Annotated in this window: 52 protein-coding genes (1 of these 52 running past the window's edge); 27 read left to right on the forward strand and 25 right to left on the reverse strand. The window is 43.0% G+C overall.

Annotated features, from left to right (window positions below):
• Window positions 1-301, forward strand: a 301-nt coding sequence (locus E1163_RS30755) for a hypothetical protein (RefSeq protein WP_185156249.1), incomplete at its 5' end; no start/stop codon positions are given.
• Window positions 302-322: 21 nt separating this feature from the next.
• Here E1163_RS30755 and E1163_RS28970 read toward each other — a convergent pair.
• The 5 genes from E1163_RS28970 to E1163_RS28985 form a co-directional block, all read right to left on the reverse strand.
• Window positions 323-1,558, reverse strand: a complete 1,236-nt coding sequence (locus E1163_RS28970) for a tetratricopeptide repeat protein (RefSeq protein WP_185156250.1) — start codon at window positions 1,556-1,558, stop codon at window positions 323-325.
• Between the two features lie 94 nt (window positions 1,559-1,652).
• The gene (locus E1163_RS30760) at window positions 1,653-1,823 is read right to left on the reverse strand and encodes a lipoprotein (protein ID WP_185156251.1); all 171 of its coding nucleotides are present in this window, start codon (window positions 1,821-1,823) and stop codon (window positions 1,653-1,655) included.
• A gap of 333 nt (window positions 1,824-2,156) precedes the next feature.
• Window positions 2,157-3,035, reverse strand: a complete 879-nt coding sequence (locus E1163_RS28975; protein ID WP_155177076.1) for a hypothetical protein — start codon at window positions 3,033-3,035, stop codon at window positions 2,157-2,159.
• Complete coding sequence (locus tag E1163_RS28980) at window positions 3,022-3,645, reverse strand: inorganic diphosphatase (RefSeq protein ID WP_155177078.1); 624 nt, start codon at window positions 3,643-3,645, stop codon at window positions 3,022-3,024. The genes E1163_RS28975 and E1163_RS28980 overlap by 14 nt, the downstream gene beginning before the upstream one ends.
• A 250-nt stretch (window positions 3,646-3,895) precedes the next feature.
• Window positions 3,896-4,288, reverse strand: coding sequence for a DUF1573 domain-containing protein (locus tag E1163_RS28985; RefSeq protein ID WP_185156252.1), 393 nt, complete (start codon window positions 4,286-4,288; stop codon window positions 3,896-3,898).
• Window positions 4,289-4,452: 164 nt separating this feature from the next.
• Here E1163_RS28985 and E1163_RS28990 point away from each other — a divergent pair, with 164 nt between their 5' ends.
• From E1163_RS28990 to msrA, 5 genes are all read left to right on the forward strand, one after another.
• Window positions 4,453-5,721 (forward strand): sensor histidine kinase, encoded by a 1,269-nt coding sequence (locus tag E1163_RS28990; RefSeq protein ID WP_155177082.1) that lies wholly within the window; start codon window positions 4,453-4,455, stop codon window positions 5,719-5,721.
• Window positions 5,714-6,412 carry a response regulator transcription factor gene (locus E1163_RS28995; protein WP_155177084.1) on the forward strand — a complete coding sequence of 233 codons (699 nt, stop codon included), beginning with the start codon at window positions 5,714-5,716 and terminating at the stop codon, window positions 6,410-6,412. Before E1163_RS28990 ends, E1163_RS28995 begins: the two co-directional genes overlap by 8 nt.
• Window positions 6,413-6,529: 117 nt before the next feature.
• Window positions 6,530-9,634, forward strand: coding sequence for a TonB-dependent receptor (locus tag E1163_RS29000; protein WP_155177086.1), 3,105 nt, complete (start codon window positions 6,530-6,532; stop codon window positions 9,632-9,634).
• 139 nt (window positions 9,635-9,773) lie between these two features.
• Window positions 9,774-10,829, forward strand: a complete 1,056-nt coding sequence (locus tag E1163_RS29005; protein ID WP_155177088.1) for a PA0069 family radical SAM protein — start codon at window positions 9,774-9,776, stop codon at window positions 10,827-10,829.
• Window positions 10,830-10,937: 108 nt separating this feature from the next.
• On the forward strand, window positions 10,938-11,600 hold the full coding sequence (gene msrA / locus E1163_RS29010; RefSeq protein WP_155177090.1) for a peptide-methionine (S)-S-oxide reductase MsrA: 663 nt from the start codon (window positions 10,938-10,940) through the stop codon (window positions 11,598-11,600).
• A 90-nt stretch (window positions 11,601-11,690) separates the two neighbouring features.
• Here the strand turns inward: msrA and lysA are convergent, their stop codons facing one another.
• On the reverse strand, window positions 11,691-12,923 hold the full coding sequence (gene lysA, locus E1163_RS29015) for a diaminopimelate decarboxylase (protein WP_155177092.1): 1,233 nt from the start codon (window positions 12,921-12,923) through the stop codon (window positions 11,691-11,693).
• A gap of 196 nt (window positions 12,924-13,119) precedes the next feature.
• On the opposite strand from lysA, the gene E1163_RS29020 reads away from it, so the two are divergent.
• The 5 genes from E1163_RS29020 to E1163_RS29040 all read left to right on the forward strand — a co-directional run bounded on the left by E1163_RS29020 (window position 13,120) and on the right by E1163_RS29040 (window position 21,996).
• The gene (locus E1163_RS29020) at window positions 13,120-13,890 is read left to right on the forward strand and encodes a hypothetical protein (protein WP_155177094.1); all 771 of its coding nucleotides are present in this window, start codon (window positions 13,120-13,122) and stop codon (window positions 13,888-13,890) included.
• Between the two features lie 117 nt (window positions 13,891-14,007).
• The gene (locus E1163_RS29025) at window positions 14,008-17,937 is read left to right on the forward strand and encodes a PKD domain-containing protein (RefSeq protein WP_246223976.1); all 3,930 of its coding nucleotides are present in this window, start codon (window positions 14,008-14,010) and stop codon (window positions 17,935-17,937) included.
• Window positions 17,934-18,968, forward strand: coding sequence for a PorP/SprF family type IX secretion system membrane protein (locus E1163_RS29030; protein WP_155177097.1), 1,035 nt, complete (start codon window positions 17,934-17,936; stop codon window positions 18,966-18,968). The genes E1163_RS29025 and E1163_RS29030 overlap by 4 nt, the downstream gene beginning before the upstream one ends.
• A 5-nt stretch (window positions 18,969-18,973) precedes the next feature.
• The gene (locus tag E1163_RS29035; RefSeq protein ID WP_155177099.1) at window positions 18,974-21,046 is read left to right on the forward strand and encodes an OmpA family protein; all 2,073 of its coding nucleotides are present in this window, start codon (window positions 18,974-18,976) and stop codon (window positions 21,044-21,046) included.
• Window positions 21,047-21,267: 221 nt separating this feature from the next.
• Window positions 21,268-21,996 (forward strand): 1-(5-phosphoribosyl)-5-[(5-phosphoribosylamino)methylideneamino]imidazole-4-carboxamide isomerase, encoded by a 729-nt coding sequence (locus tag E1163_RS29040; protein WP_155177101.1) that lies wholly within the window; start codon window positions 21,268-21,270, stop codon window positions 21,994-21,996.
• A gap of 265 nt (window positions 21,997-22,261) precedes the next feature.
• Here E1163_RS29040 and E1163_RS29045 read toward each other — a convergent pair whose 3' ends face one another.
• The 3 genes from E1163_RS29045 to E1163_RS29055 form a co-directional block, all read right to left on the reverse strand.
• Window positions 22,262-22,867: a hypothetical protein gene (locus E1163_RS29045; RefSeq protein ID WP_155177103.1), complete on the reverse strand. Its 606-nt coding sequence runs from the start codon at window positions 22,865-22,867 to the stop codon at window positions 22,262-22,264.
• A gap of 102 nt (window positions 22,868-22,969) precedes the next feature.
• Window positions 22,970-25,408 carry a TonB-dependent receptor gene (locus tag E1163_RS29050; protein ID WP_155177105.1) on the reverse strand — a complete coding sequence of 813 codons (2,439 nt, stop codon included), beginning with the start codon at window positions 25,406-25,408 and terminating at the stop codon, window positions 22,970-22,972.
• Between the two features lie 53 nt (window positions 25,409-25,461).
• Entirely contained in the window at window positions 25,462-25,887 is a 426-nt protein-coding gene (locus E1163_RS29055; protein ID WP_155177107.1) for a hypothetical protein, read from the reverse strand.
• A 91-nt stretch (window positions 25,888-25,978) separates the two neighbouring features.
• Between E1163_RS29055 and E1163_RS29060 the strand changes: the two genes are divergently transcribed.
• The 5 genes from E1163_RS29060 (at window position 25,979) to E1163_RS29080 (ending at window position 30,756) form a co-directional block, all read left to right on the forward strand.
• Window positions 25,979-26,317, forward strand: a complete 339-nt coding sequence (locus tag E1163_RS29060) for a tRNA-binding protein (RefSeq protein WP_155177109.1) — start codon at window positions 25,979-25,981, stop codon at window positions 26,315-26,317.
• A 1-nt stretch (window position 26,318) separates the two neighbouring features.
• Entirely contained in the window at window positions 26,319-27,188 is an 870-nt protein-coding gene (locus E1163_RS29065) for a GNAT family N-acetyltransferase (RefSeq protein ID WP_185156253.1), read from the forward strand.
• A 128-nt stretch (window positions 27,189-27,316) separates the two neighbouring features.
• Window positions 27,317-29,749 carry a bifunctional UDP-N-acetylmuramoyl-tripeptide:D-alanyl-D-alanine ligase/alanine racemase gene (locus tag E1163_RS29070; RefSeq protein WP_155177113.1) on the forward strand — a complete coding sequence of 811 codons (2,433 nt, stop codon included), beginning with the start codon at window positions 27,317-27,319 and terminating at the stop codon, window positions 29,747-29,749.
• A 153-nt stretch (window positions 29,750-29,902) separates the two neighbouring features.
• Complete coding sequence (locus tag E1163_RS29075; RefSeq protein WP_155177115.1) at window positions 29,903-30,115, forward strand: hypothetical protein; 213 nt, start codon at window positions 29,903-29,905, stop codon at window positions 30,113-30,115.
• An 11-nt stretch (window positions 30,116-30,126) separates the two neighbouring features.
• Window positions 30,127-30,756, forward strand: a complete 630-nt coding sequence (locus E1163_RS29080; protein WP_155177117.1) for a hypothetical protein — start codon at window positions 30,127-30,129, stop codon at window positions 30,754-30,756.
• Between the two features lie 51 nt (window positions 30,757-30,807).
• Here the strand turns inward: E1163_RS29080 and E1163_RS29085 are convergent, their stop codons facing one another.
• Window positions 30,808-31,383, reverse strand: coding sequence for a LemA family protein (locus tag E1163_RS29085; RefSeq protein WP_155177119.1), 576 nt, complete (start codon window positions 31,381-31,383; stop codon window positions 30,808-30,810).
• A gap of 41 nt (window positions 31,384-31,424) precedes the next feature.
• On the opposite strand from E1163_RS29085, the gene E1163_RS29090 reads away from it, so the two are divergent.
• Window positions 31,425-31,985 (forward strand): hypothetical protein, encoded by a 561-nt coding sequence (locus E1163_RS29090; protein WP_155177120.1) that lies wholly within the window; start codon window positions 31,425-31,427, stop codon window positions 31,983-31,985.
• Here E1163_RS29090 and E1163_RS29095 read toward each other — a convergent pair.
• From E1163_RS29095 to prfA, 4 genes are read right to left on the reverse strand one after another with little or no spacing between them, the layout of a single operon-like run.
• Window positions 31,979-33,277, reverse strand: a complete 1,299-nt coding sequence (locus E1163_RS29095) for a DASH family cryptochrome (RefSeq protein ID WP_155177122.1) — start codon at window positions 33,275-33,277, stop codon at window positions 31,979-31,981. The two genes, E1163_RS29090 and E1163_RS29095, sit on opposite strands and share 7 nt — an antisense overlap.
• 41 nt (window positions 33,278-33,318) lie before the next feature.
• A complete protein-coding gene (locus E1163_RS29100) occupies window positions 33,319-33,741 on the reverse strand; it encodes a secondary thiamine-phosphate synthase enzyme YjbQ (protein WP_155177124.1) in 423 nt (140 codons plus the stop codon).
• A gap of 4 nt (window positions 33,742-33,745) precedes the next feature.
• Window positions 33,746-35,164 (reverse strand): right-handed parallel beta-helix repeat-containing protein, encoded by a 1,419-nt coding sequence (locus E1163_RS29105; protein WP_155177125.1) that lies wholly within the window; start codon window positions 35,162-35,164, stop codon window positions 33,746-33,748.
• Window positions 35,165-35,199: 35 nt separating this feature from the next.
• Window positions 35,200-36,267, reverse strand: a complete 1,068-nt coding sequence (prfA, locus tag E1163_RS29110) for a peptide chain release factor 1 (RefSeq protein WP_155177127.1) — start codon at window positions 36,265-36,267, stop codon at window positions 35,200-35,202.
• 84 nt (window positions 36,268-36,351) lie between these two features.
• Here prfA and E1163_RS29115 point away from each other — a divergent pair, with 84 nt between their 5' ends.
• Window positions 36,352-36,789 (forward strand): hypothetical protein, encoded by a 438-nt coding sequence (locus E1163_RS29115; RefSeq protein WP_155177129.1) that lies wholly within the window; start codon window positions 36,352-36,354, stop codon window positions 36,787-36,789.
• A gap of 12 nt (window positions 36,790-36,801) precedes the next feature.
• Here E1163_RS29115 and E1163_RS29120 read toward each other — a convergent pair whose 3' ends face one another.
• Window positions 36,802-37,035: a Kazal-type serine protease inhibitor family protein gene (locus tag E1163_RS29120; RefSeq protein ID WP_155177130.1), complete on the reverse strand. Its 234-nt coding sequence runs from the start codon at window positions 37,033-37,035 to the stop codon at window positions 36,802-36,804.
• 39 nt (window positions 37,036-37,074) lie between these two features.
• Window positions 37,075-37,641, reverse strand: coding sequence for a DNA-3-methyladenine glycosylase I (locus tag E1163_RS29125; RefSeq protein WP_155177132.1), 567 nt, complete (start codon window positions 37,639-37,641; stop codon window positions 37,075-37,077).
• Window positions 37,642-37,929: 288 nt separating this feature from the next.
• Here E1163_RS29125 and E1163_RS29130 point away from each other — a divergent pair, with 288 nt between their 5' ends.
• Complete coding sequence (locus E1163_RS29130; protein WP_155177134.1) at window positions 37,930-38,457, forward strand: RidA family protein; 528 nt, start codon at window positions 37,930-37,932, stop codon at window positions 38,455-38,457.
• A gap of 10 nt (window positions 38,458-38,467) precedes the next feature.
• Here E1163_RS29130 and E1163_RS29135 read toward each other — a convergent pair whose 3' ends face one another.
• Window positions 38,468-39,193 carry an MBL fold metallo-hydrolase gene (locus E1163_RS29135; RefSeq protein ID WP_155177136.1) on the reverse strand — a complete coding sequence of 242 codons (726 nt, stop codon included), beginning with the start codon at window positions 39,191-39,193 and terminating at the stop codon, window positions 38,468-38,470.
• 19 nt (window positions 39,194-39,212) lie between these two features.
• Window positions 39,213-39,668 (reverse strand): GNAT family N-acetyltransferase, encoded by a 456-nt coding sequence (locus tag E1163_RS29140; RefSeq protein ID WP_155177138.1) that lies wholly within the window; start codon window positions 39,666-39,668, stop codon window positions 39,213-39,215.
• Between the two features lie 144 nt (window positions 39,669-39,812).
• Here E1163_RS29140 and E1163_RS29145 point away from each other — a divergent pair, with 144 nt between their 5' ends.
• Window positions 39,813-40,775, forward strand: a complete 963-nt coding sequence (locus E1163_RS29145; RefSeq protein ID WP_155177140.1) for a YpdA family putative bacillithiol disulfide reductase — start codon at window positions 39,813-39,815, stop codon at window positions 40,773-40,775.
• Window positions 40,776-40,989: 214 nt separating this feature from the next.
• Window positions 40,990-41,397 (forward strand): hypothetical protein, encoded by a 408-nt coding sequence (locus tag E1163_RS29150; RefSeq protein ID WP_155177142.1) that lies wholly within the window; start codon window positions 40,990-40,992, stop codon window positions 41,395-41,397.
• 159 nt (window positions 41,398-41,556) lie between these two features.
• On the opposite strand, the gene E1163_RS29155 is transcribed toward E1163_RS29150, so the two are convergent.
• Window positions 41,557-42,903 carry a cation:proton antiporter domain-containing protein gene (locus E1163_RS29155; protein ID WP_155177144.1) on the reverse strand — a complete coding sequence of 449 codons (1,347 nt, stop codon included), beginning with the start codon at window positions 42,901-42,903 and terminating at the stop codon, window positions 41,557-41,559.
• Between the two features lie 164 nt (window positions 42,904-43,067).
• Between E1163_RS29155 and E1163_RS29160 the strand changes: the two genes are divergently transcribed.
• The 4 genes from E1163_RS29160 to E1163_RS29175 all read left to right on the forward strand — a co-directional run bounded on the left by E1163_RS29160 (window position 43,068) and on the right by E1163_RS29175 (window position 46,544).
• Entirely contained in the window at window positions 43,068-43,691 is a 624-nt protein-coding gene (locus E1163_RS29160) for a hypothetical protein (protein WP_155177146.1), read from the forward strand.
• On the forward strand, window positions 43,688-43,996 hold the full coding sequence (locus tag E1163_RS29165) for a winged helix-turn-helix domain-containing protein (RefSeq protein ID WP_343034000.1): 309 nt from the start codon (window positions 43,688-43,690) through the stop codon (window positions 43,994-43,996). Before E1163_RS29160 ends, E1163_RS29165 begins: the two co-directional genes overlap by 4 nt.
• 55 nt (window positions 43,997-44,051) lie before the next feature.
• Complete coding sequence (gene creD, locus E1163_RS29170; protein ID WP_155177148.1) at window positions 44,052-45,398, forward strand: cell envelope integrity protein CreD; 1,347 nt, start codon at window positions 44,052-44,054, stop codon at window positions 45,396-45,398.
• A gap of 186 nt (window positions 45,399-45,584) precedes the next feature.
• Window positions 45,585-46,544, forward strand: coding sequence for a calcium/sodium antiporter (locus E1163_RS29175; protein ID WP_155177150.1), 960 nt, complete (start codon window positions 45,585-45,587; stop codon window positions 46,542-46,544).
• A 573-nt stretch (window positions 46,545-47,117) separates the two neighbouring features.
• On the opposite strand, the gene E1163_RS29180 is transcribed toward E1163_RS29175, so the two are convergent.
• The 5 genes from E1163_RS29180 to E1163_RS29200 form a co-directional block, all read right to left on the reverse strand.
• Window positions 47,118-48,287 (reverse strand): PorP/SprF family type IX secretion system membrane protein, encoded by a 1,170-nt coding sequence (locus E1163_RS29180; protein ID WP_185156254.1) that lies wholly within the window; start codon window positions 48,285-48,287, stop codon window positions 47,118-47,120.
• Between the two features lie 4 nt (window positions 48,288-48,291).
• Window positions 48,292-52,992, reverse strand: coding sequence for a T9SS type B sorting domain-containing protein (locus E1163_RS29185; RefSeq protein WP_155177154.1), 4,701 nt, complete (start codon window positions 52,990-52,992; stop codon window positions 48,292-48,294).
• A gap of 242 nt (window positions 52,993-53,234) precedes the next feature.
• Window positions 53,235-53,633, reverse strand: coding sequence for a DUF1761 domain-containing protein (locus tag E1163_RS29190; RefSeq protein WP_155177156.1), 399 nt, complete (start codon window positions 53,631-53,633; stop codon window positions 53,235-53,237).
• Window positions 53,634-53,655: 22 nt separating this feature from the next.
• On the reverse strand, window positions 53,656-54,096 hold the full coding sequence (locus E1163_RS29195) for a DUF1761 domain-containing protein (protein WP_185156255.1): 441 nt from the start codon (window positions 54,094-54,096) through the stop codon (window positions 53,656-53,658).
• Window positions 54,086-54,451, reverse strand: coding sequence for a VOC family protein (locus tag E1163_RS29200; RefSeq protein WP_155177160.1), 366 nt, complete (start codon window positions 54,449-54,451; stop codon window positions 54,086-54,088). Before E1163_RS29200 ends, E1163_RS29195 begins: the two co-directional genes overlap by 11 nt.
• Window positions 54,452-54,608: 157 nt before the next feature.
• On the opposite strand from E1163_RS29200, the gene E1163_RS31595 reads away from it, so the two are divergent.
• Both E1163_RS31595 and E1163_RS29210 read left to right on the forward strand, forming a co-directional pair.
• Window positions 54,609-55,643, forward strand: coding sequence for a histidine kinase (locus tag E1163_RS31595; RefSeq protein ID WP_155177162.1), 1,035 nt, complete (start codon window positions 54,609-54,611; stop codon window positions 55,641-55,643).
• Window positions 55,644-55,646: 3 nt separating this feature from the next.
• The gene (locus E1163_RS29210; RefSeq protein ID WP_155177164.1) at window positions 55,647-56,399 is read left to right on the forward strand and encodes a LytR/AlgR family response regulator transcription factor; all 753 of its coding nucleotides are present in this window, start codon (window positions 55,647-55,649) and stop codon (window positions 56,397-56,399) included.
• Between the two features lie 31 nt (window positions 56,400-56,430).
• On the opposite strand, the gene E1163_RS29215 is transcribed toward E1163_RS29210, so the two are convergent.
• Window positions 56,431-57,671, reverse strand: partial view of an MATE family efflux transporter gene (locus tag E1163_RS29215; protein ID WP_155177166.1) — the 3' portion only. It continues 166 nt past the right edge of the window; only the last 1,241 of its 1,407 coding nucleotides appear in the window; its start codon lies off the right edge, out of view; its stop codon occupies window positions 56,431-56,433.

The raw sequence follows: 57,671 nt of genomic DNA on the forward strand, positions 1-57,671 counted from the left end.
AATACTCCAAACCCCCGTTACCTACTTGTTTGCGGCAGGTGAGGAAAACAATGTGGCAGAAGCTCCAACCGTAGTCAAAAATGGCGACCCCGAAGTTTCAAGAGGCGTACGGGTAAAAACAGAGCTTTATCGCAAAATATTTGAAGATAACCCCACTGAAGCTTTTGAAGACCTTTTGCATGAGTATGAAGCATTGGTTCATGCCAATGAGCGATTGAAAGAAGAAAAACAAAAGCTTGAAGGCAAATTATCGGCTTCGAGTGATTTTCTCACACAGTTAATAAACATGAAGGGAAGTTGAACCATCCTTAATCTCCCACTTTTATGAATGTATAACCTTATATATCTTCCTTGCCGTATCCTGAGCAAATTGGATCTTACGGTTTTTACGATATAGAAGCACTAACAATGTAACCAGAATAGCTGCTAAAGCAGCAAGCGTCCATTTAATATATTGTGCAATCTCCAATTGCCTGGCCAGAGCCCTGGCCTTTTCCTCGCTTGCAAATTTGTAGGTCGCGGCCTCTACCTGGTACTGGTTGTACATGTCGTTAAGGTTAATGCGGAGCTCCAGCAAATCAGCGGTGAGGAGGTCTATATTGTCACTATATTTTAAAGCTTCATGAAGGTTGCCCTTATCACGATTGATTTCCTTAAGTTTTTTGCAAACCTCGAAAAACTCTTCACTCATCGCTATCTGATGGTGCTGAAAAAATGAAAAGCTTTTTTCAAAGAAAAGGAGAGAAGAATCTGCCTCCTTTCCGGCATAAATGTTCCCGAGGTTTGAATAAATCGTGCCTGTAAAATCACTCTCTTTAATATTGTCATCTTGGAGCAGCTTAAGTCCCTTTTTTAGGTTTGTGGTTGCGGCTGCGGTATCACCGCTGCATAGATATAAATAACCGATATTATTGTATATACCTACCTTGTCATCCAGGCTGTATGAAAACTCCAGTGCTTTTTGATAAGTCATGTGTGCGTCAGGATACCTTTTTATTATTCTGTACAAGCGTCCCAGGTTGTTGTAAATCCAGTATAAGCGTATGGTATCATTAGATTGTTTCGCATCTTCAATGGTGGCTTCATAAAGCTGGATTGCGTCTTCATGCTTGCCCAATTGTTGATACTGAAAGGCAATGTGTGCGTTGAGCTTATTTACAGCCCTGGTGTCGTTCATTGCTTTCTTTATAGTGAGGGCATCAAAATAATAGTTCAGTGCCGTATCGTGAAAACCGGTTTTAGAGTAAATATTGGCAATGTTTTCAATAACATTGGCGATTTGTTCTTTATCATTTAAGGAACGGTAGGCTTCCAAGGCATCAAAATAGCTGGCAGTAGCCTGATAAAAGCTTTCGTTCTTCTTTTGTAAATAAGCGATAAGATAGTGAGAGTTTGCGGTAAGCCTTGTATCCTTAATTTTGCGGGCCGCCTGATTAACTTTTTGCGCTAATTCAATATTGGAAGTAAGTCTTGCCGAATCATAAAGCTCCTGTAAATCAGGTTGTCCAAAGCTCATGGCACTGATCAGAACCAAAGGGATGAAAACAAGTTTGCTCATAAATATAATTTTTCCTGCACCAAAATGTAAATTAAACAAAAAGACCCAACATATATTCGGGTCTTTTCGGGTAAAACTTACATGTATAACTTTCTTAAGGAGCTGGAGGCGGATTGTCAACTTCGCTGTGGCTTTTGTCGGTTCCCGCCATATTTGAAATATTCTCGTTAGATAGTTTATAGATTTCTTCGGCATGTTGATCTGTGCACGCACTGACTGCTACCAATAAACCTAAGGCAAAAAGATAAGTTAAAGTCTTTTTCATATTTGAACCATTTAAATTGTTAATAATCAATATTATATGGTAAAGCTATGAAACATTCATTTTGCAAAAGATGCGTTCTTTTCCGTTTTTAAACGCTTGACAGAGATAAGGACAAGTTTAGGTATAAATGGATGTCTAAACTTTTAATAGTGAGGGACAAAGATCATTCAGAAGTACTGTAAGTGCGTTTTGAATAATATGTCTTCTTCAGAATCAGTATCACGTACTCTAAATTACATCCTTGAAATGGTGTAATCTTTTAACGATGATGCGTAACCAGCGGGGTAAAAAATACCTTTTTTGCTAAAAACCTATCATGGCAAATTTACATGGCTACTGCTTTTTATAAAAGTATAACACCGCTTCTATGCTGTCGCGTTCCTCACTTAAAGTGAAAAAACCACTTTCATCCTTTTTCCATGCAATGGACTCCCCCTGAGGTTCGGGGGTATAAGGGATCAATAAAGGTTCCTGCTGCAGGGCCTCATGAACAGTAATACCTTCCGGTCGTGGCCAGTACAAAATCTGATCATAAGTTTTTAATAAGATGTCTCCTCCATCGGAAGAGATATCCCCGCCCACGATATTATGATAAGGTATGGTTCCCAGCTTTTCTAAAATATTAACCTCTTCAGTGGATTGTGGGTAACGAGCACGATAAATGCCCACCTGGTCTTCCCTTTTTGAGATAATGTACAAGTCTTTGCTAAGTGGGTCTACCATCAGGCATTCGGCGTCACGTCTGCCGTCAGGATATTGGAATGCGATGGTTTCGAAGTTATCAATAATCCGGGATTGTCCTGCAACTGGCTCTATAAACCGATAGATGTACTTGAATTCATGTACAGCATAATTGTCACCCATTTCTGCTATGTAGAGGTAATTTTTGCCCTCTTCCGGTCCCGGGCCACTTGAGATGTCCTCCCAGTCGCGGTTCACCACACCCTTTAGCTCATAAGTGCCCCTGTCAGCGCCGTGTTCATCGATCAGGAAAATGAAGGGATCGTTGCCACTGTCATTATGTGTCCACAGCATGTTTGCATTGCTAAGGCTCTCCGCCAGCCCCGATGCCTCATTGATCAAAGGGTTTTCAACTTCACCACATGACTCCGCTTTGTCAAAATATACTTCCTTTTCAAACTCGTTGCTATCACTGTTGGCGCTACAGGCAGCCACAGCCAGGAATATCCACAGGTAATTATTTTTTCTCATCAGAAACTGACCATTTTTTTATTTCACTCATTGCCTTATTTTCATCGGCCCACCCCAGAAATTTCATCTTTCCGGACCCTTTATAGCTGCTAAACCAACCTTGTATAATAGACAATGCCTCCGGGTAATTATCCTCCATACAACTCAATGTGGTGCAATTGATCGTCCGTAAATCTGCTTCAGCAGGCACTGCTACTATCTTGTCATCAGTCTCCCCACGGTCTGAAAGGTGCAGTACAGCAACAGGAATGACCTCCACTACCATGCCCTGCGGCAATGATTCAGAAATTACCAGAATGTCAAGTGCATCCCCATCGCCACCTCTTGACTTGTCCATTAGTGTGGAAGGAATAAATCCGTAGTTGCCCGGGTAGGGAAGAAACTGTACCATACGCCTCTTGCCATCAATTATCTCCACTTCAAATTCCTCCGTTTCAGGACTGAACTCATATTTTAGATTAGTTCCTGCCGGAATTTCGACCACCACATTAATATGTCCGTTTTTGGAGAATGCAGGATACTCATAAGGCGAAGTGCCACACGACAACACTGCTATGCTGAAAAGAAGCATCGGTAAAAAAACACGAACCCGGGAGAATTTGGGTGACATTTGGTTTTACAAATTAGAGTTAGGAGTGACCAACCGTTAAATTTTAAATAAGAGTGCAAATTTAACAAATGATGCAAAAGGATCACTACATTTTTTGTCTAATGTGAATAAAAAATCCCGGAAATATTACAGATGTTTATGTAATAAACTACTCATTTTCAGAGTGTTTAGTTAAAATTGTATGAATAAATGAGGGTGCCGCTTTAATTATGTTGATACAAGCAGCACACCCCGTCTTAGATATATCATCTCATTCTGTAACCTCTCCTTTGAGATATAGCACTACCACATTTTCTTGCGCATTTGATGCTATGGTAATACCCTTTTGAAACAGTCCGCTTTTCTGAGCATTGTAGGTAGCAGTGATTTCACCTGACGCGCCAGGCATTATTGGGTCTTTGGTGAAAGCAGCAACTGTACAACCACAAGAAGCTTTGGCACTTGATATGATCAAAGGTGTATCTCCGGTATTAGTAAACCTGAAAGAATGGGTTACCGGTACATTTTTGGCGATTTTACCAAAATCATATGTCTGAGATTCTTCCCAGTGGAATTCAGCGTTAGCGCCAGAAACAGCTATCTCCTGGGCATGTAATCCAAGCGCCAGTAAAACAAATGCAATTGTTGAAAATAACTTCTTCATAATGATAATATTTAGTGTGATGAAAATTTGCATGGCTACATTTTGCAGCATCTATGGCCCAAATTGTGAATAACTTGAGAATCATTTTGTTAAGGGATTTGTAATAATTGTTAATGAGATGTTAAAGAATAGTAGTCCATCTCACTTTTTAGTATTTTCAGGTAATGAAGCGCAACACCATCAGGTTTATAGTAGTACTTGCCGTACTTTCCATCGCCGGAATAGTAGTTACCCAGGTGTATTGGTTTAAGCAGGCCTTTAATACAGAGGCCGATCAGTTTAACCGGGACGTGAGTACCGCACTATATAATGTAGCCAATCAGTTTTTTCAGATATCCAACACAGCCGAGCCTGCCAATAACCCTATCCGGCAACTCTCCACCAACTATTATGTGGTGATGATCAATAATGAAATTGACGCCAACCTGCTCGAACACCTATTAAAGACAGAGTTTGAAAAGCGAAATATCACTGCAGACTTCGAGTACGGAATCTATGACTGCACCAATGAGAAAATGGTTTATGGCAGCTACGTGGCGATGGACGAAAAGATGAAGCCAACAGCCACCACGGGCATCCTTCCCAAATGGGAAAACCAGAATTACTATTTCGGTGTGCAGTTTCCCAATAAAGCCTCCATCATAACCAATCGCATGGGAGTCTGGATGTTCTCATCCTTTGTTCTGTTGGTGGTGATCATATTTTTTGCCTACGCGCTTTTCGTGATCCTCAAACAAAAAAGACTCTCTGAGGTACAAAAGGATTTTGTTAATAATATGACCCATGAGTTTAAAACACCGATCTCAACGATAGCCCTGTCAGCAGAAGTGCTGAGGAACCCGGAAATCATCAGACAGCCGGAGCGATTGCTTAACTACGCCACCATTATTCAAAACGAGAACCAGCGGCTGAAAAAGCAGGTAGAGCGGGTGTTGCAAATGGCCAGCCTGGACGAAGAAGAGGTTACACTAAAAAAAGAAAAAATAAACATTCATGAGGTCATCGATGAAGCTCTGAAAGGTGTAGCACTTAACCTGGAGGAAAGGGCAGGGAAGGTAGATTTGCAAATGAATGCTGCTAACCCGTACATCAATGGAGACCGGCTGCACATTGTTAATGTGTTTTATAATTTGCTCGACAATGCCATAAAATACACCAATATGCCCCCACTGATTAAAATTACTACCTACAATAAGCAGGGGAAGCTGGTTATAGAAGTTGAAGACAATGGAATAGGCATAAGTAATGAAGAGCATAAGAAAATATTCAATAAATTTTATCGTGTGCCTACCGGCAATATTCACGATGTAAAAGGTTTTGGACTAGGCCTTAACTACGTTAACCTGATCATCACGGCACACAAGGGAACGCTGAAACTGGAAAGCGAACCAGGAAAAGGAAGCACCTTTAAACTGTACCTGAATAATGGCTGAAAAGAAGATACTATTCGTTGAAGATGACAAAAACCTGGGCTTTGTTGTTCAGGATAACCTGTCGCTGAAAGGTTATGACGTGGTTAGGTGCTATGATGGCGAGGAGGGCTTGCAGAGCTACAAAAAGGGGCAGTTTGACCTTTGCATACTTGATGTTATGCTACCGAAAAAGGACGGCTTTACCCTTGCCAGGCAGATACGGTCAACAGATACTGACATTCCTATACTTTTTCTTACCGCCAAGTCTATGCAGGACGATAAGCTTGAAGGCTTCAGGACGGGTGCCGATGACTATATCGTTAAACCATTTAGCATGGATGAGCTGGTTTGCCGGATAGAGGTCTTTCTTAAAAGAAGCCGCACAACCAAAGAAGTGACACGGGAGCTTCCTCATATTTTTAATGTCGGCCTGTACACTTTTGATTATAACAACCTTACCCTGACCGGCAACAATTCAAGTAAAGTACTTACCCAGAAAGAAGCCGATGTGCTGCGTTGCTTCTGCAATAATTTAGGTATAGTTATCAGAAGAGAGGAGATACTCAAAGAAGTGTGGGGAGACGACGATTACTTTTTAGGGCGTAGCATGGACGTCTTCATATCAAAACTCAGGAAGTACCTTTCCGGTGACCCTTCCATTGAAATAGTGAATTATCATGGCATAGGCTTCAAGCTCAATTTAAAAGCCTGAGGGCGCATATTTGTTAAAATTTTTTTGAATGATCGTTATTACAGACTAACTTCATAAAGTTGGCTAATAACATTTATTTCATTAATCCTTAACAATTGCAAACCTAACCAAATAACCATGATTAGAAATTTACTTTTATCATTACTGTTATTGTCTACCAGCATGACAGTCTCCTTCGGCCAGGGCGTCACTACGGCGGCTATTCGGGGGAAAGTGACCGATGATGCCGGCCAGGGATTACCGGGAGCCACGGTTATAGCCTTTCATGAGCCTACTGGTACTCAATATGGAACCTCAACCAGGCCAGATGGCAAATACAACCTGCCCAACCTTAAAGTCGGAGGCCCATACACTGTAAAAGTTACTTATATAGGCTACACCGAACAACAACAGGAAAACATCAATTTATTATTAGGACAGGTCCTTGAAATTGATTTTAATCTTGATGAGGACATTACTACCCTGGGAGAGGTGGTTATCACCGGCAATAATGAAACCTTCAATAGCGACAGGACCGGTGCTGCTGAGGCTTTTGATAATGCCGAGATCAGGAAACTGCCTACCATTACCCGTTCTGCGAGTGATATCTACAGGTTGACACCATCATCTGATGGTAATTCATTTGCGGGGCGAAATGACCAGTACAACAATTTTTCATTGGATGGTTCCATCTTTAACAATCCTTTCGGACTGGATGCTGCCACACCAGGAGGCCAGACCGATGCTCAGCCGGTTTCTTTGGATGCCATTGAGCAGATACAGGTTGCCGTTTCTCCATATGATGTTACCCAGTCAGGCTTTACCGGAGCCTCTATAAATGCGGTAACAAAAAGTGGTACCAATGAATTTTCGGGTACAGTATTTGGGTTTTACAGAACCGATGAATTTACCGGAAGCAAGGTGAAAGGAGATGAAGTAGTGGTCGGTGATTTGAAGCAGCTTCAAACCGGGATTAGTATCGGAGGCCCGATAGTAAAAGACAAACTGTTCTTTTTTGCCAACTTTGAAATGGAACGAAGGGATGACCTGGGCTCCAACTTTGTAGCAAAAAACGGACCTCAGGATTTAATTAATGAGTCTAGGGTGGAAGAAGCCAACCTTATAGCTGTCTCAGATGCATTGGCTGCTGTGGGCTACGAAACCGGCGCATACCAAGGGTTTATCCATGAAACCAATAACCAAAAAGGAATTATTAAGCTGGATTGGAGTATTAATAGCAAACATACTATTACAGCTACCTACAACTTTTTGGACGCCCTGAAACAAAAACCTGCTCACCCGACTGCCCTGGGTAGAAGAGGGCCTGATGCCACCACCTTGCAGTTCAGAAATTCAGGGTACCAGATCAACAACAAAATCCATTCAGGCCTTATCGAGTGGAAGGCACTTTTTGGCAACAAATTCTCAAATAAATTACAAGCTGGCTTTACAAAATTTGATGATAGCAGAGATCCTTTTAGTTCTCCATTCCCTGTTATCAACATCTACAAAGATGGTATTCCTTACATAATTGCAGGTCATGAGCCATTTTCTATTCACAACCGGCTGGAGCAGAACGTGCTTCAGTTTACCGACAATTTTGAGATGTATTTTGGCGACCACACGATTACTGTAGGTACTTCATTTGAAAAGTTTTCATTTGACAACTCTTTCAACCTCGGTGTCTACGATCCGTTTCCATGGTTGATACAGGGAGGTACATTTGGTGGAGGTGTAGATATCAATGATTTTCTGACCAGAGCTGAGGCCGGGGAATTTGATACCTGGAAGGCTGATACGGAAGCGATTTTTAACCAAAACAATGCTAATGACTCATGGGCACTGGCAGAAACCAATGTGGGTCAGTGGGCTTTGTATGCTCAGGACCAGTGGCTTGTAACGGATAACCTTACTGTAACAGCCGGAATACGCATGGATCTTCCTCTATACTTTGATACTGGTGACAACATTACCAAAAATGAAGATGGCGTTACCTACTACGATGAAGATAACAACCCGGTAACTTTTGATAACACCAAACTTCCTGATCAAACCCCTTTAATATCACCAAGAGTTGGTTTTAACTGGGATATTAAAGGAGATAAAAGCATACAGTTCAGAGGAGGATCAGGTTTGTTTACCGGTCGCCTGCCTTTTGTGTGGATAGGCAATCAGGTAGCGAACCCATCCACTGGCTTTCTTAACATAACCCACCCGGATTTTCAGTTTCCGCAGGTTTGGAGAACCAGCCTTGGATTGGACAAAAAGCTCGGAAAAGGCTGGTTGGCCACCATAGACCTGGCTTATACAAAGGATATAAATGCCATGTTGGTGAGGGATTACAGTTTGAGAACACCCACGGCCAATTTACAAGGTGTAGACAACAGGGCCATTTATGCGCCTTCTGACATTGTTACGTATGATGGAGGTAGAGCGGCCAATTATGTCTTTACAAATTCAGATGAAGGAAGAAGCTTCAACGCTACTTTTGAAATTGAGAGGAACTGGGACAATGGTATTTATACCAGCCTGGCCTATAACTATCTGGATGCTAAAAGTGTAAGCTCCATTGAGTCTGAGATCTCCAGTGATGCATTTGCATTAAATCCGGTAGTAGGAAATGCCAACGAAGCTGTATTGGCACCTTCTATTTATGGTAATAAGCACAGGTTTGTGGGTAATGCCAACAAAACCTTCAAATATGGAGGAGGTAAGTGGGCAACCACAGTTTCCTTCTACCTGGAATATGCCAGAGGAGGCCGCTTTAGCTATACTTACTCAGGAGACCTGAATGGTGATGGTTCTGTACTCAATGACCTGTTATACATACCTACAGACAGCGAGCTGGACCAGATGAATTTTGTTAATGATGCACAAAGGGAAGCCTACAGGGATTTTATAGAGCAGGATGATTACCTAAGTGACAACAGAGGTGATTACGCCGAGCGCTATGCGGTACTAAGCCCTTGGTATTCGAGATGGGATATGCGCCTTCTTCAGGATTATAACCTTAGCAATGGACATACCATACAGTTTAGTATAGATATACTCAATGTAGGCAATTTGATCAGTTCAGACTGGGGAGTAAGGGAATTTCCGACTAACGTGCAACCAGTGGGCGTAAGCGTTACCAATGGAGTACCCACGTATAGCTTTGATGGTACACTAACGGAGTCATATACACCAGTTACCAACCTGCTTTCAAGGTGGCAACTACAGTTTGGACTCAGGTACAGCTTTTAATTAAGAACAGCCATTAAATAAGTAGAGATCTACGCCAGCCTGGCTGTGCATAGATCTCTTTTTTTATTATAGCATTTAATGGAGAAACAAATTTACTAAAATATTTAGTAATAACTAATGATTTTGGCAAATTTGATATATGGAAGCGGAATATCATAAAGGCAGGGGAGCTCAGATAAAAACATCCAATCCTTTTCTGAAACAGGAGTATGTTACTGAGCACATTGAGGGGATAGATGAAGAGATGATCGGGGAGAAAATTCCGACGCAAATTTTTTATGAAAACCCCAAAAAGATAGTTAACAAAGTTGATAGCCCGGATGTGAGGATGTATTATTCTCTCAATCCTTATCAGGGATGTGAACATGGATGTATTTATTGTTACGCCCGTAAGACCCATGAATATTGGGGTTATAATGCAGGCCTGGATTTTGAGACTAAAATTATTGTTAAAAAAAATGCGCCTGAGCTGCTTGAGAAACACCTTCTGCAGAGATCATGGAAGCCCCAGCCCATCATGCTTTCCGGCAACACCGACTGTTATCAGCCTATTGAAAGAAAGCTTGGTATTACCCGCCGGCTTCTTGAGGTATTCCTCAAATACCGGCATCCGGTGGGCATTATTACCAAAAATGTAACCGTACTTCGCGACCTGGATATACTGGAGCCGTTGGCGAAGGAAAGGCTGGTTCATGTGGTGCTCTCCATTACATCACTCGATGAAAAGCTGAGGTCAGTACTAGAGCCGCGTACTGCAAGTGCCCATAAAAAGCTTAAAGCCATCGAAGAGCTGTCTAAAGCAGGTATACCCGTTACCATCATGAATGCCCCCATTATCCCTGGTCTCAACCACCATGAAATACCTAAAGTCATCAAGGCAGCAGCAGAACACGGCGCCCTGGGGGCAGGCTATACTATAGTGAGGCTTAACGGATATATCGGAGAGGTTTTTGAAGACTGGCTGCGTAAAAATTTCCCTGACAGGTTTGACAAAGTATGGAACCAGATATCTGAAGTTCACGGAGGCCATGTGAACGACAGCCAGTTTGGAAGAAGAATGAGAGGAGAAGGCAACATTGCTGATATCATAGCCCAACTCTTTAACTCCTCCAGGTCTAGATACATGGCAGGACGGGAAATCCCACCGTTTGATCTTACTAAGTTTAGAAAAGGAGGCAATTATAGCTTATTTTAAAGAACCCCATAAATGTGTTCTATTCGTGCCTTTTGTCTTCCCGGCGATATTCCTAATGAAACAAAAGAAGTTTAACGCCAGTTAGAGAGTAATAAAAGACATTCAAAAATGAACTACCTGATAAAAACCCCGCTAATACTATTTGTCCTTGCAGCCTTTGTGAGTTGTGCTTCGGGAGGTGATGTAAAGCATGAAAAAAAGGCAATTGATCCTGCCCTGGCAGCAAAACTCGATACAGCCATTTTTGCCAGCGGCTGCTTTTGGTGTACCGAAGCAGTTTTTGAAAGGGTAAAAGGCGTGGAAGATGTGGTATCTGGCTACAGTGGAGGCACAACACCCAATCCTACTTACGAAGAAGTTGGAGCTGGCCGTACTGACTATGCCGAGTCCGTCAGAGTATTGTTCGATCCCGAAGTAGTTACTTATGAGGAGTTGGTGGAAATGTTTTTTGCCTCTCATGACCCTACTCAACTGAACAGGCAAGGGCCTGACATTGGTAAGCAATATCGTTCTGCCATATTCTACAAAACCGCCGCGCAGCAGGAAACAGCCAAAAAAGTAATGAGCAAACTGGAAGGTTCGGGTAAATACGATGAGCCCATAGTTACTGAGATCACCAGGTTCACCTCATTTTATGAGGCAGAGGACTACCATCAAAATTATTACGAGCTGCACCCCAACCAGCCTTATGTAGCCTCAGTTTCCCGTCCGAAAGTGGAGAAGTTCATGAAGGAATATAAGCACAAGCTAAAAGACAAGTACAAGGAATAGTTAAAGCTCATGCTAACTATGAGGTTGGGTAAAGAACCTCACCCAACCTCACAGTCTTCAGTCTCAATACTAAAATCTCAAGACTAACTACTAAATATCTATTTCCACCTGATTTCTCAATATATCGTCCATCGTCTCCCTTTCCCTGATCAGGTGTGCTTTACCCTCATAAATCAGTACCTCAGCCGGACGATACCTGGAATTGTAGTTAGATGACATACTAAAACCATAAGCTCCGGCATTTTTGATAGCCAGAATATCACCCTCACGAACCTCGTTGAGTTTTCTGTCCCAGCCGAAAGTGTCTGTTTCGCAGATGTATCCGACAATTGTATACACCCTCTGTGTCCCTTTAGCGTTAGAAATGTTTACGATCTCATGGTAAGCATCGTACATCATAGGGCGTAGCAGGTGGTTCATGCCTGAGTCCACACCTACAAAAACCGTTGCAGGGGTTGTTTTGATCACATTGGCCTTTACCAGGAAATAGCCAGACTCGCTAACCAGGTATTTGCCTGGCTCAAACCACATTTCCAGTTTTCTGCCATAGCTTTCGCAAAACTTGTCAAACGACTTGCCAAGCTTTACACCCAGATCATAAACATTGGTAGTAATATCATTTTCTTTGTAGCCGACTTTAAAGCCGCTGCCAAAATCAATAAATTCCAGATTAGGAAAGTCACGGGCCACACCGTAAAGTATATCGGCAATCTTTAAAAACACTTCTGCATCCAGTATATCTGACCCCGTGTGCATATGAAGACCGATCACATCAATATTGTTCGTCTTGATTACCCTCAGCAAATGAGGTAACTGATATATAGAGATACCAAACTTGGAGTCCACATGCCCTGTAGATATTTTAGAGTTACCACCCGCCATAATGTGTGGGTTCAGCCTTATGCAGCATGGGACACTGTTGTGGTACTTATGACCGAACTGCTCCAGTATTGAGATGTTGTCAATATTGATGGTCAGGCCCATTTCCACACCCTGCTGAATCTCTTCAAATGAAACACAGTTTGGTGTGAAAAGAATATCGCCAGGCTCAAAACCCGCCTTAAGCGCCAGCTTGGCTTCCTGTACCGATACCACGTCTACCCCGGCGCCATGCTTTTTCATTAATTTAAGTATAGAAATATTGGTCAACGCTTTAGCGGCATACTTTATCTTTATCTTTTGATTGCTAAAAGCATTCTTTAGCGTAGTTAGCTGATCGATGATCTTGTTGGCATCATAAACGTATACAGGTGAGCCAAACTCCTTAACCACTTTGTTAAGATCGACACCTTGTATCTGATAAGCGTTGTTTTTTATTTCCATAAGTCAAAAATATTCGCCAAAGATATAAAAACCAATCAACCAGCCTATATCATTTGTTTTTAATAAAAGAAGATTAAGCTAATCAGCGGGTTAAAGTGCTCGTAAACGACCCATAGAGCATGAGTATGCCAGAAAATAATGCGCCGCTGTAACAACATCTTCTTTAGGCTGTTAGAAAGATTAAAATAATTATCGAATGAGAAAGATTGTTCTTATGGTTGTCCTGTTGGCTGGTCAATTATTGATTTCTTGCTCTGGTGATGACGATGACCCGGGATCTGACAGCCGCATCGATATCCTTCCGGCGTCTACTATGCTCATGGAGTTTGAAACCTTTGCTGTTAACAATGGTCGTCAGGAATCTTTTGGAAATGCCATAAGGGCAGGCGGGCATATTTCATCATGGAAGAAGTTTATGGATAATGATTTGAATATGCCAATTACAGCATACCTTATATCTACAAATAAAGATGCTGCCTACTCAGACGAGGGCTGGGCGTGGGATACAGAATTTAAGCTCGAAGGCGAGCAATATACCTCCAAACTATTAGCCACCGAAAGTGAGAATGGGGTGGTTTGGGAGATGCTCATTTCCAAACCTGGCAGCTTTGAGGATTTTACAGCTATTCAGGGATTATCAGCCCCTGACAGAAAATCAGGAACCTGGAGCCTGTTCAAACACCCCGTGGACAGTATTGAGGCTGTTAAAATACATTGGGAAGAAAATGCGGAGGGCATTATCAACCACATGAAATACACCGCCCATAGAGATGGCTCCTACATTGAGTATACCATAACCGATGAAAGCATATATGACGGACTCTACAATTTGCTTAACAACGGTAACACCGCATCGGTGGGATGGAACAGAAACAAAAAATATGGCTGGATAACCGAACAGGAATATTATCAGGATGACCAGCGCCACTGCTGGAATATTAGTTTTGAAGATGATGAATGTGAGTAAACATGCGAATATTATAACTAAACCAAATTGAAATATAACTAATTCTGATACATGAAGTTTCAATTCTAATTTATTATGGTTTAATTTGCTGCCTTAAAATTGTTTATAGTGGCTAAAATGGTTTTAAGGCAAGCTCTCCTTGCTTTTTGTCTCTTCCTGTCTTGTACTGAATTGCTGGCAACGCACATCATCGGGGGTGACCTCACTTACAAGTGCGTAGGGTCCAAGAGATATAAGATAATCCTAACGGTATACACAGAGTGTGGCTCTGAGGCTATACTGGAACAAAAATATCCCATCCAATATTACGCAACTGATCTCGGCATTGAGGCTAGCAACCCTTTGGTATTTGAAGTTTTCAAAGTATCAACGCAAGAGGTTCAGCTCTTTTGCGAAGGATATATTACCAACTGTGCCGGTGGTTCGCATAGAGGAGTGGAGAAAGTAGTGTATGAGGGAACGGTGAACCTTAGCAGCCATAGCCTGAGCGAAGATTGGAGGTTTTTTTGGAAACGAGCTGCCAGAAGTGAAGAAATTAAAACATTAGTACTACCTGAAGCCGAAGACTTTTTTATTGAGGCCTCTATTAATAATAAGCTGGCCTCTTGTAACCAATCCGTGGTTTTTGAAGGTTCTGCAGTTGCAACAGTTTGTATAAACCAGAGCCAGACATTTAACAACTTGGCTACTGACCCCGATGGCGACCAACTAAAATTCACTCTTGAAACACCTAAGAGTAACTATGATACTGATGTAGTGTTTAGCGATGGCTACAATGCCACAAATTTTATGGCTTTTTCAGGTACTCCTGTGCTTAATGCTAGCAGTGGTGACCTGACCATTAACCCTACACTGTTGATAACAGGCATCACGGATTTCAAAGTTGAGGAATTCAGAAATGGGCAATCTATAGGCTGGGTAAAAAGAGGAATACAGCTTACAAGTATAGATTGCAGTAATGCTATACCGGTGATCTCTGACTTTAAAACTATTAACAGTGAAACAGTTAATATATGTGCAGGGGAGACCATAAATCTTGAATTTGATGTTGAAGATGCCGACAATGAGAACATTTTGGTTACTCTGGTAGATGGCCCTGCCGGTATCTTTTCAGTATTAAACAATAACTCACGGTCCCCAACCGGCCGCATTTTATGGCATACCGGTTATGCTGATGCAGGAGTTTATAATGTTGTAGTCCAGGCGAGTGATAAAAAATGTCCGCAGCCCGGGGTAGCCGTAAAAACATTTGTTCTAAATGTAAGATCAAGCCCTCAGTTTAGTTTGGGTGGTTATCAGGTTATTGCCTGTGATGAGATCCTCGAACTGAAGCCAACGGTAACAGGAGGAGATGGTAACTATACCTATTTATGGAGCGACGGCTCTACCGGCTCTACTAATATTGTAGGGGTAGGCTCGCACTCCCTGAAGGTTACTGATGGCACCGGCTGCTCGTACACCAGCTCGACGTATATAAACGATGAGCTTTTTGCAAATTTTGATGTTTCACCCCGATGTATAGGTATGCCTGCAGAATTCACCGATCAGTCCTACCATCAGAACTCCTCAAAGGACATCGTAAGCTGGTCATGGGATTTCGGAGATGGCAACACCTCTACCGAGCAAAATCCTGAACACACCTATGCCGTGGCAGGAAATTATGAAGTGACACTTGAAATCACCGATAATGGTGCTGTGCCTTGTTCCGAATCCATCACCAAAGATATTACCATATGTGACCCGCCACCATTCAACTTTACACTCGATGGACACTGTACATATTCTCCGGTTACATTGCAGGCAATATTTGCAGGTATTAATGAATGTACCTTTATGCAGACTCTGGTTTATGATTTTGGAGATGGTACAGTTCAAACCTGCGACCTTGCATCACTTCCTCCATGTATTAATGTGCAGCATGTTTATAATGTGGCCGGCACTTACAATGTATCTGTAACTGCCTTAAGCCTAAGCGGATGTGAAAATACAATCACCAAATCCATTAAGATAGACCCCAGTCCGGAGGTAAATATTATTCAGGATAATTTCTACCTGATTTGCAGCAAGCCCGACTCCCTGCTGGAAACTGAAATTCTTGCAGGAGGGACCGGAGCTATCGCATACCAATGGAACACGAATGAAACTACCGAAGATATTAACATCAATAGTTCAGGGTATTATACTGTAACAGCTACTGATATCGTAGGCTGTTCTTTGTCTGATGACGTAATGGTAACCTACCCGTTATCAGCGCATTTCAGGTACGATCCATATTGTAAGCCTGGTGATATTGTTAATTTTTATGCCAATGCAGTCTCACTGACCAATACAGTCACCAGCTATACCTGGAACTTCGATGATCCCGGTTCCGGAACAGCTAACACTTCTGCTGATATAAATCCTCAACATGAGTTTTCGCAGGAAGGAGACTATAATGTGAGGCTGGAGGTAGAAGACTCTGACGGTTGTTATCGCAATTTTGTATGGCCTGTTTATAATACCTCTATAGATAACCACTTTGAGATCAACCCGTCCGAAGAGGTCTGCCAGGGCGGACAAGTTACTGGCACGGGGCCTTCGGGAAGTCATGTTGACAGCTACGTGTGGAACTTTGGCGATGGTTATGGGTACGGCAAAATATCTCCACATTTTTACAATTCAGCCGGTGACTTTGATATTAACCTCAGAGTGGATTACAATAACAATAGCCTGGCCAATGGATACTGTACAAGCGAATTTAATGAAGATATTTCGGTTAATGCGCGTCCTGCGGTTCAGATAAAAGCCTCGCAAGATCGGTTTTGTATGTATCAGCCCATCACCTTTGAGGTAGAAACAGAATCGGACATACAAGCTGTCGAATGGGAAGTGACCAATCTTCGGAAAGGTACAACAATCACATCCAATGAAATCTTTTTTACACATCAGTTTACGGAAAGAGCAGAATACAAGGTTGAGTTATCCGCCACCGATATTAATGGTTGTACCTCCTATAGCTCAATGAGCGGATTTGCTGCCAGGGTTGTAATTCCTGATTTTAATTTCGAAACCTTATGCGCAAAGGAAATCTTAACATTTGAGGAGGCATTTCGTGATACACTCGAAAATATAACAGATTACAGATGGGACTTTGGTGACGGCACTACTCAGGAAGGCCCAGTGCCTATACCGGTCACCACCCATGCTTTTGAAAAGGGAGGTGTATACCCCGTTACTTTAACGGTTATCAACAGCTTCTCCGGTTGCGGGAACAGCAAAACGAAAATGGTGACTGTGATTAAAGCCCCGGTTATAGATTTTAGCTACGATACCATTTGCGCCAGGTCAGCGATGTCATTCACCAATCTTACCACCGAGGGGGAAGGGTCAATAGAAAGCTACACATGGCAGTTTCCGGATGGGTCAACGGCCAACACCAAAGATGTCAGCTTTTACTTCGAAGAACCAGGAAACTTCCCGGTAAGCCTGATCGCTACTTCATCCTTAGGGTGTGCCGATACCCTTACCCAATCGGTTTATGTAAAGCCGTCACCTGTTGCGGGTGTTGAAATACCAGTTCCGTTTGTTGAAGCTTATATTCCCGTGCAATTCTACGATGATTCCGAGGGGGATATTATTTCTTACTATTGGGATTTTGGAGATGGTACCACCACCACGGAGCGGGATCCGATCCATACTTATAATGCTATAGAAAAGTACCCGCTGACCCATGTGGTAACCAATGGCTACAATTGTTCTGATACGTTGAATTTGCCTCTTGACCTTAATGTATACCTTGACCTGCCAACTGCTTTTTCTCCTAATGACGATGGTCAGAATGACCAGTTACGCCTGGTGCAGCAGGGCATAAAAACTTTATACACCTATAAAATATTCAACAGGCACGGCCAAGAGGTCTTCAATGCTTTGGGCGATGTGCAGGCGCTCTGGGATGGTACCTATAATGGTCGTCCTCAGCCTTCCGGGGTATATGTCGCTCATGTTAAAGCTACGGGAGCCTATGGCAAAGAGTTTAATTTCAAAAGAAACGTAACACTACTACGATGAGAAGACTGATTTTCATAATCCTCGTGTTACTTTCTCTGGGAGCAAAGGCACAAATCCAGGATGTTAAATTTTCGCAGTTCTTTAACTTTCCTCTCAATATAAACCCTGCGGCAACAGGAAATATCACCGAGACATACAGGGTTGCAGGTATTTACAGGCAACAATGGAGCAGCATAAATGCTGAATTTGTGACTTTCGGGATTTCAGGTGATGTTCGTTTTAATAAAGGATTTAGGCCAGGAGACTCCTTTGGAGTTGGTTTGTACGCCATAGATGATCATCTGGGCGACAATATTATGCAAAATCAGGAGATTGGCCTGAACCTCGCTTATCATTTTCCACTGGATTTTCAGGCCCGTCATATTATTTCTGCCGGTGCAGGGTTTAGCTATGCCATCAGCTCGGTTAATATTGATAAGTTGATATTTGAAAGCCAGTATCAGGGTTTTGTTTATGATGTAAATGTTCCTCACGGCGAGCCATTTACCAGTGACCAACAGGCCAACTATGATGTAAATGCAGGTATCTCATATACATTTTTGATCAATCCGAAATGGCAGACCTCCATAGGAGCAGGTTTGCAAAATATTATCGACCCTCAGGAAGGCTTTTTTAGTGATTCCCTGGCCCGCGTCGGAATGAAGCGAAAAGTGCTTTCTGGCAGCGTAAAATACAAAGTTAATAACCGTCTTGCCCTGGTTCCGCGCTGGCTGGCCACCATGGAGCAGCAAGCCACCGAAATAAGTACAGGAGTGGTTGCGGAATATGATATTTTCCCTGATAAAGATTTGCAGCTCGATTTGGGGCTATTTGGTCAATGGTCAGAATATGCCACTATTTATGCAGGTGCCGCTATCAAAGGTGTGGAGGTACACGCTAGCTATGACTTTGCTATTTCCGGACTTAAAAATCTGGCATCAGCAGATGAAGCGGGGCAGGGCTCCCCGGGTGTTTTTGAGCTGTCACTCATTTACCGGGGAAGGACAAAAAAGAATACAGGCAGTTACATTATTCCTTGCAGAACATTTTAGAGATCATGGGAAAGAGATTATCGGTACTTGCCGTAGCACTTATATTAATTTCGATTAATACATATCAAGCCAATGCCCAGCAGGATGTGCGGGAGAAAATAGCAGATGGCAGCTACAATAAAGGAGATTTTTATAAGGCCATACCTTTATATAAAGACATTGTAAAGCACAACCCAAAAAATATAAAGGTCTGGTATAAGTTAAGTGAAGCTTTATACAATGTGCGTAATCACACAGAGGCAGTGGAAGCTTTCGCGGTTTTGCACAAGCTCACCGAAACGGATAAGCATTTAAAAAATGAATATTATACAGCATTCCTACATTATGGCAATAGCTTAATGGCTGTACAGGAGTATGAGAAGGCAAAACGCATTTATCTCCAGTTTTTAAGGCTAAAGCCGGGGCATGCAGACTACCGTAGCATGAAGCGTCAGGCAAACGCAAAAATAAGAGCTTGCAAGGAGGCGGAAAGCTTACTTAGCCTGGCGTATTTGGGTGAATATGAAATAGAGCGTTTACCCAATACAGTTAACGGCAAATATTCTGACTTTGGTCCGGTTTGGCTGGATAATCAGTCATTGCTTTTTACCTCATTGAGGTCAGATTCTGCTTTGGAAATCTCAGATAATGAAGACTTTTCACCCATAAACCAGCTTCATATTGCCAAAAAGTCAAATGGAGAATGGCAGGAAGCCGAGCTTGCAGAAAGTTTTAATCACGACTTTTTTCACAGCGCCAATGGCTCATTGTCAGCAGACGGGAAATTGTTTGCTTTTAGCATCTGTAAAGAAAATAAGGCCCATGAGATTCGCTGCGCTATATACCAGTCAAGAAAAGTCAACGGGCAATGGCAGGATCCGGTTAAGCTTGGAAAGCATATCAACAAAGCCACCTCTACTTCCACTCAACCGGCGTATGGACAGGTAAAACGCAGAGGGAATGTAACAGAGGTATTGTATTTTGTGTCCGACCGGGAAAAGGGGAGAGGCGGTATGGATATCTGGTACTCAGCAAAGGATAGAAAAGGGGACTGGAGCAAGCCGGTAAACTGCGGCAGTGCCATCAATACATCCGGAAATGAGATCACACCGTTTTATGACGATGCCTCAGGCACGCTTTATTTCAGCTCCGATTTTCATCAGGGGTTGGGCGGCTATGACATCTTTAGTGCTTATGGAGGCTTGAAAAGCTGGCGGTCGCCAATCAATATGGGTGCATCGATCAATACCGGATTTGACGACACTTATTTTTCATGGAGAGTGGCCGATGCCAATGGCACATTGGTTTCCAATCGTGATGGAAGCCTCTCAGTTTTTGGGAAAAACTGCTGTGATGATATTTTTTATGTCGAAAAACACCCTGTGTTTCAACTACCAGGTATTGTTATTTCCACAGATTCCCTTCCCCTGCCTGATGCCACTGTTGGCGTAAAGCTCAAGAGTGCTGGAGAAAACCCGGACAGCCTTTTCTGGGTGACTGCCAGTAATGAAAAAGGTAGTTTTGAACTGCCTTACAGAAAAGATTTAAAGCTAGCACTAGTGGTTGCAAAAACTGGTTTTGAAACTACGGAGATGGATTTGCAGGATCAATATGGCAACTATCCTGATACTGTGGTAGTGGTTATGAAGTCGCTGACTGAGGAAAAGGAGGCATTGGACAAAATGGTGGCTCAGAAGCTGGAGGTGCTGTCAGAGCAGCGACTGGAAGGAAAAATAACAGCAGGAACAGTACTGGTTATGGAGCATATTTATTTTGAATTTGATAAAGCAGCCATTCAGCCGGAAGCCCATCAGGACCTGGACTTGTTGTTTGATTACCTGAGGCATAATCCCAAGGTGAAGATCGAAATTGCAGGCCATACAGACGGCAAAGGAGATGCCGTTCACAATCAGGAGCTTTCACAAAGGAGGGCTGATGCTATCCGGAATTATCTGATTGACAAGGGTATACATAAGCGAAGACTGACGGCCATAGGATACGGGGAAGAAAGACCCATTGCGCCTAACGAAAATCCGGATGGAAGTGATAACCCCGAAGGGCGCCGGAAGAACAGGAGAACAGAGGTAATTATACTGTAAAAGTCCCTCTGAAACAGGTTTTGAGGAGGCTTTTCTCTTGTAATTCTCGTTAAGTTTTACTACTTTACCAGTTCCCCCAAGAATCAATCACCATAGTGCTATCGGGAAGAAAAATCAGTAGGGGAAAATTTTACAATTTGTTGTTAATTCATTTGCACTTCCACATCATGGAATGTGTATTTTTGTGCGCTTAACCTTTTTTAACTATAAACCAACTGCATATGATCCAGATAATACCTTCCATAGCGATTAATGAAGGCAAAGTAATCAGATTACAACAGGGAGATTTTACAAAGGAGAAGGTATATGACCAAAGTCCAATTGATTTGGCCAAGACCTTTGAGGATCATGGTATAGAAGTGGTTCACCTTGTAGACCTAGACGGAGCACGGAGAGGCCAGCCGGTCAACTATCATATACTTGAAGCTATAGCGGGATATACCGGGTTGAAAATAGACTTTACCGGAGGTATCCATACGGACGGAGATATAAGCAAGGCCTATGAATACGGGGCCAGCTATATTACCGCTGCCAGTGTGGCGGTAAGCAGAAAAGAGCTATTCTCCTCATGGATCATCTCATACGGAAGGGAAAAGATCACATTGGGAGCAGATGCCATCAACGGCAAGATAGCTATCAGAGGGTGGCAAAAAAGCACTGATCTGGATATCATGGACCATATTGAATACTTCTATTCCAGAGGTCTGAAATATGTAAAAACCACTGATATCAGTAAGGACGGTGTGATGCAGGGCCCCGCATTTGAGCTGTACCAAAATATTATTGACAGGTTCCCCGATATTTGTGTACTGGCCAGTGGTGGCGTAAGGAATATAGACGATATCAAGCGACTTAATGACATGGGTGTTTTCGCCGTTATTTTTGGTAAAGCATTCTATGAAGGTCGTATTCAACTCAAGGAGCTGGAGCAGTTTTTGGTAAAGGCGTAACAGGGAATCAAGCTGCAGATCAGTAAAGCGCTTCTATTGTTTTCTGTGAGCTTGCCAACAAGTCTGTCAAACAGAGAGGTGAAAAGTTGGTGTTTCCATAGATTATGCTTAACCATAGCAGGCCCTTCATAAAGAGCAGCACTTGCCCGGATTTTAAAAAAATGCTATAAAAAATGAGGCCGCTTAACGTTTTAAGCGGCCTCTTTAATAACTGATTGGAATCAACCTAAACCAAAAGGAGAGCACAATCAGTGTTATTGTATTATTATTGTATCTTGATATTCCATTCAAGGTCAACATCTGATTCTCCATCCTCTGATGAAGATGTTGCCGTTTTAATATCAGGTTGGTGCTTCAACAGTATTTGGAAGGTACCAGAAGTCGGCTCATCAGTTTCCCAAACAGTCTCTAAACCGATAGGTAAGCCCTCTAAATCAGTATCCTGGTAATTAACAGGATTGTCCTGATTTCCTGCACCAATATTTCCTAAACCTGTTGGGCTTGAAAACAATGCTCCTGTCCAGCCAAAGAAGATCTGGTGCTCATGTCCTTCTTCTTCCACTTCTTCGGTAATATCTTCATTACTATCTCCTACAGTATTCTTGAAGGTTATAGACATAGAATATATAGTATTGGCTGCCAGTACAATGTCGTCTTGCTCTGCAGGTGCTGTTCCTTCGCCGTCAGGATCATTGTAAGTAAATGATAGAGGAGTGCCTCCCGCTGCGGGGGTAAAGGTTAGCGTCACTTCATTAATTACCTCTTCTTCATTTTCAGCTTCTGGAGCGTCATCATCATCACTACAGCTTGCCATAAAGCCCATAGTTGCAAGTAATAACAGCGCGAGAAAGTTTGATTTTAGAATTGTCATATCAGTGTTTTAAATGAAATTAAACATTTACATATCGTTAACTGATACAAATATATTTAAATGCAACAATGATGCAAATAGAAAGTGCTTTATTTTATGTTTTTAAAATTTATAGCGAGCGGAAATGACCATATTAAAGCCGGTTTCATCAGCAAAATATCTTAACCGGTTGGTGTAGTCCCTGTAGGAGGCATTGAGGAGATTCTTGAACTGGACACCAAATACAAATTGATTGAGGGTTCCTTGCAGGTTGAGGTTCATAAGCAGGTATCCGTCCGGTGCAGGCAGGAAGTCGAAGTTGGAGTTATCTTCCGCAAAGAGGTTTTCACCGTTAAGATTAGCTTCATCAATGTCGGCTACCGTTATTACGCGTGGAGCCTGATATTGCCTGAAAGTGTAGTTTGCCTCTAGAGCAGCACTAAACTCATCCAATCCAAAGGCCTGTTTCATAAAAGAAAGTTTATAACCAAGTTTATTGGCCGGAATGCCAACAAATACGTCGTCATGGCTAACATCACGCGCCTGGAGGTAAGTACCTTGTATACGAGACTCCCAGAAGGAAGTGTGTTGAAGGATATAGCTGGCATCTAACCCGAAGAAGATGGCATCTGTTTGGTCATACACATAAAAGGGAAATGGACCCCTTACCGTTGCAGCTATACCAGCCGGTTTGGAGTAAATATAACCTTTGAGGTAGTTGACATGCGCCGTTACCTCGAGGCTGCGGCCTTTTACCGTATGGTTAAAGGTATTTACCCATTTAAAACCCAGTTCATTATCCACCGGTCTCTGGTCCTGATCCAATACACCCTGTATACTCTCCGGAGTTCCAAATTCGTTGGTTATATGGCGCCAAAGCCCAAAGTCAATGGTAAATTCATGCTTGCCGTAGCTGTATAGCTCGGCAATGTTCGGAGGCCTCCAGGCAGTGCCAAAATTGCTTCTGAAACTACTGTTTTTACCTAATGAAGTATTGATTCCGACCAGTCCGGTTACACTTTGATAGTTAAGGTCTTGCCTGTAAACATCGTTGTCAGCATCACGGCCTGCTACGGAGTTTGACTGATAGTCGTAACGTACACCTACTTCCAGTTCCATGTTACCTACGGGCCGCGATTCTGTAATATAGAAGCCAAACCTGCTGTTATTGTAGTTAGGAACAAAAGGGATAGTATTTGTGCCGGGGATATTATTATTGTCCTGATACAGCCATTGTGCTCCTATGGTGCCACTCCAGTCTGAGATGGGTGCATGCTTCCAGTCCAGGTCCAGTGTATGTGTGAAAAGCTCCAGGTCTATGGCAGGCCGATCATTATTGTTTCCCCGCCTTACATCATACTCCTGCCGTGTATTGGCCTGGAAACCATATTGAAAGTCTAATTGATGGTCCTTAAAATTGTAATGTCCTTTTAGTCTGATCAGGTCATGACTTACTTCCTGCCGCGGGTTATTGATGTTGTAGCTGAAATCTCTCGTAAAGTATGGCTCATCAGCTTTTAAGGCAAGATCGAGATCTTCCAGGTTACCCACTACCGACCCTCGGAGTATACCCAGGTTTTGCTGTACATGGCTGTATAGCAAAGTAAGGTCGAGCTGTTTATAATGGTACCGGGTGCCGAGCATATAGCTAAATTCACGGGCACCGGTATTGGTTAACATGTAATCGGGAGCTCTCAGGTCGCCCTGGTACAGGCCGGAAACCTGACCCATCCATGCAAAGTTTTTATATCCCTGCTGTAGCAGGAGATCTGCATTGACAGACCTGCCATTGCTTGCGGCCGTTACGCCCGCTGTTCCGTGTAAGTGGCCTGTTGACAATTCCATTTTGGGCGGATTAATGATGATCACCCCCCCCATGGCATCCGGCCCGTATTTTACCGCAGCGGCTCCTTTAACCAGGGCAATATTGTCAGCCATGGCAGCATCTATTTCAGGTGCGTGTTCCTGGCCCCAACCTTGCCCTTCGTGCCTTACACCGTTGTTAATGATCAGCACTCTGTTGCCATGCAAGCCATGGATCATGGGTTTTACTACATTCTGCCCTGTTTTAAGTGTAGAAACACCGGTAATATTGCTCAATACGTCACCCAGCGATTCTGTTTTAATGCTCTCCAGCTCTTTACCCGATAGCTTTGACTCTGTCATTGATTCAAGTCCTGTTTCTATTGTGCTACCCTCGATCACTATACTCTCAAGGATCATATCATTGGTAGCAAGTTTAACGATCAGGTCAGGATGGTAGATGTCATGGTGGTGAACAAAACTCTTGTACCCCAAGTGAGAAATGGAGATATCATATTCTTTTTCGCAAAGCCCTTTGATCTGAAATTCTCCGGCTTCATTGGTCATAATGCCTTTTTCAGAGTTTTTGATTTGTACGGTAGCATAAGGGATAGGCTCTTGCGTGGAGGCATCTACAACCAATCCGGAGATGGCGCAACTGCAATCAGCGCTGCAATCCTTTTTTCCCTGAGTGAAAGCGGGGCTTGTAGAGAGCAAAAGGGCTGCAAAAATCAAAAAAGTAAATACACGAGTAAACATAATGCAACAAAGTTGCAAATACGATCTTAATTATTTCAGTGTTTCGGGAGATTTTATTCGTCTATGACCTCAGAAAACTTGAATCTTTGGATAATATAGTGAAGAAAATTGAAGGAGAGGACTGAATCGGGATCTTCATCTTCGCTGTTGGCTCCGCTGGTGGAAGGGGAAGTTGTTTGTTGCTTATTTTGTGTCTGAGAATGGTTGTTTGAAGAGGTGTTGGTAGATTTTTGCTTGTTGCTTTCTTCTACCTTTTCTTCTGGTTTTTGCTTGTCTTTAGGGTATGAGCTTTTCATACCAGGCTGGGTATAAGTATTTTCTGTGCCTGGTGAACTAGGAGCTTCAGGCTTTTCCTGATAGCTGTCCCCACCACCTTCAAGAAACATAAAGCCGTCTTCCTGTGCTGCCAATGGATTTACGTAGCACACACTAACTAATAAGAAGATGGATGCGATGTATTTAATTGACCTATCTCTCATGATTTTTCAAGGTGTACTAATATACGAATTAATTTTCAAAAGGTTACAACCGTTCTTGACACGACTCGTTGATATATTATATTTGTACGCTATGGATCAGATTAACTGGAACGATTTTGAAAAGGTTCAGCTTCGTGTTGGAACAATTGTTAAAGTAGAAGATTTTCCCGAAGCCAGAAAACCCGCCTACAAGGTGTGGGTAGATCTGGGGGAAGATATTGGTATAAAAAAATCCAGTGCTCAAATTACCCATCACTATACCAAAGAAATGCTGCACAACAAGCAGGTAGTTTGTGTCGTTAATTTTCCTGAAAAGCAGATAGGACCATTTCTGTCACAAATCCTGATTACAGGTTTTGCAGATGAAAACGGTCACATTCTTTTAGCTGTTCCGGACCGTGATGTTCCGAATGGTGCCAAACTTCATTGAGATGAGCAAACTGCAGATCAGAAGCCTGAGGCCAGTCGACCTGACTGACATGTATATTACTTTTCTGGATTCTTTTTCAGATTATAAGGTTCCGTTCAGGTTGACCAAAGAGCAGTTTGTCAGAAAATTCGTAGAGAAACTCAAAATAGATTTTTCCCTGTCGGCAGGGGCCTACGAAGATAATTCACTGGTAGGCTTTGTATTTACTGCAGTAAACTACTACGAAGGAAAACTGACTGCTTACAATGGAGGAACGGGTGTACGCCCTTCCAGCAGAGGTAAGAAGCTTACTATTAAAATGTATGATTTTTTGATTCCGATGTTTCAGGAAAGAAAGATCAAACAGTGCGTTTTAGAGGTTCTGACAGAGAATGACCGCGCCATAAAAGCTTACAGAAGTATCGGCTTCCGGGAAACCAAATATTTTCGATGCTTTAAGTTTGACTCAAAACACTTAAAAGTAAAACCTCCAAAAGTAAATCTGGAAATATTCGGCGTGAAGCACCCTAGTTGGGATGTTTACGAACGCTTCGCCAATCAAGCCCCCTCTTTTCTGGATTCATCACTCATGATCAATGATAACTTAGCCAGTGAGACCATAGTGGAGGCTTACTCCGAGGGTAAATGCGTAGGCTATGCTATTTATCAGTCTGCTTTTGGCAGAATAAGTCAAATTGGCGTTGCACCGGAAGTAAGAGGTAAGGGTGTTGGCTCCAGCCTGGTCAAGTACATTCAGGAAACCAGCAATCAGAAAATCCTGACCGTGATCAATATCCAGAGAGAAGCCACAAATACCATTAACTTCTTTCAGAGCCTTGGGTTTAAAAACCAGTTGAACCAATATGAAATGATCATGCCTCTCGAGAGCTGAGCCTGATCACTCATTACTTTGTTGCAAGCTTTGATATAGTGGCAACCATTCAATATCCAATAAACATGTATCTTAGGCACATCCGTTGACGTGTCGGATGTTTTCATTAAAAAGCCCCTTTTCTAGCCATGATCGACTTTAACAGCCTTGCAGGGATTACTGCCGGAGAAATTGTTTTATCAGAATATTCCGGGGAAATCAAGTACCTTATCACGGATAGCCGTAAATCTTTTTTTGCCGGTGGCGGGATATTTTTTGCCATTAGCGGCGAAAGGCATGATGGGCATGTTTACATTAAATCGCTTTATGATAAAGGTGTTCGCCAGTTTGTAGTGGAGAAAGACGTGGAAGCGTCTCATCTTCCGGGAAGTAACTTGCTGAAGGTTAGCAGTAGCCTGATGGCTTTGCAGGCGGTGGCGAAAGCTCATCGTGAGCAATTCAATGTAGAGGTAGTGGGCATAACCGGGAGCAATGGAAAGACTATAGTAAAGGAATGGCTCTTTCAGCTCATCGTGCCTTACAAAAGAGCGGTGAAAAATCCTCATAGTTACAATTCTCAAATTGGAGTACCACTCTCGGTCTGGCAGCTTAATGAACAACATGAGGTAGGTATTTTTGAGGCAGGCATTTCCGTGCCTGGCGAAATGGAGAAACTGGAAGCCATCATTCAGCCTACAGTTGGCATATTTACCAACATCGGGCCGGCCCACGATGCCGGTTTTAATTCCAGAAAGCAGAAAATACAGGAGAAAGCCCGCTTATTTCAACATACGGAGCATGTGATTTATTGTAAGGACCATGAAGAGATAGATCAGTACCTTGCCGGTAAAGGTTTTAGCTGGGGGCATCATGTTGACAGTGATGTGCGGATAATGGATGTTGTCCACAATGAACGAGAGACTGTTGTGAATATTAGATTTGGCTCTGATCATGTTTTCAAAATCCCGTTTATTGATAAGGCTTCAATAGAAAACTGCCTGCATTGTATTACATACATGCTGTTCAAAGGCTACGATTCCTTATCCATCCAGGAAGGTATCAGCAAGCTTCATAAAGTGCACATGAGGCTTGAGTTAAAAAAAGCCATTCACAACAGCTATGTAATAGATGATGTTTACAACAATGATCTTGCGGGTTTGCAGATAGCGCTTGATTTCTTATCGCATCAAAAGCAGCATGAAAGCAAATCGGTGATCATTTCCGATATACTTCAATCTGTAGCAGATCAGCAAAAATTGTATACTCAGGTTAACGAATTGCTAAAAACGGCCAACGTAACCAAAATAATAGGTATAGGGCCTGCATTGTCACGCTTTAAAAAGCTGTTTGACATGGAGGCTTACTTTTATGAAACAACGGCGGACTTTCTTAAGCAGCACGACTTTACTTCTTTCCGGGATGAGATCATCCTCGTTAAAGGTGCGCGAACTTTTGCCTTTGAAAGAATTGTAAGGACACTCGAGGAAAAGATCCATGGTACGCAATTAGAAATCAACCTTGATGCGCTAACCAATAATCTCAATTTCTACCGGTCCCGCATGAAACCGGAGACCAGACTGATGGTGATGGTGAAGGCATTTGCTTATGGCAGTGGTAGCCTTGAGGTGGCCAATCTTTTACAGTTTCACCGGGTTGATTATCTGGGTGTGGCCTATGCGGATGAAGGGGTTATATTGAGAAAAAATGGAATTTATCTTCCCATCATGGTAATGAACCCCAGCGAAGACAGCTTCGAAAAGCTTTATCAGTATCAACTGGAGCCTGAGGTGTACAATTTCAATATATTCAGACAGCTTATCTCTTTCCTGGGAAACAGACCCATGAAAGTACATCTTAAGCTGGACACCGGCATGCACCGGCTTGGCTTTGAGGAAGGTGATATAGATCAATTGATTGGTTTATTACAAAAGCACTCGAACCTTGAAGTAAAGAGCATATTCAGTCATTTGGCAGGCTCAGATGAAGCTACACATAATACTTTCTCACGAGAGCAGGCAGAAAAATTTGAAAGACTCTCCGGCAGGATAATGCAGAATCTGCACCATAGGCCGTTAAGACATTTGGTAAACTCCCCCGGCATTGTTCGTTTTCCCGAATTCCATTATGATATGGTAAGGCTTGGCATAGGCTTATATGGCCTTGAGGCAAATAAGCTGGAACAACATCGATTGCAGCCGATCAGCAGGTTGAAAACGATTATCTCTCAAATCAAACACATTAAAGAGGGAGAAACAGTAGGCTACAGCCGAAAAGGCCTGGCTAAGGAGGACATGCAAATTGCCACTATTGCTATTGGTTATGCCGATGGCTTCAGCCGGGCATTTAGCAACGGCGTCGGTGAAGTCTGGCTGCATGGTAAAAAAGCGCCCGTCATAGGAAACGTCTGCATGGACATGACCATGATCGACATCACAGGCATAGATGCGTCAGAAGGAGATGAGGTTGAAGTTTTCGGAGAACATCTGACAATCATGGAAGCAGCTTCAAAGATCAATACCATTCCGTACGAAATACTCACCAACGTAAGCCAGCGAGTGAAGCGCGTTTATTACGTGGAGTGAAACTCCATGACCTCCAAGGTTTTTGAAAACCTTGGAGGCCTGCTTCGATCAGTTTTAGAAAAATTCAATAGGAAAAGTGCGTAAATTTTTTCTTAATGAGATGCTGTGCGGTCGAGAGGAGGAATGAATGTATTAACTAAACCCTTTAAAAAAATGAAGAAAAGCATCCTTATCATCTTCCTGTTCGGGCTTATAGTTGCTTGTTCGGGAGAAAAAAAAGAAAGTGACGAGGCACCTCAGATCACGGAGGAGCAAGTGGAAGTTATAGAAGAATCCACTCAAAAGATTGATGTTATGATCGATTCGTCTTCTCAAAGAATCGATACACTACAGAATGAAATTGATGAATTGTTAAAAGACATATAAACCCTGGTATTATGAAGAAGTTATTGATGTTAAGCCTAATGGCTATTGTATTGAGCTTTGCCTACACGGCTAATGGTCAGGGAAAAGGCCAGGCCAAAAAACAGGAAGCAGACACAACAGTGGAGCGCTCACAGGGTAAACCTGATAAATCAAAAGCGGATAAAGGAAAGCCGGAGGAGGATCGGGAGAGAGGGAACGGTAACGCTGACCCTAAAAAGGATAAGGACAATAAAGCAGAAGGTAGGGACAGCGACAAAGGGAAAAAGGATGATAAGTCAGGTGATTCGAATGTGGAGGATAAAGGTAATGCTTACGGAAAGGATAAGGGAGATATGAGTGGAAAGGAGTTTGGCCAGCAACGTTCAGAAGAAGCCAAGGCTGCTGCCCAGGCCAGAATGGCCGAAGCTAAAGAGGAAATAACCCGTCATGAATCGCAGATTAAAGAAAACGAGGAAAAAATAAAGGAAGCTAAGGAAAAGGTTCAGGAGCAAGAGAAAGCCGGAGAAATTTCGGCGGAGGAAGTTTTGCGTAAAAATGAAAAAATAGCCGAAGCGGAAAAGAAGGTAAAAGAGCTGAAAGAAATTGTAGAAAAGGAGAAAAAACGACTCGAAGAGTTGGGCAAGGTGATTAAAGGAAATTGAGGGGTAAAGACCTCCAAGGTTTCAAAACCTTGGAGGTCTGTATCTGCTAAATTAAAATTTTACTTCTGGAGCTTCGTCTGCGCCTTGTTTAGATTGGAAACCCTCTTTTTTAGGGAACTCGCCCTCATCGGCTAACATATTCAGCCAAAAACTTCTAAAAAAGCCCCTGATATGGCTGTTGTAGGCACTCACGGCCTCATTGTACCTTTGACGAGCAACATTTATCCTGTTTTCCGTACCTTCAAGTTGGGCTTGCAAATCAGAAAAATTAGAAACCGATCTTATCTGAGGGTAAGCTTCAAAAGCCAGGTTGATGGCAGTATTGATTTCGCGACCTGCCAGCTCAAGGTCTTCCGGTGTCTTGGCATTGGCTATGCCCGCACGAGCCTGTGTTACTTTGGTTAATATGCGCTCCTCCACTTCTGCTGCACCTTTTACAGTATTTACAAGGTTAGGGATTAAATCAGCCCTTCGCTGGTAAGTAGCCTGTACATCAGCCCACTCTTTATCGACCGCTTCTTGTAGTACTACGGCCTTATCATAAACCCCACTTCCTGCAAATACTCCAATAAATGCGACTAATAGAATTACGCCTATAACAATTAGTACAATATGCAATGTTTTCATAATGTCGAATGTTAAGTTTACCCTTTAAATATAAGCAATCTATGTCTCCCCAAATAATGAAAAATATGCTTTTTGTGGCAGTTGCTGTCCTGCTTTATTCATGTAAAATCGACCACGACAAAAAAGTAGATCGGGCTAAATTCAGCTTTAAGACGGGAGATGATACTGAGCTGTTTTTCAAAAATATGAGGCAGTCGTACTATGACCTTGAGGAGAATAGCGCAGCAAAATTCAATATTTTCAGGTACGAAGACAGGGTTCAGGAGGCGGATCATCCGCTGCTGAACCTGGCCATTGTCATTAATTATTTGCAGGATGAAGCTTACTTGCTGCTCGAGCCGGACGAATCGCTTCGGGATCAGGATCGTCTGGAAATAGTATGGAGTGGAGAAGCCGAAACCGGCGGAACCATAGTTTTAGAAAATTACAATCGTGAGGGTATGCTTGAGTTTGCCTCTCAGGTTTATGAGGCTCTGCAAAAGAAAGCCAGCTTTATCCTGAAATTTGAAGGAGAAGAGCTGCCTTTACTTGAAGACCCGAAAGAACGTGAGGCCTTTCGAATTACTGTTTCCGACTATTACAGGCTCACCAGGGTTTACTGATCATTGAGCCATAAGTCTACATACTTACCATCGGGGTCATAAGTGAGACTTTGGTTTTCTATGATGAATTTTCGGCCCTGCCTTGGATCATTGCCTACTCCGGCAATATAGGCCCAGTTGAGCCAATTGCTGCAAGCATCATAATCGATGAGCCTGTTTTCAAACCACATGGCGCCCCATGTCCAGTTTACATTGAGGTCGTACATCAAATAGCTTGCTGCATTTTGGCGTCCGCGGTTAGACATATAGCCTGTCAGTAAAAGCTCCTTCATATTGGCGTCTACAAACGGTTCCCCTGTGTTGCCTGTTCGCCATTTTTCAAAATTGAATAAATTATCCTCCATTTTAAGTTTTATATCCTGAAAGCCGTTGATATGAAAGATCTTTGATCCGTTCTTTTTGGCCATGAACTTGAAGAAATCACGCCAAAGAAGCTCAAAGAAAAACCAGTAGGTGGAGTCGTTCTTTACCCGTTCATCTTCATATTTTTTAATTTCCCAATAAATGGATTTGGCTGAAATGGCTCCCGTAGCCAGCCATGGAGACAGTTTGCTGGAGTAGTCGGAGCCTATCATTTCATTTCTGGTTTCTTTATAATACCGTAGCAGATCTTGTTTCCAGAAATATTTATGGAGCCTTTTCCACGCTTCAGTTTCACCTCCTTTAAAGTTTAGTACCCTTCTGCGGTCAGCTTTTTCAGGTGACATTCCTAATTCTTGCATGGTCGGAATTGGCCCGGGTTTGATGTTTTCAATTGGAGACAGGCTTTTGGGTGCCGGAAATAAAGGGCGGACCTCTACGTTGTTGGCTTCTGCCTCCTTCCGAAATGTGGTGAAAACATCGGGAACCTGTTTGATTGGCCAGGGCACATCCTCTTCGTGAAAGAGCGTTTGTTGCCAGTAAAGCTCCAAAGGGATCAGTTTCTTAAGCAGGACCTGCTCCACTTCATCAAGCCTTTGTAGCTCTTCATGAGTAACATCTTTTGATGCATACACTGCATTGATATTAGATTTTTCTACCAGTTCAGAAATAATATCAGCCGCATGGCCTGTACGTACAATAAGGTCACTGCCAATTTTTTGGAGGTTGTTTCTCAGGTTCTCAACACATTCGATCAGGAACTTGGCCCTGAAAGCTCCGGTCTTTGCAAATCCCAGATGAGTTTCTTTGAATTGTGCCGGATCAAAAATGTACAGAGGGTATATCTTGTCACCATTTTGGATAGCCTTACTTAAAGCTTCATTATCATAAAGGCGCAGGTCATTGGTAAACCAGACTATGACGTTTTTCATAGCCGCACAACAATTTTGTGCGTTAATTGTTTAAACAAATTCTAGTTGCCAAAGGCAGTGATCACCAACCTGCGGCTTCTGCCATGGTTGCGGTGCTCACAAAGATATATGCCTTGCCACGTGCCCAGGTTAAGGCGTCCGTTGGTTATAGGAATGGATACTGAGCTGCCCAGTAGCGAAGATTTGATGTGCGCCGGCATATCATCGGAGCCCTCAAGGGTATGCTTGTAGTAGGGAGCATTTTCAGGAACCATTTTGTTGAAGTGACTTTCAAAATCCTGCCGCACGGTTGGATCAGCATTTTCATTGATAGTCAAACCGGCAGAAGTATGCTTGATAAAAACCTGTAGCAGGCCGGCTTGTATTTCCCGAAGCTCAGGAAGCGCATTCTCCACAATCGATGTGATGAGGTGGAAGCCTCGTGGCTGAGAAGGAACGGATATCTCTTTTTGAAAAACTTTCATAAAGCTAGTTTTCTATTCTTTCAAAAGCCCCAAGATCAGGGTTGTCGTCGCGGAGTTTACCATCATGGTCTGTACCCAGGCCAAGTACTATGCCTTTGTCCTTGGCTGGAGAAAGTGTATCCAGTTTGTAATCATGGCCCCTCGGATACACAAAATTGGGGTCTTCATTAAGGATGTTGCCGTTAACATTAAAGTCTTCATTTGATGTTTTGAGCAGGTTATTGGACATACTTAGACTGAAACTGGCTTGTCCGCTGTTGCTGATGATAATTTCATCTTTGAGAGAGCCCCAGATAATTGAGTTAGCCAGTTCAACTTCGAGATCATCAACTAACAGCGCATCTTCACCGATCACCAGGTTGTCTGAAAAAACCACGGAAGGGTCTTCTCTGAAAAAATCGAAAGAGTAATTGGCAAAGGTGCAATGCTCATACCGGTAGCTGCCACCCGCATAGTTTCCCAGGGTGTTTATAGCGCAGTTGTTTATCACGGTATTGTAGACGTACATATCCGAAGTAATAGCCAGAATGCCATATCCGGGTAAAACAAGCCCACCATTGATGGGTAGTTTGGTGTTACCACCGATATTTTCAATAGTACTGTTGCCAATGATCAGGTCCGGCTCAGTGTCATCATCGGGTGTGCCGAGGTATATACCAACTTCTGCATTGCGAATGTCAGTATGGCTTATGTTATTGTTTTTGCTGCCGGGCAGGAAAATTATACCTCCCCACTGGCCGGGTACCTCCTTAAAATCAAGCCGGTCATTTCTGAATAATACCCTCTTTTCTGCCTCACCCTGTACGTCGATGGTGCCCTTTACAAAAATGTATGATCCGTTATGTGAATATATTTGTGTGCCGGGCTCAATAGTCAATGAGCACAAAGAATCAATAAGTACTGAATTGTAAATAACATAAGGCCTTTCATTGGTCCAGGTAACATTACAAGCCAGTACAGAATCCCTCAAAAAATTGGCATCCTGACCCCAGGCTACCAGTTGAACATTCTGTTTGTTGCTATTGGTCAGGAAGCTGATCTCGTCGGATACAATAAACGGCAGGTTTTCATCTGCCGGATCAATAGTGACCTCTACCAATACCAGCAGGCTGTCATTGCCCAGCAGCCTTGTATTTTCAAAGCTTGAAGATGGCCGGCCGTTTACATAAATGGTGTATGGAGAAGTGGGCTTTTTTAGGGATATCCTGGCTATCTCGACTGCATTGTCGCTATCGTTATATACTTTCAGCCGCTTTGTGATGTTCCTGATCTCACTACTGACTTTGGTAAATACAGTATCAAAAAAGATGGTATCGGTAGAAAACCTGAGACTGGCGCTGCTATCAAAGGTCAGTTTTTCTTCTTCGGGTTTGCAGGCCATAAATGCCAGCAGTAAAAATATTACAGGTAAGGTACTCTTCACGATAACTTCTTTAACGCTGTAAAGGAGAATAAATTTTATTCTCCTTCTTTCATCTTCATTGCACTTTCCGCCATGTGCAGTTGTTCGATAAACTCATCTATTTCCCCATCCATTACGGCTGGCAGGTTATGCTGGCTGTAGTTGATCCTATGGTCGGTAACACGGCTTTGCGGGTAGTTGTAAGTCCTGATCTTATCTGAGCGGTCGCCACTGCCTACCATGGATTTCCTTTGGGCACCAACGGCTTCATTGTGCTTGGCCAGCTCTATTTCATAAAGGCGCGAGCGCAATACTTTTAATGCTTTATCAAAGTTCTTTAGCTGCGACTTCTGATCCTGGCAGGACACAACGATACCACTAGGTATGTGGGTAAGCCTGACGGCAGAATATGTGGTGTTAACAGACTGACCACCCGGCCCTGATGAACAGAAGGTGTCCTTACGCACATCGTTCATGTCTATGTCCACCTCAACGTCGTCCATTTCAGGTAATACGGCTACCGTGGCAGCAGAGGTATGCACCCGGCCCTGGGTTTCCGTTTGTGGTACCCTTTGTACCCGGTGAACACCGGATTCAAACTTTAAAGTACCATAGGCATTGTCACCGGAAACGGTGCTTACAATTTCTTTATAGCCACCGCTCGTTCCCTCAGTCAGGTCAAGTACGGTTAGCTTCAGGCCTATACGCTCGCAGAACCTCTGATACATTCTGAAAAGATCACCGGCAAAAATTGCGGCTTCGTCTCCACCTGTACCTGCACGGATCTCCAGGATTGCATCTTTATCATCGTTGGGGTCTTTAGGGATGAGCATCTGTTTCAGCTCGTCTTCAAGCTCTTCCTTTTTAGGGTCAAGCTCGTCGAGTTCTATCTTCGCCATTTCGCGGAACTCTTCATCTTTTTCCGTTTTTATTACCTGTTTGGCATTATCTATATTGGATAGGACGTCTTTATACTCGTTGTATTTTTCAACTATCTTCTGGAGGTCTTTATATTCTTTGCTCAGTTGTGAGTACTTTTTCATATCAGCCATTGCGTCGGGTTGCACGATTAGCTGTCCTACTTCTTCAAACCTATGCTTTATTTCCTCAAGTTTTTGAATCATATGAATTTCCTATTATTTCAACAAAATTAACAAATAGGGAGGATTTAATTGTAGCTTTGTGGAATATTAATCAAATCCGCAAAAATGAGAGGAATCTTACTTTTTGGCCTGTTTTTAACGCTTATAAGCTGTGGCGGCTCACTGTCGGATGAACAGCGCCGAGCCCTGAAAAAGGAAATGGAAACCAGAGCGATCAAACGTGTTTCGGATGATCAGATCTTCGAAAAAGCGCTGGCAATGGGAAGAGATTATGTCAGGGCACTGGATAAGAATAACCAGGATTCTCTGGCGAAAGCCAATGGCGTTACCATACTTTTTGCCGATACCCTGTCATCTACGCTTTCTGTAGAGCAAAAAGAGCTTTTCGAGGCATACAACTATACGCCGGAAGAGGATGTGCAGGATAATGTGCAAAAATTGAAAGACACAATACTATATTCTTATCCGGTAAAAGATACCGCAAGTTTAAAGGGAGTTTGGTTTATCAATATCCCGACCAAGAAGATAGTACTGGCCCTTTGACCTGATCAGCTATCAGGACTGGTCACTGGCATCGCATTCACCTTCTGTCCAGGAGGTGACGCCGGCTTTTTCTGCCTCGCACGTGTTGCCATAGGTCTTTCCGTCACAACCACATACAGGGTCGTATTGCATGGTGCAGACTCCATCCGGGTCAATCTGGGACTCGTCAATACAATCGCCGGCCTGCTCATTTTGATTGCAGGCAAAGGCCAATCCAAATAGCAATAGTAACATCAGATTTTTCATGAGCAATAACTTTAGTTGAACAATGATGAGGGCGTGGATTTACATTACCTCTTTATGCCTGAAACAGTCAATGGCATGATCGTTAACCAACCCGCAAGCCTGCATGTGAGCATAAATAACGGTACTGCCTACAAACTTGAACCCTCTTTTCTTTAAGTCCTTACTAAGCGCATCAGATTCTGCGGTAGTTGCCGGCACTTCTGACATGTTCTTCCGGTGGCCGTTGATGGGTGAGCCGCCTACAAACTTCCATATGTAATTATCAAAACTGCCGAATTCCTTTTGAACCTCTAAAAAGCGCTTTGCATTATTAACAGCTCCACGGATCTTTAGTTTATTTCTTACTATACCAGGATACTCTATCAGCTCAAGTATTTTTTGCTCATCATAGGCTGCTACTTTTACCGGGTCAAAATCTGAAAAGGCAGTTCTGTAGCCGTCACGTTTTTTAAGTATAGTGGCCCAGCTTAAGCCCGCCTGGGCACCTTCCAGTATGAGAAATTCAAAATGTGTTTTGTCATCATGAACGGGGACACCCCATTCTTCATCGTGATATTTTACGTATTCATCAAACTGGCCTTCGGCCCATCCGCAGCGTGTTTTCATCAGGTTTTATGGTTTGGTGTTCCCAACTTTACGTTATTAATAAGAAATGGGTTTGGCAAGATTAATAATTAAATGACTGCCTCTTCACAACAATATGCTATTGTATTTAATTAATTATTTGAGGTAATTGAAATCCATAAATAGCTCGTATCTATAAAATGACCAGAAAAGCCATACCAACCCCAATAGGGACCGGCCGAGGATGAAGATAGAGAACATTTTGGACATAGGGTGGAAATTAAGCGCTTTGGTTATTTTCAGTCGACAACTAGAAAAATTACATACAACATGAATAGAATAAAGATACTGTTGGCAGGCATGGTTTTGGTAACTGCCGCCAATGCCACCCTCAAGGCCCAGACCCCTGAGCAAATGCTTGAAAAGTTAGGTATAGAGCTTTTCAAACCGGCCAAGCCGGCAGCCAACTACACCAGAGCCGTCCAAACTGGCAACCTCGTGTTTCTTGCAGGGCACGGCCCCTTGCGTGCCAATGGTACCAGCATAAAAGGCAGGTTAGGGGATGACCTTACCCTGGAAGAAGGGCAGGAAGCAGCAAGAATAGCAGCCATTTCACTTTTGTCCACACTTAAAGAAGAAATTGGCGATCTGAGTAGGGTAAAGCGTATTGTGAAGGTAACAGGTATGGTCAATTGCACGGCAGATTTTTATGATCAGTCCAAAGTGATCAATGGCTGCTCCGATTTGTTGGTGGAGGTTTTTGGAGAGAAAGGTAAGCATGCCCGTGCCGCTGTGGGCATGGTATCTCTGCCATTTAATATTGCTGTTGAAATTGAGATGATCGTTGAAATAAAGTAGACGTTCAGGTTTATGGCTCCTTCCTGATCCTTACTTCTATTTCTTTTTCATTTTTTAGCAAATCCTGTATTATGGAAGTATCTGTCTTACCATAATGATAGGGGTACAGGATTTTCGGGCGAAAAGCTTTAACAGCGTCGGCCACCATTTCGGGAGTCATGGTATACGGCAGGTTCATAGGCAAAAAGGCTATGTCAATATTTTCCAGGGCCTTCATTTCCGGGGTGTTTTCCGTGTCGCCGCCTACGAATATTCTTTTATCCCCTATATTCAAAATATAGCTGTTGCAGCAACCTTTAGGGTGGAAGAATTCCCCGTTATCCCTTTTGTGTACAAGGTTATAGGCAGGGATCGTCTCTATTTTGATTGATTTATAATCGAAGTTTTCGTGGTTATTGACCACTTCGCCAAAACCCAGTTTTTCTTTTGCCAAAGCAGTGAGAGCCGTGGTCGTACCCTCTTTTTTAATGTGTTCTACAGCGGCAGGGTCGCAGTGGTCACCATGATGATGCGTGATTAATATTAAGTCAGCATCCGGCAATTGGCTATAATCTGCCTCCCGGGATGAGGGGTCTATATGGATTAGACTTCCTTCAAACTCCATCATCAGGGAACCGTGCCCAATGAATGTGATTGTAAGCTGACCATCAGAAGCATTGAATGTATCCTTTTCAAACTGCTGGGCCACTGAAGCGAGGAACGAAAATGTGAATAACAGGCTTAAGGGGAATCGCATAGCTGTAAAGTTATTTGGATCAGAAGTTTTTCATCCATTCAAAGAAGTGATAGTGATCGCCGTTCATGCCAATGGCCTGATATACCTTTTGAGCACTCAGGTTAGTTTTTTCAACATACAGGCGGATACCTTTTAAGTCATCTTCCCTTTCCACCATGTTCTTAATGAAATTATACATGGTTTTGAAAACCCCTTTGCCCCGGTAATCTTCACGAACATAAACCGATTGGATCCACACCACTGTACCGTTTCTCCATTCACTCCATTCAGGAGTGGTCAGCAGGCACGCGATGACCTTCTCATTGTCTTCCGCCACATAATAAATTCCCCTGTTAAAATCCTCAAAAACGGCTTCAACCCCTTTTTTTAATTGCTTTTCATCAAGTTCCAGGTCTTCAGTTTCCCTGGCCATTTTTTTTTGAAAATCAATGATGATCTTGCGTTCCTTGTATTTTGCAGGTCTTACGGTTATCATATATTAAATATAACATCTAAAAAATAAAAAAGCGACCCAAAAGTCGCTTTCAAACTTAACCGTTTCTATTTACCCTGAATTTCTGAACCTTTTAACCTATAATTGCCAAAGAGAATACTTCATCAAAAGTAAATGGTTACCGCTATGTATGATGTTTTAATTATAGGTGCAGGCCCTATCGGACTGGCTTGTGGCATTGAGGCAAAGAAAAAAGGACTGAAGTACGTCATAATAGACAAAGGCTGTCTGGTCAATAGCATTTACAACTATCCGCTCAATATGACATTCTTCTCAACCTCGGAGCGCCTGGAGATTGGCGGTGTACCATTCATTTCCCATGGCAATAAACCTAACCGTTTTGAAGCACTGGAGTATTACCGGCGCGTTGCCATGAGTTGGGAGCTACAGATAAAGCTTTATGAGCCTGTAAAGGAGGTAAAAAAGAACGGTGATACTTTCAATGTAACTACCTCAAGGGGAAATTATCAATCGAAAGCAGTAGTGCTGGCTACAGGATTTTATGATCTTCCGTTTATGATGGGTGTACCTGGTGAAAACCTCCCCAAGGTAAAACATTACTATGATGAACCGCATCCCTATTTCAATCAGAAGCTGGTAGTAGTGGGCGCGGCAAACTCCGCAGTGGATGTAGCCCTGGAGACTTACAGGAAAGGTGCTGATGTAACTATGGTGATCAGGGAACCGGCACTGCTTGATTCTGTCAAATATTGGGTGAAGCCTGATATAGAGAACAGGATCAAAGAGGAGTCTATCAAGTCTTATTTTAACTCGCAGATAACCGCTATCCGGGAACATGAAGTAGATATCACAACTCCTGAGGGTAACCTTACCCTGGAAAATGACTTTGTACTGGCGATGACCGGCTACAAACCCAATTTTGAATTTATGGAGTCATTAGGCATTGCTTTTGAAGATGATGACATGCATACCCCTCAGTATAATGAGGACACCAACGAAACCAATGTGGGAGGAATATTTCTGGCCGGTGTGGTATGTGGCGGCCTTAAGACCAATAAGTGGTTTATAGAAAATTCAAGGGTTCATGCAGAAATGATAATGGAGACCCTGCAAAAGCGTTTCAGGTAGTAAGATACACCCTGGCGGTTACTTTTCTTTTTTCATCATGACTAATTGCGCGATTTCGTACGCCGGCTGTACGGTTTACGCTCATTGAATATTGCCATTCACCTCCAAAAACGCCCGTAGTTCATCAATTTGCAACATCTGTAAGAGTGGCACGTCTATAGCATGTAGATGAATAACAACAAATTTTTTCAAAAACTCAAAAAACTCAAATGTCATGAAAAACTTAATGAAAATCTCGCTGGTCTGTATGTTAGGCCTTGTTTTAACCATGTCAAACGTGATGGCTGGCTCTGGTGATAAGGTCACTGAAAAAGCCAGAGAAGCCGTAAGCAATGCCGCACCCGATGATTGGGAAACCCTGGCCAAAGCCGCTGAGATGTGCATCAAAAAGAAAGTGAACCTTACTGAAGCCAAAGAATGGTTAGATAATTCACTATCCATTAAAGAAAGTGCTTTAGGCCTTGAGGTTGCCGGCGATTACTATATGCTCAACAAGCTATATGACCAGGCCATCAACAATTACGTAAAAAGCATGCTGCTGACTAAAGAAAAAGACTTTTATGCAGACACCGAAGACTTACAATCTAAAATTGACAAAGCGAAGAAACTGAATGAAGCTTAATGTTCATTGTATTGATGGACAAAAAGGGACTGGTAGTTAATATCAGTCCCTTTTTTGTTGTAATCCGCACAGGTAGAATTCGGAACTATCTAAAAATACCCCACTGACCACCCAAACAGCCACGCCAGAAAAAGTACGAGCAGTACTACTGCCAATATCCTAGTTATTAACCTTCTCCTGTCCATTTTCTTTAGCTTGTTTTTCCTTTTCTTCTATTTCCTTTTCTTCCTTCGATTTGTTTTTTTCCGACTCGGGTATCGATTCTATTTCTTTGTCTATCTCACTCCAGTAGGCCATCTGTACGGCTTCAACAGGCTCAATATGTTTGCCACTGGCCATGAGCGCCATAGCCATGATCATACTTGAGATTAGCACGGTGTATAGAAGAATACCGGCATTGAAAGACTCAACCTGCAGCTCTGCGGGTATGGCAAAGAAGAGGAGGATGGTTACGAGACCGCGCGGGGCGATCAGGACTTCGGGTGTAATCTTTTTTCCCTGGAAAAGGCGGAGGAAAATAGCGCGAATGCCAAATAACAGAATAATTACGAGTAAACTGATAAACAGCACATTCCAGTCGAGCAGTGTGGTTAGATCGAGGGTAATGCCGAAAATAACAAAGAAGAATGTGCGCACCACAAAAGCTGACTCTATGGTCACAAGGTGGAAGTTGTTCAGTATGCTATTGACTGAAGGAACATGGATCAGTTTTTTCAATTTGCCCTGGAAGAACACCTTGTGGTTGTTAAGCACCAAGCCAAAGATAAGGATGATGAGCAGGGAAGAGAGGTGGAACATTTTACCTATCGAATAAAGAAGCAGTAGCACGGCAATAAGCAAAAAGAGCTTAACATGTGTTTTTACTTTCTGGAAAATGAACACCAGTGCATAACTGATGACTACGGATAATACTATGGTCACGAAAATGTTGGAAAATACATCCCAAACTACCAGGTGTACCTTATCATTGTCCATATTTCCAATGAGGAAATAGAAGTACATGATACCTAAGATATCAGAAAATGTACTTTCATAAACCATGAACTCCTTTTTCTCATCCATTAACTCACCCACCGAAGGAATGATAATGGCACTGCTCATTACGGATAATGGTACGGCATATATTAAGGCAATGATATAGCTTTCGATCATGAGTACGTTAAGCAGGAATGCTATGGCAAACGAGCATACCACCAGCCCAAGTAAGGCAACCATGAACGATTTCCATATCAACGGCCACTTCTCTCTGGAAAGCTCCAAATCCAGGGACGCTTCCAGTACAATCATGATCAAACCGACAATACCCAGGATTTCAAGAGCACTGAACAGTGCCCCACCGGTGGCAATACCAAAATAGTTAAGGGCCAGCTTAATAAGTATACCCGATACGATGAGAAGCAAAACACTTGGAATGTTTGTCTTCTCGGATATTATGTTGAAAAAATAGGAGATGATCACAATTAATGAGAAGATGATCACTGCCGTATATGAGTTAAATATTTCCATACTCAAATAAAGTCAATCTGTTAATAACAAGCGTAAATGCAACCGTTGAAAAATATAAATTGTTTTGTAACTTTGTAATTCAAAGTACTTTTGGTATTGTTGCATTCTATTGTAAAGAAAGCAATTATTATGGGTTTTCAATTTACCATTAATATAAGATTGTAATGAATAAAGAACCTGACTATATCAAGGATATTTCTGAAATCAGAAATATCATGGAGCGTTCTTCACGGTTTATGTCCCTCAGCGGGCTCTCCGGGGTCATGGCCGGGATTTACGCACTTATTGGTGCTTTTCTGGCATACAGGCTATTTTATTTTTCGGATGAAATACTTTACAGAACCATTTCCCGGGGCGCGCTGTCAGGTAAAGTTCTCAACCTCATGCTGTTGGCTCTTAGCGTGCTGGTTTTGGCTATCGGGACAGGAATATGGCTTTCGCACCTGAAAGCGAAGAAGCACAATTATAAAATGTGGGACGCAACAGCCAAAAGAATGATCGTTAATCTGGCCATTCCTTTGGTAACAGGTGGTATATTCGTGCTGATAATGTTTAGCAAAGGGCTGATAGGCCTGATAGCGCCATGCACATTGATTTTTTATGGATTGTCACTGATCAATGCCAGTAAGTACACCTATACGGATATTCGGTACCTGGGATTTTGTGAAATTGTGTTAGGCTTGCTGAGTAGCTATTATATCGGGTTTGGCCTTTTATTCTGGGCTATAGGTTTTGGCCTGCTTCACATTGTCTATGGTACAGTTATGTATTTTAAATACGAAAAGTGAAGCAGTATCTCAATCATCTTAACAAAGCATTTGAAAACCGTGTAAGGCTCGGCATTATGTCGGCCTTAACGGCTAATGATTATATGGATTTTAATGCCTTGAAGGAGCTTTTAAATGTAACTGACGGTAACCTTGCCAGTCATTTAAAAGCCCTTGAAAAGGAAGAATATGTGGGCATGGAAAAAACATTTGTAGGGCGAAAGCCCAATACCAGGTACCACATCACCAAAGCGGGTCGCAGTGCTTTTGAGACACACATCAATGCATTGGAACAGCTAATCAGAGAACAACACCAGTCAAAATAAAAAATTTTTACCTTATTACTTTGAAATACAAAGTACTTTTAAATTAATATCAATTATGGAAGAACCAGAAAAAAACACCATTAGCAAGATCAGTGACGGAATAAAGAATTCCATTATGGTCAAATTGATAGCCGTAGCGGTAATAGGCCTGCTTTTGCTCATACCCGCCTCCAGTATAGAATCATTAATATATGAGCGACAACTGAACCGTGACATGGCTATCCAGGAAGTAAGTGATAAATGGGGGAGAGAGCAGGTATTGGCAGGGCCTATACTAAACATTCCCTACCGGGAATACCATGAAAACAAGGATGGAGAGCTCAGGTATACAGTGCATTATGCTCACTTCCTCCCTAAAACCTTGACTATTGACGGTAAAGTGGATGCAGACAGGCGGAAGCGTGGCATCTATGAAATAGTACTTTATAATACCAAGCTCCAATTTTCAGGTACGTTTGATAAACCCGATTTTAACATTTGGAGCATCGACCCGCAAAATGTTCATTGGGATGAGGCCTATGTTTCTATAGGTATTCCCGATATGTCGGGCATCCAGAAGGACCTGACCTTAAAATGGAACGGTAAAAACCATGTGGTGGAATCCGGTTTACCGGAAAAGGAGGTTATTAATTCCGGGCTGATCAGCAGGGTAGCTATAGGAGAACAGGAGGTCAGCAATTTTGAGTTTACCGTAGACCTCAACGGCAGCAGGCAACTGAGCTTTGTGCCCACGGGCAAGCGTACACTTGTAAAACTGGTATCTCCATGGCCAGACCCGAGCTTTAACGGTGAATTCCTTCCGGATGATCGCGAGGTGGGGGAAGGTGGATTCTCCGCCGAATGGGAGGTGCTGGACCTGAACCGGAATTATCCTCAACAATGGCTTGGCGATACTCAACATATACATGAGGCCGCTTTTGGTGTAGGTTTGCTCCTGCCGGTGGATGAGTATCAGAAAAACATGCGATCTGCCAAATATGCTATTCTGGTGATTGCACTTTCCTTTATTATCTTCTTTTTGATCGAAATTCTTAATAAGAAAAGATTCCACCCCTTCCAATATGTAATGGTTGGGTTGGCTATTGTGTTATTCTATAGTTTGCTGATATCCTTTACGGAGCACATGGGCTTTAACCTGGCGTACCTGATTTCCAGTATTCTGGTAATCGGCCTGATTACAGTGTATGTTGCAGCAGTATTTAAAACACGAATGCTTACCATTCTGGTCACGCTGCTTCTAACAATTATTTACTTCTTCATCTTTGTGATTCTTCAGTTGCAGGATTTTGCATTACTGGTAGGAAGCCTGGGGCTTTTCGGTGCGCTGGCTTCATTGATGTATCTATCAAGACATATCAACTGGTATGAGTTAAACACCCGTACTACGCCGGAAGCAAATTAAAAAACGATACACTCTGCTGCGGGCCTTATAACTTTCTGCTTATAAGGCCTGCTTTATTTTTAAAACAAACCCCGGGAAGCTGTTTTCCAGTACTTTATTAAGACCAAAATTTTTCAAAAATGTTTAAATCTTGCCTTGAGCTTTAAAAAATGTGCTATTTTAGAAATTCAATTCTAAAAGGTCCATATGTTGGTTTATATCTTATTTGTTGTTGGTTTTATTTTCTTGATCAAAGGAGCAGATCTTCTTGTTGAGGGAGCATCCTCAATAGGTAAGAAATTCAATGTTTCCAGTATTGTAATAGGGCTGACCATTGTGTCTTTTGGTACTTCATTGCCGGAGTTGCTTGTTAACCTGATTGCAAGCTACAAAGATACTCCCGACATAGGTGTAGGAAACGTACTGGGTAGTAACATTGCTAATATTCTGCTTATCCTGGGCATCTCAGCATTGATCAACCCGCTTCCCATCACTAAAAACACTTATTTTATTGAAGTCCCCTTTTCATTGACAGCTACGCTGTTGGTAGGCTTTCTAGCCAATGCCTCATTGTTTGGCAAGTCAAACGACTACGTGATTAGCCAATATGATGGTGTTATACTGCTTTTTTTCTTTGTGCTGTTTATGGGCTATGTGTATATCGTATCGAAGCAGAAAAAATCGGAGTTTTCCACCGAAGAGTTTAAGGAAATGGCCCTGGGCAAATCCATAGGGCTAATTGCATTAGGTATGGTCGGTCTGTTCTTTGGTGGCCAGTGGGTTGTGGATGGTGCAATTGAACTCGCCAGAGGTTTTGGAATGAGCGAGGCGTTTATCGGACTGACGATCATAGCGATAGGAACATCCCTTCCTGAATTGGTAACTTCTGCTGTAGCAGCGTTCAAAAAGGATACGGATATTGCTGTCGGCAATGTTGTTGGTTCCAACATCTTTAACCTGCTTTGGATATTAGGCTTAAGCGCAGCAATTAAACCCATCCCCTACGATGTTATCAGCAATTCAGATGTATTTATGATCATAGCTTCCAGTACAGCGCTTATTTTGGCCGTTGTGGTTGGAAAAAGACCCGTCATTAGCCGCTGGGAGGGCTTTTTCTTCCTGATTGCCTACTTCTGGTATATAACATTCCTGATAGAGAGAGGGTAGAGGTTAATTTGTTGTAGCTGATGGAATCTCCGGGTTCACCTCTATACATGACGAACAATTGTTAAATAGCAATCGGCAAAAGCAGTTGGCAAATCAGGGTGAAATAGCAAAGGGAACGGTTTTATCTTGATTCACTGGTAAGCTTTACGTCGAGAAGTTGCTTTTCCGATTCACCCACTCTACAGGTTTTAGGCTTGCCTCCAAAGCTGGTATAAATAATAACAGGCGGTTACTGCACATTACACATTTTATTTCCGATCCATTTGCTCCATAAACTTTCAACTTGATCCCGAAAAAGACTTAAAGGCCTGAAAGGCCAAAATCTGTCAGCAAAAGGTGTAGCCTTTTGTCAGTTAAGGGTAATATGGAACAAGCCCTGAAAGGGCGGAATTGACTGCAGTTTGAACTTACCAGATCTTACCACCATAGTCAAACTGCCAGCTTCATCAAATGCTTTTTAATTCTATTGGCTATTATAGGAATATGTTCAAACTTCAACGGGTACGAAATCAGGAGTTCAATATAGAGAAAATCACTCCCTAATTGGCAGAGTAGTATGTTCCTAAAAGACCTTTACCTATTACCTCGGCGCCTCTTGTAGCGATGCTTGTTCTTCTTACGCTTATTCATGGTCTTTTTCACCTTTTTGGTATGCAGCTTCTTGCTGCTGTTCATGCGGTAATTGGGTGCTTTGAGGTAATTTTTTCTAAGCCTCTTTTTCAGCTTCTTAGAGGAGTTCTTAGCCTTGTTCCTGGCCATTGACGATGATCTGGTCAATGTTTTTCTTCTAAATGCCAGGGAGCTGTTCATGATTTCCCTGGAATTCTTCTGGTTTTTATGATAGTTCTGGTCCCTGAAATCAATTCGCAGCGTTATCTCACTGCTATTTCCCAGATTAGATTTGTATTGGTTGGTAAACGTCTCATAGGTATATCCGATAACGATCCGTTTTTTAATTCGCAGAGCGGCCGTAGCATTGAGCTGTGGAGTTTCATTAGAGACCAGGCTTGAGCGGTAACCACCACCTAAGGTGATCATATTATTGAAAGTATAATAGAGTCCTATATCATACTGGTTTGATTCTGTTGAAAGCTGCCGGAATGTGGCAATAGGCTCCAGTAAATCACGATCTCCTGCAAGAGGAAGTTTGAAATTGATATAGCTGCTATAAAATGGCGATAGCTGATTGGATTCGTCAGATAAGCCCAGTCCGGTGCTTATCCGGTTGGCAGCACCACCCAACACAAAATATTTTGTCTTTAAGTTTAGCCCGAAAGAGAAATCTACACTGCTTTCATTAAAGTCATTACCGAAAAGCAATTGATCGGAATTATCAATCACGTCCAATCGGGCAGTGCTCACCTTGAGGTTATTGTATTCGGCAGAAACCCCCATTGAGAGTGTCGTTTCATCCGTAAAATTGAGGTGGTAAGCAAAAGCTCCTGTTGCCGTGAGGCGGTCATAGATACCAATTTTTTCACTAAATACCGTTGCGCCAACACCAAACCTGTGATAGGCAAAAGGGGTATGGAAGCTCAGCATGTTGGTGGTTGGAGAGTCATCAATGCCCGACCAGAATTTTCTATGCGATAAGGTGAGTGAGCCAAAATCGCTCCCCGCCGCTGCCGGGTTGTATAGCAGCGAATTGGTCAGCTTTTGGCTATACAACGGCAAGTCCTGGGCACTTGCCATGAAGCAAAAGCCTGATTGAATAAATAAAAAGAGATAAAGTAGACGTCTCAACAAATTATTCAGTTTTTCCTTTTACTACAGTTACTGTTCTGGTCACCACTTTGCTTTCTGCATTATCTCCATCCTGTACCTGAACTATGCAGAGATAATTACCTGCCGGGATTGTACTTCCCTGAATTACCAGGTCCCAGTCGTTTTTATAACTTTCAAGTTTGATCACTTCTACTCCCCACCTGTCGAGCAAAGTCACGACGTTGTTGGGGAAGTTTTCAATATTTTCGATATATAAAACATCGTTGGCACCATCACCATTGGGCGTAATCGCATTTTTGATATTATGTACACCAATAGGTTCGAGTCCGGTAACCGTTATATTTTTTTCGATAATGCCTTTACAACCATTGCTGTTTGTTATTTCCAGAGCTACCGTAAGAGAGCCAGATGTCGTGTAAATGTGGCTTGGGCTACGTTCCGTTGATGTGGCACCATCACCAAAATTCCAGAGAAGGCTGGCAATATCTGATGTGCTTTCCATACTAAACTGGGTAGTGCGGTTACTTACAATACTTGTCTCAGTAATGATATTGGCCTCAGGTACAGGAAGTATAGTTACATTCAGGGCATTTGAAACAGGGCTGCTTCCGCAAATATTTTTGCCGATCACTTCTACTGCACCACTTTGTGCATCAGCTAAATTTACAACTATGGACGGCTCCGTGGTTTCTGCTGACCCGGATACCGGTTCAAAACCCTCGGGCAGGCTCCATATATATGAGGAGGCCCCAACTATGCGGGAGACTGTAAAGGTTACCCCCTGATCATTTTGGCAGAAGCTGTTGCGGCCGGAAGATGATTCCACGATTCCAACTCCTGTAGGTACGTCCGTTCGGGTGATGGTAATGGTCGCACTTGACGCAGGGCAGCTTCCGTTGGAAATCGTCCATTGGAAAACATTTTCACCAAACTGCAAACCGGTAACACCGGACTGCGGATTGCCCGGGCTTGTGATGGTACCTGAGCCACTCACCAGTGTCCATTGCCCTGTACCAACTGCAGGCGTATTTCCGCCGAGGTTAGCAAACTGACTGTCACATGTCTCAGCGTTAGCTCCCGCCTGAGCCTGGGTTGGTGCCTGATCAACCTGTATAGTGACCGGTGTGTTATCGATGCTCTGAGCGCTGCAATTATTGGCATCCACCACGGAGTTGATCACATAGGTAGTTGTATTTGCCGGTGTTACTGAAATAGGATTGCCACTAAAACTAATAACCCCGATATTCTGAATATCTACGATGTAGGGCGAAGTGCCACCTGAAATATTTAAAGTAAGCTGCGCGCTGCTGCCTGCGCAAATGGTGGATCCGCCGCTTAAAGCTGCCGAAGAAGGTGGTGTATTTACACTTACCACTGCAGAGCCATTCATGGTTTGAGAGCAATTGGTTACAGGATGAACAGCTTCTACGGTATATGTACCGGCAACAGACTGTGGCGTAAAGCTTAGTACGGTTCCCGTGCCAGGCAAAGTTTGAACGGTTGTAGAAGCATTGCGACGTAAAATATAATTAAAGCCACTTTGAGAGCCGCTTAAGCCCATACCTATTGTCCCTCCCGAACAAGTGCTTCCTCCCCCTGAAACGGTGAAAATCTGAGGTAGCGGGTTGACGGTTACGGTAATCGTTGTGACAGGTCCCTCGCAGTTTAAGCCAGAACCAATCGCTGCAATGTCATATTCAACCGTCAAAGGAGTTGCGGCAGTATTATTGTAACTGTCGCCGGAAATAGCGGTATTATTATAACCCGGGGCGACCGTAGCATTTCCTGCATTGGCCGTTAAGCCGGACGGTACCCTGATGGCTTTAATGCTGTAAGAGCTAACAGGCCCGGGGGTGGCATTGAGAATGATGCCCGTTGAAGCATTGCTACAGATGCTGGCGGATGCAGAAGCAACCGCTGGTGGAGCGACTATGCTGATATCCACAGTGCTTGTAACTAAAGTACAGGCTCCTGCACCGTCAGGGTCTTCCGCTACCAACTCAAGAGTAACCGTGGACCCGGCATCTCCGGAGCCGGGTTGGTAAGTGTCGGTGATAGACGGACCCGCGGAAGATGATCCGGTAGTACCATTACTGCTGGTGAATGATCCGGCGCCACTTGCCACCCTCCAGTGGCCGGAAGTAGCAGCACCTCCTACTGTTCCTGTAACATCAAAGTTGCTGTTGGCGCAAGCCGAAAAATTCGTTCCTGCATCTGATGTAGCAGCTTCTCCAAAGGTAACGAGTACAGTGCTTGTATTTGATGAGCAGATACCGGAAGAAATTTCCCACTGAAGCTCATAAGTCCCATATACTTCGGGGCTGTTGATTGTTGCACTTGATGCATGTGAATTAATATCACTAAAAGATATACCTGCAGAACCTGACGGCATACTTACTACCGACCATGTACCAGTGCCAATGGCCGGAGCATTGGCGTTGAGCGTGTAGCTTGTACCGCAAACGGAGCCCGGGCTACCTGCATTGGATGTGGAGGGTAAAGGATCGACCGTTAAAGTCACCACGCTGGAAGTGACGGAGCAATTTCCGCTTTCGGTGACGACACACTGAAAGCGATGGCCATCCAGACCGGTTGGGTTGTCAACACTTAACTGATTGGTGGTGGTGCCGGAAAACTGCGACCCGTTGCTAATATTGTTAAAAGGTCCGCCTGCGCCATCATCTTTTTGCCACTGGTAAGTGACAGTGGTACCTGTAGCAGTAACCGCAAAGTTGACAGGTACATTTGAGCAAGTGGTCTTACTTACGGGCTGTACGCTAATAGCAGGCGGAGAGCACATGTCTATGGAAAAAATATTCGCCTGACTGGCTGGTGCCATGACGTTACCAGCCTGATCTTCGCCTAAAGATACTGTAACGTCTATATTGGCCAAATCCTGATTGACATCCAGTACATCATAGGTGGCAGCGTATGTTGTATTGTCAACCCAGTTACCACTGTTGAAAGTTAATGTTGATGAAGGGTCTTCCGTAGGGAAATTAATTTGCGGGTTAACTGTTGTATTCATCGCTTCACCAAAACGTACTGTCAGCGTAAAACCTGAAGTTCCTGTTTCAGTATCCGTAACAATGGCTACCGAAGGATTGATGCTTGTGACGAGTGGCAGGAGACCATCAACGGCAATATTTTTATTGGTAGCCAGAGAGCCGGTAGAGCCTGGAGCAGGTAAGGTTAAAGTAGCTGTAGCATTATCTGCTGTGGCATTGATGGTTCCGCCGTTAAGTTCTAAAGCTGTAGCACTGGTATATTCCAGGTCATCGCTAATGTCACCCGCCTGTACCATATATTGGAAGGTTAACGTGTTTGATCCGGAACCACTGCCATAGGTAGCGTATCTGTCTGTGGTGCCTGTTTCGAGCAATATTCGTGGAGTGCCGGTTACGGTTACGTTCTGGTCAAAAGTTACTTCTACCGTTATTGTAGTGCCTATGGGGTAACTGCCGTTGGTTAATGCAGAGCTTACATTCTGTACAGACGGAGCTGCCAGCGTGGTGGTGGATGCTGTAACACCGGGTGTTCGGTAACAAGCTCCAAAGTTATTAAGACTGTAGATGGCAAAATGATAAGTTGTGGATGGGGCAAGATTGGTTACGGTTACAGAATTGCCGGTGCCTCGGTAAACCACAAAATTACCCAGCCCTAATGGATCACCAGAGCCGAAAGTAGCACTTGCAGGGTGCAAAATACCATCCTTGGGGCCACTATTGACCGCACTGCCTTGTTTGGCAACAACCAATACTTCATTGCCATTTCCATTAGTCCATGAGAGATCAATGGAAGTGGAGCTATTGCTTACAGCTACGGGTGACGATGCCTGGATGGTTGGATCCGAACAACCACTTAATGAAATGTCTGTGGCCCCGGTTAACCCTGTTATAATGGAGAACAGGTTTGAGCCATCACTATTAGCGGTTTTTAAGGTCGTACCATCCAGTATAATGAGCCGGCCATCCGGGTGTACAGCAATGGCCTTAATGTCAGTTAACCCGGAGCTTATTTTAGTATAGGTGCCGCTACCACTGTCCATATCCGCAGCCATGATCCTGTCAGTTGACGGATTCTCGTAGATGATTTCCCGTGCACCAAAATCAAAGTCAAAAGACTCACCGGCTCCGGAAGGAATGATGGTTGTTAATGACCCACCGAAAGTTCCTGTCCGGTAAATGACCCCGTCAAATTCATTGGATACGTAGACGTATTCGCCATCAGTATCCACGTTGATATCATGAAAGATGTCACCACTATATGATCCTATATTAAGAGTGGACGGACTTTGGCAACAATCCTGGTCTGTATAGTTGCTATACTCAATAGATCCGGGATCGCTGTCTACAAAAGCATTAGTAAAGATTAACGCATCTCCCGGGTGATGATCCATATTGTAACCGGCAGTCATGGCGGGCCAGCTATAAATGAGGGTAGGAGTGGTAAAGCTTGAAAGTGAGATTCTGTACAAATCGCCCTGGCCAGGTACAGTGAGGAAAAATGCTATGTTATTGGAGTGGTCAATGGAGATCTTATGAGGTTGATCAGGGTGCGTAAAATGGGTTTGTTGCAAAGAGCCGTCAAGGTTTGCACTTTTTATATCAGTTCCCTGCGTCCAGTAAACCCTTTGCCCAAATGACTCTGTAGTGAATAAAGCCATACCGAACAACAAACCTGTAAGGAGTCGTTTTAAAGCCAACAGTATTAAATTTTTCATCACAATTCGGCTTGAATATAATAAAAGAGAATATCATTTTATATGAAAATCAGTTGTTTAGTAACCTACAGGTGCAGAAGGGGTGTTTTTCCCCTTTCTTTTTAATATCACTAATTGTGTTGATAAATGTGTGATTGCTGAACCAAAGAGGATTTTTGTAAATAGAGTGTGCTGAACCAAAGCATCCCGACCTGAAAGGCTGATCAGGTGTTTGCGGGATGCTTAGATAAAGTTGGGGTTATTTATTTCCATGCTGTAAGTATCACACCCATGAGTGTGAAGCTTACTACAAAATAAAAGCTATCAATGAACCAAAGCCTGAGTGTGGCTCTTGAAAACAGGTAATTTACGCCCATGGCCATAGCGACCCACCCGAAACCAGTCAAAAAGCCATAAAATGCTCCTTCACTTATACTTGAGCCGCCTAAAAAGAAAGCAAGGTTAATCGCCATAATAAGCTCCAGGACAAAAGCCGTCCCGTAGATCTTCCCCATATTGGCATTTTTCAGATCTTCTTCCGTAAAACCATTTTCTTTCATCCAGCTTTTGCCAAATATGGGGCCGTACCATACAGCTCCGATAACGAATGTTGATAATGTGGCCACTACTACAGCCAGCCAGTTAACTGATACTTCTTCCATTGTTTTTATTGTTATTGGTGATTTATTGTTCAGAATATTTTTTCCAGCCACCCAGCAGAATGCCGGCTATTTCATACTTAATGAGCACCACGCTTTCGTCTATAAGCGTGAGCTCGAATGATCTGACGGAAAAATAATTTTGCGTAGTAATCTCCAGAAAGATAAAAGCAAGCCATATAAGCAGAGCTATTTTTAAGCCTTCAACCGCCGATGTTACATGCATTCGTTTAAACAGCCAGGCCAGCATGTATGCTGCTGCCAGTGATGAGATGAAGGATAAGCTCAGGCCAATTCCCATATCTACCTTTGAAAAATCTGCTTCTGTGAGCTCATTGAGCTCTACCCAGCGGATACCAAAGAATACTTCGGAGTAAATTAACGGTGCTACTGCCTGTGCCAACAATGCGGCCACCCAAACTGCTGCGTGATTGATCCTTAGTGCTGTGCCCATATTATTTCGCATCGGCATCAGGTTGCATAACTCCGCTGATGTAGCCATTGGGGTCTTTGAAATAAGCCAGCCAGCCCACTGTAGGTACAGCCATCCTGGGTACTACTATTTGCCCTTTATTTTTCTCAATGGCCTCAATAGCTTTCTCCAGGTTGGCCACTTCTATGGTGTTTACCACCGGTTGTTCCGGATCACGTTGCCTCATTATAGCTCCGTTGATACCGGGTTCATCATCTTCACCTGTTTTCACAAGCCAGTATTCTTCATCGCCCCATCTGCTCACTTCCCAGTTAAACACGTTTTTGTAAAAACTGATTGAAACCTCCGGATCTGCCGAGGGTATTTCAAAATGTATTATTCGCCCCATTTTAGTATTTTGTTAAATGATCAGAAATTGACTTCAATTAGACCTGTCAGTGCGAACTGATTATTGAAAGTAGTATTTTTAAGCATGGCAAACCGGCCATTAAAACCGAAGCGGAAAAACCGGGGAGTGGAAAGGAAAACTTTTGAGTTAAAACCCTGTGGAAAATAAAATTGACATCAACGATAAACTTGTTAGGATTATTGGTGTCCAGTTTTTTGGCATTATAATTCCCAATGCTACAGGATTGGTCAGCAGCAATGACAGGTCAGTTACTTACCTTATGCTGACCTACGGATATTTTATCCTGATCTCGTTTTTGATCTGGCAAGGTAACCGGTGGCTACTTTTCAGGCTGGAAGAGCGGTATAACTGGTTCATTAACCCGGCCCAGAAAGTGATTATGATCTTAGGGGCAAACATATTTTATACAAGTATGCTTGTGGTGGTAATGCTGCTGATCTGGTACCAGGCGGTAGGGCAAGAGGCAGACTGGGAAGTTATAAAAATCACGGCGGGAGTATGTGTGATCTGTGTAATATTTATAACACATACCTATGAAACGGTATTCCTGATCAAGGAGCGGGAATCGGACAAAGTAAAGACCGAGAAGCTGGAAAAAGCCCGGGTACAGGCCGAACTGGAGGCACTGAAAAATCAGATTGACCCGCACTTTATGTTTAACTCCTTGAACAGCCTTTCTTACCTGATAGAGTATGATCCGGCTAAGGCGAAGGAGTTTACGGAAAGCCTTGCAGAGGTTTACAGGTACATACTTTCCAATAAAAACCGGCGCCTGGTTATTTTGCAGGATGAGCTGCTGTTTTTACAGAAATACCTGTCTTTGCTGTATTTGCGCTTTGACGATGCTTTGCAGGTAAATTTCGAGATTGAAGAGAAAAGTAAAAACGAATACCTTGTACCTCCCATTTCTATTTTTATTGTGATTGAGAATGTAGTGAAGCACAATGAAATATCGAAGCGAAATCCTATGCAGGTTAATGTATCCATGAAAGAAGACAGCTTGCACGTTGAGAATAAAATAGTAGCAAAGAAAGTCCTTCATCATTCATCAAAAATAGGTCTGGCCAATCTTGAGGAGCGCTTTAGGATAATTGTAGGGAAAGGGGTGAGTACCGATGTAAGTGATGGCCGGTTTAAGATACAACTACCCATGTTAAAAATATCTAATTGAGCTATGAGAGTATTAATTATTGAAGACGAACCTACAGCAGCACAGAAGCTAATAAACATGCTAATGAAGTTAGATGCGCAGCTTGAGGTGGTAAATGTGATCCAAAGTGTTGAGGAGGCCATTAACTGGCTCCGTGAAAATCCGGCTCCGGATCTGGCATTCGTGGATGTACAGTTGGCCGATGACATTTCATTTGAAATATTCAAGAAAGTAGAGGTGAAGTTCCCTGTCATATTTGCTACAGCCTATGATGAATATATTTTGGAGGCGCTGGAGCATCACTCTATTGATTATTTACTAAAACCCCTTCAGGAGGAGCGCTTGGCAAAAGCTCTGGATAAGGTAAAAAGACTCGAATCACACTTCTTGCAGCACAGGTTCAATAAACTCTTTGAGGAGGGATTCGGCGGCAATAAGGCTAAGAAGAGGTTTTTAGTAAAGAGGGGAGTGGACTTTGTGTCTGTTGCCGCAAAAAACATAGCCTACTTTTTCACCGAGCATAAGCTGGTATTTCTCGTTAGCCGGGATGGTGACAAGTATATTGTAGATAAGACTTTAACGGAGCTTAATGACGAGTTGGATACTGATTATTTTTTCAGGGTAAACAGAAAATATCTTGTACACATCGATGCGATTGAAAAATTTAAATCTGAAAATGGCAAAATAGCGCTTTACCTGCTGCCGCCTACCCGTGAAGAAGTACATGTAAGTAAAGAGAATGCTCCTAATTTCAGAGGATGGATAGAGGCATCATAACTGAAGATAAAGCCACGATGCCTCTGCCAGATTAGATTTCTACCAGTTTCCAGCGCCCTTTCTTAAAAATGACGATGCTGGCTGCAGCCAATGCAGTAGAAGCAATGGCAATCGCTAAAAATATACCAATAGGACCAAGTCCGAAATAAACGGCCATGGCATATGCCATAGGCACCTCAAAAAGCCAGAAGCAAAACAGGTTTATAATAGTTGGCGTTTTAGTGTCACCGGCACCATTAAAGGCCTGCCCTATTACCATACCATAGGCAAAGAAAATATACCCGCAGGAGATCACCCTTAAAGCCAGGGCACCATATTTTACAACCTCGGCCTCGGAGGAGAATATCCTTACGAACTCTTCTGCCCAGGAGATAAACACTATGGAGATCAGGCCCAGGAAGATCATGTTGTAAAATGCACATTTCCATACTGATCTTTCGGCCCGGTCGGGCTGGCCTGCACCCAGGTTTTGACCTACCAGTGTAGCGGCTGCATTGCTCAGGCCCCATGAAGGCAGGATGGTAAACATGATTATCCTGAATGCGACTGCATAACCTGCCAATACCTCTGCACCAAAAACAGCGCTTATCCTTACCAGGAATAACCAGCTTAAAGTACCAATCATATACTGCCCTATGCCTCCCACAGAAACTTTTACGATTTTCCAGACTGTGTCCCAATGGATTTTCAGGTGTTTTAATTTTACCTGTACGATACCCTTTGCCCCGGTTAATACCACCAGTTGATAGGCCACACCTATACCACGGCCAATAGTGGTGGCTATAGCAGCACCTTCTATGCCGAATGCGGGTATAGGGCCAAGACCAAATATCAAGATAGGGTCAAGCACAATGTTGAGGCAGTTGGAAACTATCAGTACGCGCATGGCAATGGATGCATCGCCGGCTCCCCTGAAAATGGCGTTGATCAGGAATAAAAGCATGATGGTTACGTTTCCGGCCAGCATGATCATGGTGTAGCCATATCCTTCTTCCACCAGGTCTTTTTCACCGCCCATCAGGGTTAGTATATCTTTGGCGAAAAACATTCCGGCAGCACTGAATATCAGCGATGTCAAAATAGTAATAAAAATAGCCTGCACGGCTACATTATTGGCCTCTTCCGGCTTGTTTTCGCCAACACGGCGCGCTACCATGGCGGTTGCAGCCATGCTAAAGCCTATGGAGAGAGCATACACGATCATGATCACTGATTCGGTCAATGCCACTGTGGCAATGGCATTTACGCTTACCTTGCCTACAAAGTAAATAT

It is taken from the genome of Fulvivirga kasyanovii, assembly GCF_009711405.1.
Classification (GTDB): domain Bacteria; phylum Bacteroidota; class Bacteroidia; order Cytophagales; family Cyclobacteriaceae; genus Fulvivirga; species Fulvivirga kasyanovii.

Bases quoted from the DNA above. Each gene is read 5' to 3' on its own strand.
- E1163_RS29065 (WP_185156253.1), top strand. From the start codon at position 26,319: ATGAGCAAACTGCAGATCAGAAGCCTGAGGCCAGTCGACCTGACTGAC.
- E1163_RS29125 (WP_155177132.1), bottom strand. From the start codon at position 37,641: ATGAAAACACGCTGCGGATGGGCCGAAGGCCAGTTTGATGAATACGTA.
- E1163_RS29100 (WP_155177124.1), bottom strand. From the start codon at position 33,741: ATGAAAGTTTTTCAAAAAGAGATATCCGTTCCTTCTCAGCCACGAGGC.
- E1163_RS29005 (WP_155177088.1), top strand. From the start codon at position 9,774: ATGGAAGCGGAATATCATAAAGGCAGGGGAGCTCAGATAAAAACATCC.
- E1163_RS29190 (WP_155177156.1), bottom strand. From the start codon at position 53,633: ATGGAAGAAGTATCAGTTAACTGGCTGGCTGTAGTAGTGGCCACATTA.
- E1163_RS29210 (WP_155177164.1), top strand. From the start codon at position 55,647: ATGAGAGTATTAATTATTGAAGACGAACCTACAGCAGCACAGAAGCTA.
- E1163_RS29025 (WP_246223976.1), top strand. From the start codon at position 14,008: ATGGTTTTAAGGCAAGCTCTCCTTGCTTTTTGTCTCTTCCTGTCTTGT.
- E1163_RS29185 (WP_155177154.1), bottom strand. From the start codon at position 52,992: ATGAAAAATTTAATACTGTTGGCTTTAAAACGACTCCTTACAGGTTTG.
- msrA (WP_155177090.1), top strand. From the start codon at position 10,938: ATGAACTACCTGATAAAAACCCCGCTAATACTATTTGTCCTTGCAGCC.
- E1163_RS29145 (WP_155177140.1), top strand. From the start codon at position 39,813: ATGTATGATGTTTTAATTATAGGTGCAGGCCCTATCGGACTGGCTTGT.
- E1163_RS29135 (WP_155177136.1), bottom strand. From the start codon at position 39,193: ATGCGATTCCCCTTAAGCCTGTTATTCACATTTTCGTTCCTCGCTTCA.
- E1163_RS29030 (WP_155177097.1), top strand. From the start codon at position 17,934: ATGAGAAGACTGATTTTCATAATCCTCGTGTTACTTTCTCTGGGAGCA.
- E1163_RS29045 (WP_155177103.1), bottom strand. From the start codon at position 22,867: ATGACAATTCTAAAATCAAACTTTCTCGCGCTGTTATTACTTGCAACT.
- E1163_RS29120 (WP_155177130.1), bottom strand. From the start codon at position 37,035: ATGAAAAATCTGATGTTACTATTGCTATTTGGATTGGCCTTTGCCTGC.
- E1163_RS28970 (WP_185156250.1), bottom strand. From the start codon at position 1,558: ATGAGCAAACTTGTTTTCATCCCTTTGGTTCTGATCAGTGCCATGAGC.
- E1163_RS29090 (WP_155177120.1), top strand. From the start codon at position 31,425: ATGTCTCCCCAAATAATGAAAAATATGCTTTTTGTGGCAGTTGCTGTC.
- E1163_RS29020 (WP_155177094.1), top strand. From the start codon at position 13,120: ATGAGAAAGATTGTTCTTATGGTTGTCCTGTTGGCTGGTCAATTATTG.
- E1163_RS29035 (WP_155177099.1), top strand. From the start codon at position 18,974: ATGGGAAAGAGATTATCGGTACTTGCCGTAGCACTTATATTAATTTCG.
- E1163_RS29175 (WP_155177150.1), top strand. From the start codon at position 45,585: ATGTTGGTTTATATCTTATTTGTTGTTGGTTTTATTTTCTTGATCAAA.
- E1163_RS29140 (WP_155177138.1), bottom strand. From the start codon at position 39,668: ATGATAACCGTAAGACCTGCAAAATACAAGGAACGCAAGATCATCATT.
- E1163_RS28995 (WP_155177084.1), top strand. From the start codon at position 5,714: ATGGCTGAAAAGAAGATACTATTCGTTGAAGATGACAAAAACCTGGGC.
- E1163_RS29155 (WP_155177144.1), bottom strand. From the start codon at position 42,903: ATGGAAATATTTAACTCATATACGGCAGTGATCATCTTCTCATTAATT.
- E1163_RS29160 (WP_155177146.1), top strand. From the start codon at position 43,068: ATGAATAAAGAACCTGACTATATCAAGGATATTTCTGAAATCAGAAAT.
- lysA (WP_155177092.1), bottom strand. From the start codon at position 12,923: ATGGAAATAAAAAACAACGCTTATCAGATACAAGGTGTCGATCTTAAC.
- E1163_RS28990 (WP_155177082.1), top strand. From the start codon at position 4,453: ATGAAGCGCAACACCATCAGGTTTATAGTAGTACTTGCCGTACTTTCC.
- E1163_RS29130 (WP_155177134.1), top strand. From the start codon at position 37,930: ATGAATAGAATAAAGATACTGTTGGCAGGCATGGTTTTGGTAACTGCC.
- E1163_RS29060 (WP_155177109.1), top strand. From the start codon at position 25,979: ATGGATCAGATTAACTGGAACGATTTTGAAAAGGTTCAGCTTCGTGTT.
- creD (WP_155177148.1), top strand. From the start codon at position 44,052: ATGGAAGAACCAGAAAAAAACACCATTAGCAAGATCAGTGACGGAATA.
- E1163_RS29195 (WP_185156255.1), bottom strand. From the start codon at position 54,096: ATGCGAAATAATATGGGCACAGCACTAAGGATCAATCACGCAGCAGTT.
- E1163_RS29075 (WP_155177115.1), top strand. From the start codon at position 29,903: ATGAAGAAAAGCATCCTTATCATCTTCCTGTTCGGGCTTATAGTTGCT.
- E1163_RS30760 (WP_185156251.1), bottom strand. From the start codon at position 1,823: ATGAAAAAGACTTTAACTTATCTTTTTGCCTTAGGTTTATTGGTAGCA.
- E1163_RS29080 (WP_155177117.1), top strand. From the start codon at position 30,127: ATGAAGAAGTTATTGATGTTAAGCCTAATGGCTATTGTATTGAGCTTT.
- E1163_RS28985 (WP_185156252.1), bottom strand. From the start codon at position 4,288: ATGAAGAAGTTATTTTCAACAATTGCATTTGTTTTACTGGCGCTTGGA.
- E1163_RS29200 (WP_155177160.1), bottom strand. From the start codon at position 54,451: ATGGGGCGAATAATACATTTTGAAATACCCTCGGCAGATCCGGAGGTT.
- E1163_RS29055 (WP_155177107.1), bottom strand. From the start codon at position 25,887: ATGAGAGATAGGTCAATTAAATACATCGCATCCATCTTCTTATTAGTT.
- E1163_RS29150 (WP_155177142.1), top strand. From the start codon at position 40,990: ATGAAAAACTTAATGAAAATCTCGCTGGTCTGTATGTTAGGCCTTGTT.
- E1163_RS29115 (WP_155177129.1), top strand. From the start codon at position 36,352: ATGAGAGGAATCTTACTTTTTGGCCTGTTTTTAACGCTTATAAGCTGT.
- E1163_RS29070 (WP_155177113.1), top strand. From the start codon at position 27,317: ATGATCGACTTTAACAGCCTTGCAGGGATTACTGCCGGAGAAATTGTT.
- E1163_RS28980 (WP_155177078.1), bottom strand. From the start codon at position 3,645: ATGTCACCCAAATTCTCCCGGGTTCGTGTTTTTTTACCGATGCTTCTT.
- E1163_RS29085 (WP_155177119.1), bottom strand. From the start codon at position 31,383: ATGAAAACATTGCATATTGTACTAATTGTTATAGGCGTAATTCTATTA.
- E1163_RS29040 (WP_155177101.1), top strand. From the start codon at position 21,268: ATGATCCAGATAATACCTTCCATAGCGATTAATGAAGGCAAAGTAATC.
- E1163_RS29000 (WP_155177086.1), top strand. From the start codon at position 6,530: ATGATTAGAAATTTACTTTTATCATTACTGTTATTGTCTACCAGCATG.
- prfA (WP_155177127.1), bottom strand. From the start codon at position 36,267: ATGATTCAAAAACTTGAGGAAATAAAGCATAGGTTTGAAGAAGTAGGA.
- E1163_RS28975 (WP_155177076.1), bottom strand. From the start codon at position 3,035: ATGAGAAAAAATAATTACCTGTGGATATTCCTGGCTGTGGCTGCCTGT.
- E1163_RS29050 (WP_155177105.1), bottom strand. From the start codon at position 25,408: ATGTTTACTCGTGTATTTACTTTTTTGATTTTTGCAGCCCTTTTGCTC.
- E1163_RS29095 (WP_155177122.1), bottom strand. From the start codon at position 33,277: ATGAAAAACGTCATAGTCTGGTTTACCAATGACCTGCGCCTTTATGAT.